We start from the raw sequence: 53849 nt of genomic DNA, 5'->3' as shown, positions 1-53849 counted from the left end.
GAGGATCTCGCCGAGCCCGCCGAAGGCCAGCGCGAGCCCGAAGAAGAGGATCGTGAACAGCTCGTCGTCCTTCGTGCGGAACAGCCGCGACACGAACTTGCCGCCCCAGCGCGCGATCGAGAACATCACCACGAGGAAGAGGAACGAGACCCCGAGCTTGCCGATCACCGGCCAGATCTCGGTCTCGCCCGAGAGCACCACCGAGACGATCGCGAGGTACACCGCGATGAAGACGTCCTCCACCACGGTCACGCCCAGGATCATGGGCGTCTCCTTGTTGGCGAGACGGTTGAGCTCGATCAGGAGCTTGGTCACGATGGCGCTCGACGAGGTCGCCGTGATGCCGGCGATGATGAGGGCCTCGCGCGTGCCCCAGCCCACGAGGAACCCGAAGGCGAAGCCCACGAGCATGTTGATGAGGATGTACGAGCCGCCCGAGATGAGCAGCTTGCCCGCATTGGAGTAGAACTCGTCCTGGTCGAACTCGAGACCGAGGTTGAACAGCAGCAGGATGAGTCCCACCACCGCGATCAGCTCGATGTACTCACCGTGCTCGAACGAGATCGGGAACCAGCCGAAGTAGGGGCTCGCGAGCAGCCCGACCACCATGTAGATCGGGATGGCGGGGAGGCCGATGCTCTTGCCGAGGCGTCCCAGCACGTAGGCGATGACGAACAGCACGCCCAGGACGAGGAGGTCGGGGCCGAGGTGCATCCGGCGGGCCTAGCCGATTCCGGGCGGGGAGTCCGAGATCTTCTTGAGCTCGCCCGTGCGGAAGAAGTTGAACGCCTTCGCGACCTTCTCCGGCGACCCCGCCACCACGAGGATGTCACCGGGGAAGACCTTGAAGTCGGGGGCGGGGGCGGGGTTGGCCGACTCTCCGCGCACCACGGCCACCACGGTGAGGCCTGCGATGCCGCGCTCGGCGGTGTTGCCGAGCGGCTGGCCGGCGATGTGGTCCTCGTAGTCGACCGTGAACCAGTCGATGCTGAGTCCGGGCACCTGGTCGAGAGCCGAGAGCGACTCGGTGATCTGGGTGCCGCCCAGCAGCTCGGCGAGGGTGTGCGCCTCGTCTTCGGAGAGCCGGAGCGAGACCTTGGTGGAGTCGGGGCCGTCTTCGTCGTCGGCGAACGTGATGAGGTCGCTGTGGCCCGAGCGGTGCGCGATCACACCCACCTTGCCGCCGTCGGAGGTGATGAAGGTGTGAAGCACCCCCACCCCGGGAAGCTTGACTCGCCGAACATCGACCATGGCTGTCTCCTCGCACGAAACGCCGCCAGGACATCACGGTGAGATCGGCGGTGACTCCAGTTTAGCCAAGCCCCGGGAGGGCCCGGGTCGCGTTCGCAGTGAGCGCACCCGGGCCGACCGCCGTCAGTCGGCGGGGACGATGTCCGGTGCCTCGAGGCGGATGCGCTCGGCCGACTCGTCGTCGGGCTGCTCCTGGCTCGCGCGCTCGGCCGCCACGCGCTCGAGGTAGAAGGCCACCTCGCGCTCGATCTGCTCGTCGTCCCACCCGAGCACGCCACCCATGAGCTTCGCCGCCACGGGAGCCGCCGAGACCCCGCGGTCCCACGCCTCGATCGAGATGCGGGTGCGGCGGGCGAGCACGTCATCGAGGTGCAGCGCACTCTCGTGCGAAGCGGCGTAGACCACCTCGGCGCCGATGTAGTCGTCGGCACCTGGCAGCGGATCGGCGAGCGACGGATCGTCGAGGATCAGGTCGAGCAGCTCGTCGGTGAGCGTTCCGTAGCGGTTGAGCAGGTGCTCGATGCGCACCGAGTGCACGCCGAACTTGCGGGCGATCTTGTGGCGCTTGTTCCAGGCGGCCTGGTAGCCCTCCGCGCCGAGCAGGGCGATGTCCTGCGTCACCGAGGGCGAGACGCGGCCGTCGAGGGCCGAGACCGCGGCGTCGATGGCGTCCTTCGCCATGATCCGGTAGGTCGTCCACTTGCCGCCCGCGATCACCACGAGACCGGGCACGGAGTGCGCCACGAGGTGCTCGCGCGAGAGCTTGGAGGTCTGGTCGGACTCACCCGCGAGCAGCGGACGGAGGCCCGCGTAGACACCCTCGACGTCTTCTCGCGTGAGCGGCACGGCGAGCACCTTGTTGACGTGCTCGAGCACGTAGTCGATGTCGGCGGCCGTGGCGGCCGGGTGCGCCTTGTCGAGGTTCCAGTCGGTGTCGGTGGTGCCGATGAGCCAGTGCCGGCCCCACGGGATCACGAAGAGCACGCTCTTCTCGGTGCGCAGCAGCAGCCCCGACTTGCCCTGGAAGCGGTCGCGGGGCACCACGAGGTGGATTCCCTTCGACGCCCGCACCTTGAACTGGCCGCGCTCGCCCACCATGGCCTGGGTCTCGTCGGTCCAGACACCCGTGGCGTTCACCACCTGCTTCGCGCGGATCTCGAACTTCTCGCCCGACTCCAGGTCGTGCGCGTGCACTCCCACCACGCGCTCGCCCACCTTGATGAACCCCTCGACCTTCACGCGGCTCGCCACGTGGGCGCCGTACGACGCGGCGGTGCGCGCGAGGCTCGAGACGTAGCGCGCGTCGTCGACCTGCGCGTCGTAGTAGGTGATGCCGCCGATGAGCGCATCCTTCGCGAGGCTCGGCATGAGGGCCTGCACCTGGCGCTTGGAGAGGTGGCGGTGGTGCGGCACACCGGGAGGGCGACCGCCCGAGTAGCTGAAGATGTCGTAGAGCAGCATGCCGGCGCCGATGTAGGCCCGCTCGATCACGCGCTTGTTGAGCGGGTAGAGGAAGCGCACGGGCTTCACGAGGTGCGGGGCGATGCGCTGCAGCAGCAGCCCCCGCTCGGTGAGCGCCTCGCGCACGAGGCGGAAGTCGAGCTGCTCGAGGTAGCGGATGCCGCCGTGCACGAGCTTGGAGGAGCGGCTCGACGTGCCGGAGGCCCAGTCGCGGGCCTCGACCATGCCGGTGCGGAGCCCGCGGGTCACCGCATCGAGCGCAGCGCCCGTCCCCACGATGCCACCGCCCACCACGAGGATGTCGAGCTCTTTGTCCTTCAGGGTCTCGATGGCGGCTGAGCGCTCCTCGGGACCGATCTTGGTGGAGTGCGAGACGGAAGACTTCTCGGGCATGGTGCTCTCCTTCGCTGCAGAGCGGCGGGCTGGCCGCATCCGCTTCCCACGCTAGTCAACCCGGTAGGGAGCGACAACCACTTCGATCCTCTGGAACTCCTTCAGATCCGAGTAGCCCGTGGTCGCCATCGACCGACGCAGGGCGCCGATGAGGTTGGCGGTGCCGTCGGCCACGGGCGAGGGGCCGTAGAGCACCTGCTCGAGCGGGGCCACGGAACCCACGTGCACGCGGTTGCCGCGGGGCAGCTGGTTGTGGTGGGCCTCGGGGCCCCAGTGCCAGCCGCCGCCCGGCGCGTCGCTCGCACGGGCGAGGGCGGTGCCGAGCATCACGGCGTCGGCGCCGACCGAGATGGCCTTCACGATGTCGCCCGAGGTGCCGAGGCCGCCATCCGCGATCACGTGCACGTAGCGGCCGCCCGACTCGTCCATGTAGTCGCGGCGGGCGCCGGCCACATCGGCCACCGCGGTGGCCATGGGGGCGTGGATGCCGAGGGTCGCGCGGGTCGTCGACGCCGCTCCCCCACCGAAGCCCACGAGCACGCCCGCTGCACCGGTGCGCATGAGGTGCAGCGCCGCGGTGTAGGTGGCAGCGCCTCCCACGATCACGGGCACGTCGAGCTCGTAGATGAACTTCTTGAGGTTGAGCGGCTCGACGGTCTTCGAGACGTGCTCGGCCGACACCGTGGTGCCGCGGATGACGAACAAGTCGACACCCGCCGCCACGACGGTCTCGTAGAGCTCCTGGGTGCGCTGCGGCGAGAGCGCTGCGGCCACGGTGACGCCGGCGGCACGGATCTCGGCCAGGCGCTCGGTGATGAGCTCGGGCTTGATCGGCTCCGAGTAGATCTGCTGCATGCGCTCGGTCGAGCGGCCCTCCGGCAGGTTGCGGATCTCCTCGAGCAGCGGCTCTGGGTCGTCGTACCTGGTCCAGACGCCCTCGAGGTCGAGCACACCCACGCCGCCCAGCTGACCGATCATGATGGCCGTCCGCGGCGAGACCACGGAGTCCATCGGCGCGGCGAGCACCGGGATGTCGAACTGGTAGGCATCGATCGCCCAGCTCACCGAGACGTCTTGGGGGTCGCGGGTGCGCCGTGACGGCACGACCGCGATGTCGTCGAACGCGTACACACGGCGGGCGCGCTTGGCGCGGCCGATCTCGAACTCCATACTCACCCCCCAACCCTACCCAAGGGTGCCGCCGAAGCGGCGCAGGGTCAGCGGCGGTAGTTGGGCGCTTCCACGACCATCTGCACGTCGTGCGGGTGCGACTCCTTGAGACCGGCCGCCGTGATGCGCACGAAACGGCCCTTCTGCTTGAGCTCGGGGATGGTGCGGGCACCCACGTAGAACATGGACTGACGCAGGCCGCCGGCCAGCTGGTACGCCACGTTGCCGAGCGGGCCGCGGTAGGGCACCTGGCCCTCGATGCCCTCGGCGATGAGCTTGTCGTCGGAGGGCACGTCGGACTGGAAGTAGCGGTCCTTGGAGTAGGAGGTCTTCTCGCCGCGCGTCTGCAGGGCGCCGAGCGATCCCATGCCCCGGTAGTTCTTGAACTGCTTGCCGTTGATGAAGACCAGGTCGCCCGGGCTCTCGTCGCAGCCCGCGAGCAGCGAGCCGAGCATCACGGTGTCGGCACCGGCCACGAGCGCCTTGGCGATGTCGCCCGAGTACTGCAGACCGCCGTCGGCGATCACGGGCACACCGGATTCGCGCGCCGCGAGCGACGCCTCGTACACGGCGGTCACCTGGGGCACGCCCACACCCGCCACCACGCGCGTGGTGCAGATGGAGCCGGGACCGACACCCACCTTGATGGCGTCGGCACCCGCATCCACGAGGGCCTGCGCGCCGGAGCGGGTGGCCACGTTGCCGCCGATCACGTCGACCTCGGCGAAGGCCGGGTCGCCCTTCAGCCGGCGGATGATCTCGAGCACGCCCGCGCTGTCGCCGTTCGCGGTGTCGACCACGATCACGTCGACGCCTGCGTCGAGCAGATTGGTGGCGCGCTGCCACGCGTCGCCGAAGAAGCCGATGGCGGCACCGACGCGCAGCCGGCCGGCCGCATCCTTCGTGGCGTTCGGGTACTTCTCGCTCTTGTCGAAGTCCTTGACGGTGATGAGGCCGTTGAGACGGCCCTGCGCATCCACGATCGGGAGCTTCTCGATCTTGTGCTGCGCGAAGATGGCGACGGCGTCGTCGGGATCGACCCCGACCTGCGCGGTGATGAGCGGCATCTTCGTCATGACGTCGCGCACGAGCGTCGTCGACTTCTCGAACTGGGAGACGAACCGCATGTCGCGGTTGGTGATGATGCCCACGAGCACACCGCTGCCGTCGACCACGGGCAGCCCGCTCACGCGGTACACGCCGCACAGCGCGTCGACCTCGGCCACCGTGGCGTCGGGCGTGGTGGTCACGGGGTCGGTCACCATGCCGGACTCGCTGCGCTTGACCCGGTCGACCTGCTCGGCCTGGTCCGAGATGGAGAGGTTGCGGTGCAGCACGCCGAGGCCGCCCTGGCGGGCCATGGCCACCGCCATGCGGGACTCGGTGACCGTGTCCATCGCCGCAGAGAGAAGAGGAGTGGCCACCTCGATGCGCTTGGTCAGGCGAGACGTGGTGTCGGCCTCACTCGGGATGACGTCGGTGTGCCCCGGCAGGAGCATCACGTCGTCGTACGTCAATCCCACAAAGCCGAACGGATCCGCCTGGTCCATCGTTCTCCTCTACGCCCATTTACTCGTCAATGGTAACGGTTAGGCACTGGCGACTATTCCGTGTAGAAATGACCGACATCGAATTAGGTGGCCACATGAAACACCGTGGACACAATTCGTATGTATGGTCTACCACTGTCGCTACGACCGAAGACATGGAGAGGCGCCACCACCCCCGGTGCCCTCCCCACAGGAGGTGCTGTCTTGATCGCAGGTATCCGCATCGGACCAGGAGTCCGTCTCATCACGATGGTCCTGGCCGCGCTCGCGCTGTGCTTGGGTGTTGTGCTCGGTTCCGGAGCGCTGACCGCTTCGGCGTCGGCCCCCGCACCCACGCCCACTCCCACGAGCGACTTCACGAACACACTCACCATCGGCGGCGTGCTGCGCGATGGTGACACCGTGGTGGAGGGTGCCGAGATCACCGTCGAGGGAGCCTCCGGCTTCTCCGAGGTGGCCACGAGCGACGACACCGGCCGCTGGTCGGTCATCGTGCCCGAGAAGGGCGACTACACGGTCTCGATCGACCCAGAGACCCTGCCCGACGGCGTGGAGCTGCGCGATCCCGACCGCGACACCGCCACCGTCTCCTCCACCGAGTGGCAGACCAACTCGATCACCAGGTCGTTCCCGCTCGGCGCTGACACGCGTCAGACCACGGGCTTCTTCGAGCAGTTCCTGCAGCGCCTCGTGGCCGGCCTCAACTTCGGTCTGCTCATCGCCCTCGCGGCCATCGGCATCACCCTCATCTTCGGCACCACGGGCCTCAACAACTTCGCCCACGGCGAGATGGTGACCTTCGGCGCCATCATCGCGTGGATCGTGGCGGTGCTGCTCGGCGTCAACATCTTCGTGGCCATGCTCGCCGCCCTCCTGCTCGGCGGTGTCTTCGGCTACGTGCAGGACTGGTTGCTCTGGAAGCCCTTGAGAAGAAAGGGGGTGAAGCTCGTCCAGGCGATGATCGTGTCGATCGGCCTCGCGATCGCGCTCCGCTACCTCTACCTCTTCTTCATCGACGGCACCACGAAGACCATGAACGTCGGCCTCTCCGACGCCATCGTGATCGGCCCCGTGCGCATCACCACCGGATCGATCGTGAGCATGGTCATCTCGGTGGTCACACTCCTCCTCGTCGGCCTCTTCCTCACCCGCACCCGCGTGGGCAAGGCCACCAGGGCGGTCTCGGACAACCCGTCGCTCGCAGCGGCCTCCGGCATCGACGTCGACCGCATCATCCGCATCGTCTGGGTCGTGGCCGGCGCCCTCGCCGCACTCGCGGGCGTCATGCTCGGCCTCTACCGCCAGGTGTCGTGGGACATGGGCTTCCAGGTGCTGCTGCTCATGTTCGCGGCCGTCACCCTCGGTGGTCTCGGCTCCGCGTACGGCGCTCTCGTGGGCTCCCTCGTGGTCGGCCTCTTCGTGGAGCTCTCCACGCTCATCATCCCGGCCGACCTGAAGTACGCCGCCGCGCTCGTCGTGCTCATCGTGGTGCTGCTCGTCAGACCACAGGGCATCCTCGGCCGTAAAGAACGAATCGGTTAAGGGAGGAGACACTCATGGACTGGGGAAACATCTTCGGCAACGCCATCGGCGAGATCATCAGCCCGACCACGGCTGCCTACGCTCTCGCGGCCATCGGCCTCGGCGTGCACTTCGGCTACTCCGGCCTCCTGAACTTCGGTCAGGCCGCCTTCCTCCTCATCGGCGCCTACGCCTTCGCCATCCCGACCCTCGCGGGCGCCCCGCTCATCGTGGCCGTGCTCTCGGCGATCATCTGCTCGGTCATCTTCGCGTTCATCCTCGGCATCCCCACGCTGAGGCTCAGGGCCGACTACCTGGCCATCGTCACGATCGCGGCGGCCGAGGTGGTGCGCTACATCGTCACCACCACGGGCCTCACCGACGTCACGGGTGCCGCCAACGGCCTCTCCGGGTTCAAGGGCACCTTCGCCGCCATCAACCCGATCCCCGAGGGCCGCTACGGCTTCGGTCCGTTCGTCTACAACGAGTACGACTGGTGGATCCGCATCGTCGGCTGGACCCTCGTGGTGCTCGCGAGCATCCTCGTGTTCCTGCTCATGCGGAGCCCCTGGGGTCGCGTGGTCAAGGGCATCCGCGAAGACGAGGATGCGGTGCGCAGCCTCGGCAAGAACGTGTTCAGCTACAAGATGCAGGCGCTCGTGATCGGTGGCGTGATGGGCTCCATCGCGGGCATCATCTTCATCCTGCCCCGCGCGGTGCAGCCGGCGAACTACACCACCGGCCTCACCTTCTTCATCTGGACGATCATGCTGCTGGGCGGTGCCGCCACCATCTTCGGCCCCATCGTGGGCGCCATGATCTTCTGGGTCGTGCTCTCGCTCACCCAGGGCATCCTCTACGGTGCGATCGAGTCGGGTGTGCTCGGCTTCATCGACACCACCCAGGCAGGGCAGATCCGCTTCATCCTGGTGGGTGTGGCGCTCATGCTCCTCGTCATCTTCAGGCCGCAAGGCATCTTCGGAAACAAGAAGGAGCTGTCCTTCAGTGTCTAATCTCGACAAGAGCCCCGTCTCCTCCCCCGTCGCCACGGCGACCCATCCGCTGGTCAAGGGCGAGGTCAAGCCCGGGTGCGCGAAGGTCGACCCCATCGTCATCGCCGACCACGTCACCCGCCAGTTCGGCGGCCTCAAGGCGGTCGACGTCGACCACCTCGAGATCCCGCGCGGCCAGATCACGGCCCTCATCGGCCCGAACGGCGCCGGCAAGACCACGATGTTCAACCTGCTGACGGGCTTCGACAAGCCCAACACGGGCACGTGGGAGTTCGACGGCAAGTCCCTCGCCGGGGTGCCCGCCTTCAAGGTGGCCCGCGCCGGCATGGTGCGCACCTTCCAGCTCACCAAGTCGCTCGGCCGGCTCTCCGTGCTGCAGAACATGCTGCTCGGTGCCACCGGCCAGCGCGGCGAGGGCCTCTTCAGCGCTCTGATCAAGCCGCTGTGGCGCGCACAGGAGGAGCACAACACGGCTCGCGCCGACGAGCTCCTCGCGCGCTTCAAGCTCGACGCCAAGCGCGAGGACTACGCCGCCTCCCTCTCGGGAGGCCAGCGCAAGCTGCTCGAGATGGCTCGGGCCCTCATGTCGAACCCCGAGCTCATCATGCTCGACGAGCCGATGGCGGGCGTGAACCCCGCGCTCACCCAGTCGCTGCTCGGGCACATCAAGAACCTCAAGTCCGACGGCACGTCGGTGCTCTTCGTCGAGCACGACATGCACATGGTCATGCACATCTCCGACTGGGTGATCGTGATGGCCGAGGGGCGCGTGGTGGCCGAGGGGCCGCCCGAGTCCGTCATGAAGGATCCCGCCGTGATCGACGCCTATCTCGGCGCCCACCACGACACCGACCTGGGCGACCTCATGGAGGACGGCCCCAACCCCGTCACCGAGGCCCTCGCGGCCGAGCGCAAGGCTCACGAAGCCCACAGCGAGGAGAAGTAGTCAGCATGAGCGACATCGATCCCAACGAGGTCAACGCCGAGACGAACGAGCTGGCGGCCGAACGCGCCGCCGCTCGCACGGCGGCGCCCACCGACCGCGGCGAGGTGGTGCTGAAGACCGACAACCTGGTCGGCGGCTACCTGCCCGGCGTCAACATCCTCAACGGCTGCACCATCGAGGCCTACCCGGGTGAGCTCATCGGCATCATCGGCCCGAACGGCGCCGGCAAGTCCACGGTGCTCAAGGCCATCTTCGGGCAGATCAAGATCCGGAGCGGTCGGGTCATCCTGAAGGGCGAGGACATCACGGGCCTCAAGGCCAACAAGCTCGTGACCAAGGGCGTCGGCATGGTGCCGCAGAACAACAACGTCTTCCCGAGCCTCACCATCGAGGAGAACCTCGAGATGGGCCTGTTCCAGAAGCCGTCGATCTTCTCCGAGCGCTTCGACTTCGTCACCACGCTCTTCCCCGAGCTCGGCAAGCGTCGCAAGCAGCGCGCCGGTTCGCTCTCGGGCGGTGAGCGCCAGATGGTGGCCATGGGCCGGGCGCTCATGATGGAGCCCTCGGTGCTGCTGCTCGACGAGCCCTCCGCCGGCCTCTCCCCCGTGCGGCAGGACGAGACGTTCATGCGTGTGCACCAGATCAACCGCGCGGGCGTCTCGGTCATCATGGTCGAGCAGAACGCCCGCCGCTGCCTGCAGATCTGCGACCGCGCCTACGTGCTCGACCAGGGCCGCGACGCCTACACGGGCACCGGCCGCGAGCTCATGAAGGACCCGAAGGTCATCGAGCTCTACCTCGGCACCCTGGCTGCCGACCAGGGCCACTAGAGCACCGGATGAAGGCCCGGCCCCGAGAGGGCCGGGCCTTTTCTCATGCCCGCGCCCGGCTGCGGCGAACGGCACAAGGCCGCGCAGCACACGCGGACAGCAGAAGGCCCGGCACCCTCCGAGGAGGGGCCGGGCCTGCGGTGTGCGGGGTGGGGAACTAGCCCGCGAGCGAACCGAACTCGACGTTCAGCGGCGCGTAGGTGTTGTCCTGACCGTACTGGTAGATACCGATGTAGGCCTCGGTCGGGTCACCGTTCTCATCGAACGTGATCGGGCCGGAGATGCCTTCGTAGTCGATGTCGGTGCCGGGGGTGGCCAGCAGGTCGGCGCATTCCGCGAACGAGGTGCACTTGGTGCCACCCTCGGAGACGGCCTGCATGTTGGCCTGGATGGTCGGACCATCGGCGGCGCCACCGGCGACGGCGGCGAGCGCCATCAGGTTGACAGCGTCGTACGACTCGGCAGCGTAGCTGTAGTCGTTCAGGTCGGGGTTGATGCCGAGCAGCTTGGCCTTGAACGCGTCATCGGCCAGCACGCCGGGCAGGGTGCCCTTGGCGCAGTTCAGGGTGCCGGCGTCGAAGTCCTCGTCGTAATTGGACAGGTTGCCGTCCACGAAGTAGACCTTGCTGCCGTCGAAGCCCTTGGTGCCCACGAGCTCGGGGATGATGACCTTGGTCTGGTCGAACGCGATGAGAGCGATCGAGTCAGGGTCTTCGGCGAGCACGGCGTCGATCTGAGCGCTGAACTGGCTGTCGCCCTCGTTGAACGCCTCGGAGGCGACGACGGTGCCGCCGGCGTTCTCGATGGCGGTCGTGACGTTGGACTCGAGGCCCGAGCCGTAGGCGTCGTTGAGGTAGATGATGCCCACGTTCTCGGCACCGTCGTTGACCATCAGGTTGCCGAGCACGCGGCCCTGCAGCACGTCGGAGGGAGCGGTACGGAAGTAGTACCCGCCGTCGGCGTAGGTCGTGAAGTCGGGCGAGGTGTTGGCGGGCGAGATCTGCACGACCTGCGCACCCGTCACCTGGTCGATGAAGGTGAACGACACACCGGACGACGCAGCGCCGACGATGCCGGAGACGCCCTGGCTGAGCAGGTCGGTCGCCGACTGGGTCGCGATGTCGGTCGTGGTGTCACCGGAGTCGCGGTGGATGACCTCGGCGTTGCCGCCGAGGACGCCTGCGGACGACGCGTTGATCTCGGCGATGGCGAGGTCGACACCGGCGATCTCGGGCGGGCCGAGGAAGGCCAGGGTTCCGGTGGTCGGCAGGATCGAGCCGATCTTGAACTTCGTGTCGCGCGTCTGTGCGGTCTCCGGAGCCGCGGGGGTGATCTCGGCTGCTGCGGTGGCGGCGTCAGGGCCACAGACGGCCGCAGCGGCGGTGGTCTCTCCCCCGTCGGTGCTGGGCGTCGACGAGCAGGAGGCCAGCAGCAGAGCGCCGGCACTGAACGCGGCGATACCCGCAACGATGGAGAGGGGCTTCGAGCGCGAGGTGGTGACCTTCGCAAATACGCTCATGGTGCTCCTTATTAGAATGAGTGCAGTTTCTCGGCAGGTTCGAAGAACCGGCCACGGGGTTCACGCTAAAGGGCAATCGACCCCGGAACAATACATTGGTGTTACAGCCATGTAACACGGCCAAATCGTTACCTGGCGGTGACCTACGCGACAGCCGTCGACAACGTGCCGGTCACTCCCGTGTAGCGGATGTCGGACCGCGTGGTGAGCACGTCGAGGCAGGCGCTGTAGCTCCGGCACTCCACGGCTCCGCTCGTGACGGCGGGCAGGAACTGCGCCACCGAGGTGCGCCCGTCGTCTCCCGCGAGCGCGGCGGCGAGGGCGATCATGACCACGGCGTCGTAGCTCTCCACCCCGTACCGCGCGTCGGTCAGGGTGGGATCGGAGGTCTTGAGCCTCTCGGTGAAGGCGTCCTCGGCCGAGACGGGGTCGCCGGTGGCGCCCACGAGCGCCACCCCGGTGCCGGCGGCGGCCTCGGCGAGCGCCGGCAGCACGGCCTGGGCGTTCGAGCCCACGAACGCGTCGACTCCCCTGGCATCGAGCTCGGAGACGGAGGCGGCCGCCGTCGCGGCCCCTGCGTCACCCGAGTCGGCGTGCACGAGGCGCACGGGACCGCCGTTCACCCCGCCCGCCTGCTGGATGTCGCGCGCGGCGAGCTCGGCCCCCGCCAGCGAGGGGGCGCCGATGGCGGAATCCGCCCCCGACAGCGGCACCACGACCCCGATGAGCAGGGTGCCGTCTCCCGAGGGGATGGGCTGGGCCATGGAGGGGATGGGGGTCAGCAGGGACGTCGGCGCCGCGGCCTCCTCCGCCGTGCAGCCGGTCGCGGCGAGAGCCACGGCGGCGACGACCGCCACGGTGGCGGCGACCCGGAGGAAGGTGCGGGAGCTCATGATCGGATCACCCTATCGGTTCCTCCACGGGGGCCGCGTTCGCACCACGCGACCGCCCGGCGGCCCGCACCATGTCGACCACGAGGATGACGAGGGCGATCCAGACGATCACGAAACCGGCCCAGCGCTCGATCGGCATCGGCTCGCCCAGCACGGCCACACCGATCACGAACTGCAGCACGGGGGCGATGAACTGCACGAGGCCCACCCAGATGAGCGGCAGGCGTCGGGCTGCTGCCGCGAAGAGGAGGAGGGGTGTCGCGGTGGCGACTCCCGTGAGCACCATGAGCACGGTCGGGCCCCAGCCCTGGGTGCCGAGCACGAGGCCCTCGGGGAAGGTGAGGCCCACCACGAGGAGGATGACCACGGCCACGGGAGCGAGCCAGGCCGTCTCGAGAGTGAGGCCGCTCACCGCGTCGACGCGGGGCCCGACCTTCTTCTTCACGAGCCCGTACGAGCCGAACGACCCGGCCAGGATGAGCGCGATCCACGGCACCGTTCCGTGCCCGATCGCCAGCACGAGCACGGCGACCGCGGAGATCGCGATGGCCACCCACTGCAGGCGGCGCAGGCGCTCGTGCAGCACGAGCACTCCGAGCAGCACGGTCACGATGGGGTTGATGAAGTAGCCGAGCGAGGTCTCGACCACCTGATCGTCGAGCGTGGCGAGGATGTAGGTCTGCCAGTTGACGTAGATGAGCACCGCGGCCACGGCCATCAGTCCGAGCAGTCTCCCCTGGCGAGCGATGGCGAAGAACGGGGCCCAGGACCGCGTGACGGTGAGCAGGAGCGCGCAGAAGACGAGCGAGAAGACGATGCGCCAGCCCACGATCTCGAACCCCGAGGCGGGCCGCAGCAGCAGGAAGTAGAGGGGGAGCACGCCCCACATCGCGTAGGCGCCCACGGCGTTGAGGAGGCCGGACCGGAACTTCTCCGACTCGGTGCCTGCGATGGCGAGCGGGGAGGGTGGCACCGCGTCACTCTATCCCGGAACGAGCCCTGTCCCGGAATGCGAAGAACCCGGGCGGCCGAAGCCACCCGGGTTCTCGTCACGTCTGGAGCGGTCAGCGCACCACGACGGCGAGCACGTCGCGAGCCGAGAGCACGAGCAGGTCCTCTCCGCCGTACTTCACCTCGGTTCCGCCGTACTTGGAGTAGATGACCTTGTCGCCGACGGCGACGTCGAGCGGCACGCGGTTGCCGTTGTCGTCGATGCGGCCGGGGCCGACGGCGACGACTTCACCCTCCTGGGGCTTCTCTTTCGCGGTGTCGGGGATGACGAGACCGGAAGCAGTGGTCTGCTCAGCTTCGACCTGCTTGATGACGATGCGATCCTCGAGCGGCTTGATGGAGACCGACACGGTTGACCTCTTCTTTCTCAGTTACAAAACGTCTGGGTTAGCACCCTCACACCGAGAGTGCTAATCCCGAGTTTAGAGGCACCCTTGGCACTCGCGCAACGTGAGTGCCAGGAGAGCCTTGGTAGCGTGAGCGAATGGATTCCGCCGAACTCGCTCATCTGTTCACCGCGGAAGGGCTCCGGCTGGTCGACGATCTGCCTCCGTACTCCACGATCGACGCGGTCGCCCAGGTCTCCGCTCTGCGCAAGGCCGGCCACGCCCCCGGCCTCGTCACCGCCGTGCTCACACAGGCTCGACTGCGCGAGAAGGCGGCCGCCAAGTTCGGCGCGTTCGCCCCTCGGCTGCTCTACACGCAAGCGGGGCTCGAGCAGGCGACCAGGCTCTCGGTGGCCGCCCTGCACGCGGGCCGGTTCCGCGAGGCCGGCGTGCAGAAGGTCGCCGATCTCGGGTGCGGTCTCGGCACCGACGCCCTCGCCATAGCCGCTCTCGACATCCCCGTCGTCGCGGTCGAGCTCGACGAGGTGACCGCCGCCGTCGCCGCCTACAACCTCGCGGCGTTCCCGCACGCCGAGGTGGTCAACGCCGATGCCGAGACCTACGACCTGGATGCGGCGGGTGTCGACGCCGTCTACCTCGACCCGGCCAGGCGCACCGCGGGATCGGGGTCGACGAGCAGGCTGACCCGCCCGGAGGACTATTCCCCCTCGGTCGACTTCGCCTTCGGCCTCGCATCCTCCCGGCCGGTGGGGGTCAAGCTCGGTCCGGGCTTCGACCGCGAGCTCATCCCCGCCGAGGCGGAGGCGCAGTGGATCTCGGTCGATGGGCAGCTGGTCGAGATGGGGCTGTGGTTCGGAGCTCTCGCTCGACCGGGGGTGCGGAGGTCGGCCCTCGTGCTCGCCGGCGGCTCCTCGTCGGAGCTCACGGCGGAGGCCGACAGCGCCGACGCCGAGGTGCGGCCGCTCGGCGACTACCTCTACGAACCCGACGGCTCCATCATCCGCGCACGACTCATCGGCGCCCTCGCCGAGCGCCTCGGGGCGGGCATGGTCTCCTCCTCGATCGCCTACCTCACGGCCGACGAGCTCAAGCCCACGCCGTTCGCACGCGCCTTCCGGGTGCTCGAGCGCCTGCCCGCGGGCGAGGCCGCCCTCAAGAAGGCCCTTCGGGAGCGACGGATCGGCACGCTCGAGATCAAGAAGCGCGGCATCGACGTCGATCCGGCCACGCTGCGCACGCGACTCGCGCTGAAGGGCCCCGGTTCCGCCACTCTCGTGCTCACCCGCATCGACGGAGCGCATGCTGCGCTGCTCGTCGAGCGGGTGGACGTGTGAGCGGCGGGCCGGGGCCCTCCCTCTGTGACCGGCAGAGCCGGCCCGCGGATCAATACGTCGAGTAGGTGTACGCCGAGCTGCCCGCGGCGGCGACGATCACGACGATGAAGATGATGTACGCGATGACGAGGAGCACGGCGAGGCCGGTGAACACGTACGAGAGGATGAGCCCGGCCTTGGCCAGGCCGCGGCCCGACTCACCCGTGCGGTCGATCTGCTTGAGCGCGATGTGCCCGGTCACGATGCCCGCGACGGAGAACAGGAACGCGAGGATGATCGTGATGATCGCGAGCGTGTTCATGGGCGGGGCCGCGGGAGCCTGGTAGCCGTAGTACGGCTGCTGGGCCGGCGGCTGGTACCCGGGAGGGGCCTGCTGGTAGCCGGGGTTCGCGGGCGGTGCCTGGTAGCCACCGGTCGGCGGCTGCTGGTAGCCGCCAGGAGCCTGGGGCTGCTGGTAGGCCGGGGCCGCGGGAGCCTTGTCCAGGTTCGGCGCCGAGGGGGCGGCCGGGTAGCTCGGGGGCGGGGTCTGGCCGGGTGCCGCCGGGGCACCGGACTGGCCGGGAGGGGTGACGGGGGGAACGGGAGGTTCTCCCGAAGACGGGGTGGAGTTGTTGGTGTCGCTCACGGGGAACGCCCTTTCGCACGGTGGCCGAGTGGCCGTGGACTGCCGGTCGGTTAACAGAGTAGGCGCAGGCGGCGCTGTGGCCACCTGCGCCCGCAGATCTCAGTAGGTGTCGATGGTGGTGCTCGCGGCGCCGAGGGCGATGGTCGCGATGATGACGATGATGATCAGCACGATCGAGATCGCACCGATGACGATGCCGGCGATGGCGAGGCCACGGCCGCTCTCGCCGGTCTTCTTGATCTGGTTGAGGCCGATGGCACCCAGGATGATCGCGATGACGTTGAAGCCGAGGATCGAGGCGACGAGCGAGACGATCGCCAGCACATTCGTCTTCTGCGCGGCGGGAACCGCTGCGTAGCCGGGGGTGGGTTCAGTCAAGGGAGGGCTCCAATTCGCCTAGATGACAATGACGGCCCTATCGTGACAGGCTCCCTGAGAAAGTGTCAATGACGTCGGCAACACTTGTTCATGACGTTCCGGTGCCGGCCACCTGGATCTCGGTGACCGGGAGCGTGGAATCGGCCCCGAACCCGAGCGTCGAGGGAGCATGCCCCGCCATCACGAGCTGAGCGCCGAGAGCGGCGATCATGGCCCCGTTGTCGGTGCAGAGAGCGAGCGGGGGGATCCGCAGGGCGACGCCCGCCAGCTCCGCGCGTCTGGCCGCTTCCTCGCGCACGCGGGCGTTGGCGACGACCCCGCCGCCGAGCAGCAGTCGGGGTATGCCGAACTCCTCCGTGGCCCTGAAGGCCTTCGTGAGCAGCACGTCCACCACGGCCTCGCGGAAGCTCGCGGCCACGTCCGCCACCGGCACCTGCTCGCCCGCGTCCTCCGCCCGCTCCACCCAGCGCGCCACCGCCGTCTTGAGGCCCGAGAACGAGAAGTCGTAGCGGTGCGCGGCGTCGTCCTTCGGCAGCAGCAGCCCGCGCGGGAAGCGGATGGCGGTGGGGTCGCCACCCATGGCGGCCCTGTCGATCTCGGGGCCGCCGGGGTAGGGCAGGCCCAGGATGCGCGCGACCTTGTCGAAGGCCTCGCCCGCGGCGTCGTCGATGGTCTCGCCGAGCAGCTCCACGTCGCCCACGAGGTCGCGCACCACGAGCAGGGAGGTGTGCCCGCCCGAGACGAGCAGGGCGATCGTCGGGTACTCGAGCGGCTCGTCGGCGAGCACGTCCGCCCCCACGTGGCCCACGAGGTGGTTGACGGCGTAGAGCGGCCGCCCGGTGGCCACGGCGAGCGCCTTCGCGGCCCCCACCCCCACCATGAGCGCTCCCGCGAGCCCTGGACCGCTCGTCACCGCGATCGCGTCGACGTCGCCGAGCGCGATCCCGGCCTCGACGAGGGCGGCTTCGATCGTGGGGTTCATGGCCTCGAGGTGCGCCCTGGCGGCCACCTCGGGCACGACCCCGCCGTAGCGGGCGTGCTCGTCCATCGACGAGGCGATCACGTTGGCGAGCAGGGTGCGGCCGCGCACGATCCCCACCCCCGTCTCGTCGCACGAGGTCTCGATGCCGAGCACGATCGGTTCGCGCGTCATGACGGGTCTCCTTGGGCGGTGGCGAGAGCAGGGGTGCGACCGGCCAGGTCGAGCTGCATCACGATCGCATCGACGCTGTCGGGTTGGTAGTACTTCGGGCGTCGGGCGATGTCGATGAAGCCGAGCGAGACGTAGAGGGCGTGCGCCACGGGGTTGTCGGCGCGCACCTCGAGCAGCACGCTCCTGGCACCGCGATCCGTCGCCTCGGCGATGAGCCGCATCATGAGCTGACGACCGAGACCGCGGCCCCTGGCCGACTCGGCGACGGCGATGGTCTGGATGTCGGCGATGTCCGTGCCGGGCGGGCAGAGCAGGCCGGCGTAGCCCTGCAGCGCGCCGGGGTCGGCGGCGAAATCGGGGTCGGGCGCCTCGGCGTCGAGCCCCACGAGGTAGTAGCCGTACGGATGCGCGATCTCGCTCGCCATCGACTCCCGCGACCACGCATCGTGGGCGAAGGAGGCGTTCTCGAGCGCCATCACGGCGTCGAGGTCGGTCACGGTGGCCCGCCGGAGACGCCAGCTCATCGGGTCACGCGCTTCCTGGCTCCCGGCATCGTGACGTCGGGCGAACGCAGGTAGAGCGGCTCGGCGAGGTCGGGCTGCTGCCCGGCCAGGGATCGCGTCACCCGACCGAGCGCCCCCGCGCTGATCTGCGTCGCGTCGACGCGCTCGAACTCGGGGTACGGCAGCTCGTCCGGTCGGCAGAGCGCCGGGCCGTCGCTCCGCACCATGCCGGCATCGTCGAGGTCGTAGCTCGACCAGTACACCTCGCGGCGGCGCGCATCCGTGACCACGAGCACAGGGCCGCGCACCCCCGCAGACCATTCGTCGAACGCCACGGCGTCGTGACTCACGGCGGGCACGAGGGGGCGGCCGATGCCGAGGGCGAAGGCCCGGGCCGCGGCGATGCCGACCCTGAGGCCCGTGAAGGGGCCGGGGCCCATGCCCGCCACCACGAGGTCGATCCCGCGGGGTTCGACCCCGGCCTCGGCGAGCACGTCGCGGATCATCTCGCCGATGACCTCGGCGTGCCGCATCGTGTCCTCGGTGGAGCGCTCGGCGAGCACCAGGTCGCCGTCCACGACGGCCACGGAGGTTCCGGCGGAGGTGTCGATCGCGAGTAGCACCCCACGAGCCTAACGCCGCCGCGCGGGGCCGGGGCCGGGTCAGCAACGATGCAGAGCCGGGTCAGCGCCGGCGCGCTCCCGCGGGTGTGATCCGCACGATCCGGGGCTCCACGGGTGCGTCGCCCTCGTCGAGGCCCTCGTCACCGCCGCCGTGCGGGCGCTCGATGTCGATCGCCAGGAACGACTGGGTCAGCGCCTCGATCAACCCTCTGCCCCATTCGACGACCACCACGGAGCGCTCGAAGTCGATGTCGAGGTCGTCGAGCTCGAGCGCGCTGCCGAGCCGGTAGGCGTCGACGTGCACGAGAGCGGGGCCGCCCACGAGCGACGGATGCGTGCGGGCGAGCACGAAGGTGGGGCTCGTCACGGGGCCGCGCACTCCGAGGCCCTCGCCGAGGCCCCTCGTGAAGGTCGTCTTGCCCGCGCCGAGATCGCCCGAGAGCACCACCACGTCGCCCGCGCGGAGGCCCTCCCCCACGCTCCTGCCGAACTCGTGCATCTCCTCGGGGGTCGCGATCGTGCGCTCCTCCACGGCCTCGTGCAGGTGGATCCGCTCCACTCGGGCGCCCACTCGCGCCACGATCTCGTCGCCGATCGTCGAGGCCCAACCGGCCCACTCCTCGGCGGTCGGCTCGCCGAGGTCGCCCTCGCCGAACACCACCACCTCGTCGCCGACCTCCACCGGGGTGTCGCCCAGATCGACCACGAACTGATCCATCGCCACCCGTCCGGCGATCGGATGGCGGCGACCGCCGATCCACACCTCCGCGGCGCCCGATGCGATGCGCGGGATGCCGTCGGCGTAGCCGAGCGGCACGAGCGCGAGGGTCGACTCCGCCGCCGTGCGGTAGGTCAGGCCGTAGGAGACACCGTGGCCGGCGGGCACCCGCTTGGTCGAGACCACGCGGCTGCGCAGCGTCATCACGGGCCGGAGCCCCAGGTCGCGCGCGGTCTGGTCGTCGAAGGGAGAGACCCCGTAGGCGGCGATGCCGAAACGCACCATGCCGAGCCGCGCCTCCGGCATCCGGATGCCCGCCGAGGAGGCCGCGAGGTGCACGAGCTCGAAGCGGGCACCGAGCTCCTCGGCCACCGCCACCGCGCGGTGCAGCCGATCGAGAGCCGCCCTGTCCGCCTCCGTCGAGGCGTCGGCCAGGTGCGACCACGCGGCGTACAGTCGCACAGCACCCGCAGCGTCGTAGGCGAGGGCCGACCGCACGAGCTCGGGCCAGTCGGCCTCCGTGGCGCCGTTCCGGCTCAGCCCCGTGTCGATCTTGAGGTGCACCCGCGGAGCCCGTGAGGCCCCCGCAGCCGCGATCGCGTCGAGCTGCCAGACGGCGGAGATGCCCAGATCGACATCGGCCTCGGCGGCCTCACCGAAGAGCGCGTCGGGATCGTGCATCCACGCGAAGATCGGTGCGGTGATGCCGGCAGCACGCAGCTCGAGGGCGGCCGGGATGTCGAGCACCGCGAGCGAGGTCGCCCCCGACTCGAGGGCCGCTCTCGCCACTTTCACCATTCCGTGCCCGTAGGCGTCGGCCTTCACGGCGAGCATCGTCGTGGCCGGTGCGGCGAGCCCAGAGAGCACCCGCACATTGTGCCGGAACGCGTCGAGATCGATCACGGCCTCGCGGTCGGGGGACGCGCCGCTCATCGCTCCACCCGCTTAACCCGGCGGCCGAGCCGCGTCACGATCTCGTAGTTGATGGTCGAGGCGGCACGACCCCAGTCGTCGGCGGTCGGCTCGCCCCGGGCGGCATCGCCGAAGAGCACCACGCGGTCGCCCACCTCGGCGTGGTGCTCGCCGAGATCCACCACGAACTGGTCCATGGCCACCCGGCCCACGATCGGGTGGAGCCCTCCGCCCACTTGCACGTGCCCGGTGTTCGAGACGTGGCGGGGAATGCCGTCGGCGTAGCCGAGCGGCACGAGACCGAGCCACGTGTCGCGCTCCGTGCGATAGGTGTAGCCGTACGAGACGCCCGTGCCCGCCGCCACCCGCTTCACCGAGAAGAGCCTGCTCTCGAGGCGCATCGCGGGCCGGAGTCCGAGCTCCGCCGAGGTGCGGTCGTCGAAGGGCGAGAGTCCGTAGGCGCCAATGCCGAGCCGCACGAGGTCGAGCCTCGTCTCGGGCAGTCGAAGGGCCCCGGCCGTCGAGGCGAGGTGCCGCAGACCGGGGTCGACGCCGAGGCTCCGCAGCAGCTGCTCCGCCTCGAGGAAGGCGGCGAGCTGGGCCCGGTCCTCGTCGTCGTCGGTGTTCGAGAGGTGACTGAAGAGACCCTCGAGACGGATGCGACCCTGCTCTACGGCGTCTCGCGCGGCCTCGAAGACGGCGCGCCACTCGGATCGCTGCACCCCGTTACGGCCGAGACCTGTGTCGACCTTGAGGTGCACGAGCGCAGGCCGATCCGCCGTGCCCGCCTGCATGGCGCGCTCGAGCTGCAGCGCCGTGCTCACGCCCACCGAGACGTCGGCGGCCACGGCAGCCTCGAACGACGGGTCGTGACCGTGCAGCCACGCCAGCACGGGAACCTCGATGCCGGCGGCCCGCAGTGCGAGGGCCTCGTCGACATCGGCCACGCCGAGCCACGTCGCTCCGCCCGCGAGGGCCGCCCGCGCAGCCGTGAGCGCTCCGTGACCGTAGCCATCGGCCTTCACGACCACCATGACCTCGGCGGGCGCCACGAGGGAGACGACGTGAGCCACGTTCGCGGCGATGGCCTCGGAGTCGATGACGGCCCGGCGGAGCGCCTCGCTCATGAGCCGGACTCCGCCACCACGAAGGCCATCGCGTGCCCTCCGTCGTGCGTGAGGCTCAGGTGCACCCGGCTCGCCCCGATGCCGGCGACCGCAGCGGCGACACCGCCGGAGAGCGCGAACCCGGGGTTGCGGTGCTCGTCGGAGACCACTTCCATGTCGTGCCAGCGGAACTCCGCCGAATGCCCCACGGCCTTGATGAGCGCTTCCTTGGCCGCGAAGCGGGCCGCGAGCGATCGCAACGGCAGCCCGCGTTCGCCAGGAGCGAACAGCCGATCGCGCAGTCGGGGGGTCCGCTCGAGAGAACGCTCGAACCGCGCGACGTCGACCATGTCGACTCCGACTCCGACGATCACGGCGCCTACTCGACCGTGACGGACTTCGCGAGGTTGCGCGGCTGGTCCACGTCGAGGCCCTTGGCGGTCGCGAGCTCCATGGCGAAGAGCTGCAGCGGGATGACGGTCAGCAGCGGCTCGAAGAGCGGAGCCGCGAGCGGGATGCGGATGACCTCGTCGGCGAACGGCAGCACGGCCACGTCGCCCTCCTCGGCGATCGCGAGGATGCGGGCACCGCGGGCGCGGATCTCCTGGATGTTCGAGACCACCTTCGCGTGCAGCGAGTTCGGGTCGCGCGGGCTCGGCACCACCACGAACACGGGCTGCCCCGGCTCGATGAGGGCGATCGGACCGTGCTTCAGCTCACCGGCGGCGAAGCCCTCGGCGTGGATGTAGGCGAGCTCCTTGAGCTTGAGCGCGCCCTCGAGCGCCACGGGGTAGCCCACGTGGCGGCCGAGGAAGAGCACGGCCCGACTGTCGGACATCCACTTCGCCAGTTGCGTGATCTCAGCGCCGTTCGTGAGCACCTTCGCGATCTTGGCGGGGATGTTCTGGAGTTCGGCGAGCTGCTCGGCGGCGACGTCGGCATCGAGTGTGCCGCGCACGCGCGCGAGGTGAAGACCGAACAGGTAGAGCGCGGTGATCTGCGCCACGAAGGCCTTCGTGGAGGCCACAGCCACCTCAGGGCCGGCGTGGGTGTAGACCACGGCGTCGGACTCGCGGGCGATCGTGGCGCCCTGCGTGTTGCAGATCGAGAGCGTGCGGGCGCCGTTGGCGATGGCGTACTTCACGGCCATGAGCGTGTCCATCGTCTCACCGGACTGGCTGATCGAGATCACGAGCGTGCGCGGGGTGAGCACGGGCTCGCGGTAGCGGAACTCGTGCGAGAGCTCGACCTCCACGGGAACGCGGGCCCACTTCTCGATGGCGTACTTTCCGAGCATGCCGGAGTAGGCCGCCGTGCCGCAGCCGATCACCACGATGCGATCGATGTCGGTCAGCACGTCGTCGATGTCGGCGAGCTCGCGCAGCACGACCTTGCCCTCGTCGACCCGGCCGAGGATCGTGTTCGCCACGGCCTCGGGCTCCTCGCTGATCTCCTTCGCCATGAAGCTCGACCAGCCGCCCTTCTCGGCGGCGGAGGCATCCCACGACACCTCGAACTCGTCGACCTCCACGGGGTTGCCGTCGAAGTCGGTCACCGTGACCTCGTCGGGCGTGATCACGACGATCTGGTCCTGCCCGATGGCGAGCGCGCGGTGCGTGTGCTCCACGAACGCTGCCACGTCGGAGCCCAGGAAGTTCTCGCCCTCGCCGAGCCCGATCACGAGCGGCGAGTTGCGGCGGGCGCCGACCACCCTGCCCGGCTCGTCCTGGTGCAGGGCGAGCAGCGTGAAGGCGCCCTCGAGACGCGAGACCACGCGGGCGAGTGCATTGGGGAGCCCGTCGCCCACCTCGTACTCGCGGCCGAGCATCTTGGCGGCCACCTCGGTGTCGGTCTCGCTGTCGAACACGAAGCCGTCTTCGAGCAGCTCCTGCTTGAGCACGGCGAAGTTCTCGATGATCCCGTTGTGGATGAGCGCGATGCGACCGTCGGCCGAGAGGTGCGGATGCGCGTTGCCGTCGGTCGGCCCGCCGTGCGTCGCCCAGCGGGTGTGACCGATGCCGGTCTGACCGTCCGCCATCGGGCGCGCCTCGAGGTCATCGGCCAGCACGGCGAGCTTGCCCGCGCGCTTCCTGGTCGAGAGCGATCCGTCCTCACCGATCACGGCGACACCCGCGGAGTCGTAGCCCCGGTACTCCAGTCGACGCAGTCCACCGAGGAGCACCTCGAGACTGCTGTTGCTGCCGACATAGCCCACGATTCCACACATGCCCACGAGTTTAGTCGAGCCCACCTGGGGGTCCGTCAGCGCCGGATGCGCCGCGCCGTGCGTGCGGTGGCCGGCGATCGGGCAGAATGGGAGGTCTATGCCCGATTCCGCCGCCACTCCCGGACTCGCGCAGTTCAGCCCCTTCGTCGAATTCGACCGGGCGCACTGGGCGGCTCTCGCGCCGACCACGCCGCTCCCGCTCAAGGAGACCGAGATCGTGCAGCTGCGCGGCCTCGGCAACCCGCTCGACCTGCGCGAGGTCACCGAGGTCTACCTCCCGCTGGCCCGGCTCATCAACCTCTACGCCTCGAGTGCGCAGCAGCTGCACCGGGCGTCGACCGACTTCCTGGGCGAGAAGTCCAAGTCCACCCCGTTCGTGATCGGGGTCGCCGGCTCGGTGGCGGTGGGCAAGTCCACCACGGCGAGGCTCCTGCGCGAGCTGCTCGCACGCTGGTCGGATACGCCACGCGTGGAACTCGTCACCACCGACGGGTTCCTGCTGCCGAACGCCGAGCTCGAGCGGCGCGGTCTCATGCAGCGCAAGGGCTTCCCCGAGAGCTACGACCGCCGTGCCCTGCTGCGCTTCGTGAGCGCGGTGAAGAGCGGCAATCCCGAGGTGCGGGCGCCCTTCTACTCCCACCTCAGCTACGACATCGTGCCCGAGGCCCAGATCGTCGTGCGCCAGCCCGACATCCTCATCGTCGAGGGCCTCAACGTGCTGCAGCCGCCGTCGCACAGCAACCGGTTGGCCGTGAGCGACCTCTTCGACTTCTCGGTCTACGTGGATGCGCGCACACGCGACATCGCGAGCTGGTACGAGACGCGCTTCCTGGCGCTCCAGCAGGGGGCCTTCGCCAACCCCAAGTCGTACTTCCACCGCTACTCGAGCCTCTCCGAGGTCGAGGCGCGCGAGACGGCCCGCTCCATCTGGGAGTCGATCAACCTGCCGAACCTTCTCGACAACATCCGGCCCACCCGCTCGAGGGCCACCCTCGTCCTCCAGAAGGATGCAGACCACGCAGTCAACAAGGTGCTCCTGCGCAAGCTCTAGCTCAGTAGGACTGCTCTACTCCCGTGCTGAGGCGCTGGCGGACCACTTCTGCCAGCTGCTCGGCTATGCGGTCTGCCGTGGCCTGGTCGCCTGCTTCCACCATCACGCGCACGAGGGGCTCGGTGCCCGAGGGGCGGAGCAGCACTCGGCCGGTCTCGCCGAGGTCGGCCTCGGCTTCTGCCACCGCAGCGGCCAGGACTCGGTCGGTGGCCACGCCCTCCCGGTCGACGCCGCGCACGTTCACGAGCGTCTGCGGATAGACCTTCATCACCGAGGCGAGCTCGGCCAGGCTCTTGCCCGTCGCGGCCATGCGGCTGAGCAGCTGCAGACCGGTGAGGATGCCGTCGCCCGTCGTGGCGTAGTCGGCGAAGATGATGTGGCCTGACTGCTCGCCACCGAGGCTCAACTGCTTCTCGTTGATGGCCTCGAGCACGTAGCGGTCGCCCACCCGGGTCTCGAGCATCGTGATGCCGTGCTGCGCCATGGCGAGCTTGAGCCCGAGGTTCGACATCACGGTCGCCACGAGCGTGCTCTCGCGGAGCACTCCCCTGTCGAGTGCGCCGAGCGCCAGGATGGCCATGATCTGGTCACCGTCGATCGTGTTGCCGTGTGCATCGACCGCGAGGCACCTGTCGGCGTCGCCGTCGTGCGCGATCCCCACGTCGGCACCCGCGGCCACGACGGCCTCGGCCAGCTGACCGAGGTGGGTCGATCCGACCCCGTCGTTGATGTTCATGCCGTCGGGGTCGTTGCCGATCACCGTGATGGTCGCGCCCGCCTGGCTGAACGCCTCGGGCGAGACCCCGGCGGCCGCGCCGTGGGCGCAGTCGAGCACCACGTGGATGCCCTCGAGCCGATGGGGCAGCGTCGTGAGCAGGTGCACGACGTAGCGGTCCTCAGCATCGGCGAACCGACGGATGCGACCGATGTCGCCACCCAGCGGAGTGAGCTGCGGGTGCTCGAGAGCGGCTTCGATGCCGATCTCGATGTCGTCGGCCAGCTTCTTGCCGCCCGCGGCGAAGAACTTGATGCCGTTGTCGGGGGCCGGGTTGTGCGAGGCCGAGATCACGACGCCGAAGTCGGCGCCGATGTCGGCGATCAGGAACGCGGCCGCCGGGGTCGGCAGCACACCGGCGTCGAGAACGTCGACGCCGGAACTCGCGAAGCCCGCCGAAACGGCGGCTGCGATGAAATCACCGGATTGGCGGGGGTCGCGGGCGACCACGGCGACCGGTCGTCGACCGGCCGCCCGGGCCGCTTCACCCAGAACGCGTGCACCGGCCTGTGCGATCCGCAGAGCGAGATCGGCCGTGACGTCCTGGTTCGCGAGCCCCCGCACACCATCGGTGCCGAAAAGGCGAGCCATACGCTAAGCGTAGAGCCGAAGCGCGATCAGCGCTTCGAGAACTGCGACGCCTTACGGGCCTTCTTGAGACCGGCCTTCTTGCGCTCGATGACACGCGAGTCGCGAGAGAGGAAGCCGGCCTTCTTGAGCTGAGCGCGGTTGTTCTCGCGGTCGATCTCGTTGAGGGCACGAGCGATGGCGAGGCGGAGTGCGCCGGCCTGACCCGAGGGGCCACCACCGGTGATCTTCGCGACCACGTCGTACGAGCCCAGCAGGTCGAGCACCTTGAAGGGGTCGTTGATGAGCTGCTGGTGCAGCTTGTTGGGGAAGTAGTGCTCGAACTCACGGCCGTTCACCGTGAGGGTGCCGGCACCGGGGACGAGGCGCACGCGGGCGATGGCCTGCTTGCGACGGCCCACGGCTGCGCCGGAGACGTTGAGCACGGCACGGGGGGCGCTGGGCGCCTCGTCGGCCGGGGTTTCGGTGGAGTAGCTCTCGGGAGCCACGTCAATCTGGTCTGCGATCTTCGCCACGGTAGTTATGTGTCCTTTGTCTGAGTCTGCTGAAGCGAGGGACGCTACTGGGCGACCTGGTCGATGGTGTACGGGGTGGGCTGCTGGGCAGCGTGCGGGTGCTCTCCACCCGAGTAGACCTTCAGCTTGCGGAACTGGTCACGACCGAGCGAGGTCTTGGGCAGCATTCCGCGGATGGCCTTCTCGACGGCGCGCTCGGGGTTCTTCTCGAGCAGCTCGGAGTACGAGACGGCGGTGAGTCCACCCGGGTAGCCCGAGTGGCGGTAGGCCTTCTTCTGAGCCAGCTTCGAACCGGTGAGCGCGACCTTGTCGGCGTTCACGATGATCACGAAGTCGCCCATGTCCATGTGGGGCGTGAAGGTGGCCTTGTTCTTGCCACGGAGAATGGCGGCCGCGTGGCTGGCCAGACGGCCGAGAACGACGTCGGTCGCGTCGATGATGACCCAGCCCCGCTGGATCTCACTGGCTTTCGGGGTGTACGTGCGCGTCACAGGAGTGCTGCTTTCTTGGTCGAGGTGAGGAGTTCGTGAATCCCACTCCGGTGGGTCTTCCTCATCAGAACGATGGGGAAGGCAGCCGATGGAGGGCTCAACTTCGGGCGGCGCACCTGGGCGCGCACACCAAGGGTCTACGTTACGCGATACCACCCCTGGGCGTCAAATGAGCTCGCGACGCGCCCTCGTCTGCTCGGCACGCAGGGCGAGTGCGTCATCCGGTGGGTAGCCCACCTCTGTGAGCACGAGCCCCTTGGCCGGCATCACGAGGAACTCCCCCGTCCGTGCGCGCTCGTCCCTGAGCCTCAGGATGTCCTCCGCCGAGAGCGCCCCGTCGCCCACCGCCACCGTGGCCCCCACGAGCGACCGCACCATGCTGTGGCAGAACGCATCCGCTTCGAGCGACGCGATGAGCACGCCGTCGCCTCGACGCCGCCACGCGAACGAGCGCAGCGTGCGGATGGTGGTGGAGTGCGGCCGCGGCTTGCAGAAGGTGGCGTAGTCGTGCAGGCCGAGCAGCGCCCTCGCCGCGGTGTCCATGGCGTCGACGTCGAGCTCGGTGGGGTGCCGCACGGTGCGCCGACGCTCGAGCGGATCGTGCACGGCGGCGGCATCCGCCACTCGATAGCGGTAGCGGCGCCAACTGGCCGAGAAGCGGGCGTCGAAGCCGGCAGGGGCGAGCACGGATCGTGTGACCACCACGTCGGAGTCGGCGCCGAGCACGCCGTTGATGCGCTGCCCGAGCAGCAGTGCGAGCTCGCCCTCGCCGATCGAGGCGGGCGCCCCCCTGCGGCGGAGGCTCGCGAGCTGGCCGGGGGTGAGGTCGACGTGCGCCACCTGGCCCGTGGCGTGCACACCCGCATCGGTGCGCCCGGCCACGTGCAGCACGGGCTGCGGCGGATAGCGGCGGAGGATGACCCCCATGGTCTCCTCGAGCACCCCCTGCACGGTGCGGAAGCCCGGTTGCTTCGCCCACCCCGAGAAGTCGGTGCCGTCGTAGGCGATGTCGAGGCGCAGTCGCCTCGTCCCCGTCTCCTCGTGCATCACGTCCTCCATGTTAACGAGGAGGGCCCCGTCATCCTCTCGGATGCGGGGCCCTCTCGTGCAGGTGCTGCTACTTGGTCTCCTCCGCGGGAGCCTCGTCGGTGGTCTCCGCCTCGGCCGCGGCGGGAGCCTCGGTCTCGGTGGACTCCTCGACGACGGTCTCGTCGGTGCTCGCCTCGTCGGCGGTGGTCTCCTCGGCGGGAGCCTCCTCGACGAGAGCGGCAGCGGCGGCCGGTGCGGCCTTCGCGGTCGACTTCTTCTTCGGGGTCACGGGCTCGAGCACGAGCTCGATCTGCACCATGGGGGCGTTGTCGCCCTTGCGGAAGCCGAGCTTCGTGATGCGGGTGTAGCCGCCCTCGCGCTCCGCCATGAGCGGAGCGATCTCGGTGAAGAGCTCGTGCACGACCGACTTGTCGCCGATCACGCCGAGAACCCGACGACGAGCGTGCAGGTCACCGCGCTTGGCGAACGTGATCAGACGCTCGGTCAGCGGACGCATCCGCTTGGCCTTGGTCTCGGTCGTCTTGATGCTCTTGTGCGTGAACAAGGCAGCAGCCAGGTTGGCGAGGAGCAGGCGCTCGTGCGCCGGTCCGCCGCCGAGACGGGGTCCCTTGGTTGGCTTGGGCATTTCTTATCTCCAGATGTGGGTCAGTGTGTCGGGTGGGTCAAGCGGACGAGGAGACGTCTCAGACGTTCTCTTCGTCGTAGCCGCCGTAGAAGTGGGCGCCGTCGAAACCGGGAACGGTGTCCTTCAGCGAGAGGCCGAGCTCCACGAGCTTGTCCTTCACCTCATCGACCGACTTCTGACCGAAGTTGCGGATGTTCATGAGCTGCGTCTCCGAGAGGGCGACGAGCTCGGAGACCGTGTTGATGCCCTCGCGCTTGAGGCAGTTGTACGAGCGCACGGACAGATCGAGGTCCTCGATCGGAACCGACAGCTCGGACGACAGCACGGCGTCGACCGGCGCGGGGCCGATCTCGATGCCCTCTGCGGCCGAGTTGAGCTCGCGGGCGAGCCCGAACAGCTCGGTCAGCGTGCGACCGGCGGAGGCGATGGCGTCGCGCGGCGTGATGGCCGGCTTCGTCTCGACGTCGACCACGAGGCGGTCGAAGTCGGTGCGCTCACCGGCACGGGTGGCCTCGACGCGGTAGGTGACCTTGAGCACGGGCGAGTAGATCGAGTCGATCGGAACCTGACCGGCCTCGGAGAACTCGCTGCGGTTCTGGGTCGCCGAGACGTAGCCGCGACCGCGCTCGATGATGAGCTCGAGCTCGAACTTCGCCTTGTCGTTGAGGGTCGCGATCACGAGCTCCGGGTTGTGGATCTCCACACCGGCCGGAGCCGAGATGTCGGCCGCGGTGACCTCGCCGGAGGCGTGCTTGCGCAGGTAGGCGGTGATCGGCTCGTCGTGCTCGCTCGAGACGACGAGACCCTTGACGTTGAGGATGATCTCGGTGACGTCTTCCTTCACACCGGGGATCGTGCTGAACTCGTGCAGCACGCCGTCGATGCGGATGCTCGTGACGGCAGCTCCCGGGATCGACGAGAGCAGCGTGCGGCGGAGCGAGTTGCCGAGGGTGTAGCCGAAGCCGGGCTCGAGCGGCTCGATGACGAACCGCGAACGGAACTCCGAGATGTTCTCCTCGGTGAGGGTGGGGCGCTGTGCAATGAGCACTGTTATTCCTTTCGGCTGAGTGTCCGCTATATGACACTCACGTGACGAGGTATTGAGTTGTGAACGACTTCACCGGCGGGGCCCCGAAGAGCCCCGCCGGTTCAGCGCGGAAAGGTCAAACGCGGCGGCGCTTGGGGGGACGGCAGCCGTTGTGCGCCTGCGGGGTCACGTCGTTGATCGAACCGACCTCGAGGCCTGCGGCCTGGAGCGAGCGGATCGCGGTCTCGCGACCGGAGCCCGGTCCCTTGACGAAGACGTCGACCTTCTTCATGCCGTGCTCCTGAGCCTGGCGGGCAGCCGACTCGGCAGCGAGCTGCGCGGCGAACGGGGTCGACTTGCGCGATCCCTTGAAGCCGACGCCACCGGAGGAGGCCCAGCTGATGACGGCACCGGTCGTGTCGGTGATCGACACGATGGTGTTGTTGAAGGTCGACTTGATGTGGGCCTGGCCCACGGCGACGTTCTTCTTCTCTTTCTTGCGCGGCTTGCGGACGGCCGACTTGGGGGTTGCCATGTATATCTCCTGGAATCCTGGTCAGTCGGCGCGCTTAGCGGCCGGCCTTCTTCTTGCCGGCGACGGTGCGCTTCGGGCCCTTGCGGGTGCGAGCGTTGGTCTTGGTGCGCTGTCCGCGCACGGGGAGGCCCTTGCGGTGGCGGACGCCCTCGTAGGAGCCGATCTCGACCTTGCGGCGGATGTCGGCGGCGACCTCGCGGCGGAGGTCACCCTCCACCTTGTAGTTGCCCTCGATGTAGTCGCGGAGAGCGACTAGCTGGTCGTCACTCAGATCCTTGACCCGGATGTCTCCGGAGATCTCGGTGTCGGCGAGGGTCTTGAGCGCACGCGTGCGCCCGACCCCGTAGATGTACGTGAGGGCAACTTCCACGCGCTTGTCGCGGGGAATGTCAACTCCTGCTAGACGTGCCATTGTGGCTATCTCCTGTTGATGAGTGGAGGTCTGTGACAGTGAATGTGCTCCGGCCTCCGACCGAAGGTGTCCACCGCCCGGTTCTCACCGGGCGGCTTCTGACACTGCCATTAGTTGTGGTGCGGGTGTTCAGCCCTGGCGCTGCTTGTGGCGCGGGTTGCTCTTGCAGATGTTCATCACGCGGCCGTTGCGGCGAATGATGCGGCAGTGCTCACAGATGGGCTTGACGCTGGGGTTGACCTTCATTGACTTTTCTCTCTTCGCTGTCCTCGTACCCCTCGGAACGCCGTGGGGCCGTTACTTTCCAGCTGCCATGATCTGGCGCTATTTGTAGCGGTAGACGATCCGGCCACGGGTGAGGTCGTAGGGGCTCAACTCCACGATCACGCGGTCCTCCGGGAGGATGCGGATGTAGTGCTGGCGCATCTTGCCCGAGATATGGGCAAGCACCTTGTGGCCATTCGTCAGCTCCACCCGGAACATTGCGTTCGGGAGAGCCTCGACGACTGCGCCTTCGATCTCGATAACACCGTCTTTTTTGGCCATACACTCACTGTCGCTATAAATAGATTTCTGCTGGTCTTGCGGAGAATCGGGCTTCCGCCGTCGGCTGACAACAGGCCCAAAACACCAAAGATCGAGCCTACGCTAAGAACGGCCCTTGCGCAATCAGCGATAGGAGTCTATGGACCGCACCACGGCTACGAGACCATCGTGCAGGGGGTGGCCGGCCTCGATGCCGCACACCTCCGCGGTGAACTGCTCCGGCGAGAGGCGCGCGAGCAGCTCGGCGAGCTCCGCGCTCTGCGGGTCGCTCGGTGCGTCGAACCGCAGCGCGGCACGCACGGCGCGGAGCAGCGCCTCGTGCGGCAGTCCGCGTTCGGCGAGCTCGGCGGCGGGGCCGATGAAGCGCTCGTTCCTGCTGATCTTGCGGAGCGGCTGGCGGCCGACGCGCTCGGGGGTGTCGGTGAGGTACGGGTTGGCGAAGCGCACGAGGTTCTTCTCGAGGTACGCCTCCTGCGTGGCCGGATCGAACTCGTGCTTGGCCACCAGGAGCGCCTTGGTCTCGGCGAGCACGGCCTTGACCTCGGCGAACACCTCCGGGATCGAGAGCGCGTCGGCCAGGGTCGGGGCCCCCTCGACCCAGCCGTGGTACGCCGTCGTGGCGTGGCCGGTGTTGACGGTGAAGAGCTTGCGCTCGATGTACGGAGCGAGGTCCGAGACGAAGTGGGCGGCCGGGATGCTCGGAACGGCGCCCTCGAAGGGGCCCTCCTCGATGGCCCACTCGAAGAAGTCCTCCACCGTCACATCGAGACCCGCATCCGCATCCTGGTTCGGCACGATGCGGTCCACGGCGGTGTTGGCGAACACGGCGCGACCGAGGGCGGCGGAGGCCTCTCCCCCGTCGAGCCTGCCGACGATCTCGGCCTTGAGCGCATCCGTGGCGTTGATGGCGTTCTCGCAGGCCATCACGTGCAGAGGGGGCAGCGAGTCGTCGCGCGCCTCGAGGGCACGGGCGATGACCGGGGCCACGAACTTCAGGATGTTCGGGCCCACGGCCGTCGTCACGAGCGAGGCCGTGGCGATCTCGGCGACCACCGCGTCCTCGTCGCTGCCGCTGTTGAGGGCGCGGTAGCCCGTCACGGTGCGGGTGGAGGACTTCTCGCCCACCGCGTGCACGTCGTAGCTCGTGGAGGCCGCGAGGGCGTCGATGAGCTGCGCGTTGACGTCGGCGAAGACGAGCTCGTAGCCCGCGTCGTGGAGGATGAGCCCCACGAAGCCCCTGCCGATGTTCCCGGCTCCGAAGTGGACGGCTTTCATGGGTACTCCTTTAATCGGTGTTACTCGTTGACGTCGCCGAGGATCTCGAGGATCTCCTCCGGCGTGCCGGCCGCGAGCAGTTTCGCGACCTCGTCGTCATCGCTGAAGACGATGGCGATCTTGGTGAGGATGTCCATGTGCCCGCCGTCCTTGCCGGCGATGCCCACGACGAAGCGAACATCCTCGCCACCCCAGTCGAGGGCCTCGTCGTACCGCACGAACGAGAGCGCCGACGCGAGGATCGTGTCCTTGCCCTCGTTCGTGCCGTGCGGAATGGCGAGGAAGTTGCCCATGTACGTCGAGACGGTCTCTTCACGCTGGAGCATGAAGTCGTGGTAGTCCGCGGTGACGGCCCCTGCTCCCACCAGGATGGCGGAGGCCTCGGCGATCGCGTCCTCCTTGGTGCGGGCGGTGCCGCTCAGTCGGATCTGCGACGGTTCCAGGACGGCCATGGGCTTCTCCCTCTCGATCGGTGCGCGTCGCCTACTCGGCGCCGTGCTGGTGCTTGAGCTTCGCCACGAGCTCTTCGTAGCGAGGGCTGTTCATGAAGTTGTCGACCGAGACGTGCTCGGCGCTCGGGGTGCGCTCCTGCGCCCTCTGCGTGAGCTCGCGCTGGGTGATCACGAGGTCGACGTCGTCTTCGAGGCTGGCGATCGACTTGTTCACCACGGTGACGCCGTCGATGCCGGCCTTCTTGATCTTATTGCGAAGCACGGAGGCGCCCATGGCGCTCGAGCCCATTCCGGCGTCGCAGGCGAACACGATGTTCCTGATCGGTCGGGCGTCGGTGAGCAGCGCGGTGCCGTCGGTGCCGGCCGAGGCCGCGACCTCGGCGTCGCCCGCGGGCACGCCTTCGGCGCGGAGGTTGCCGAGCACGCTCGACTCCTTGCCCTTGTTGGCCTCGGTGCGGGCCACGGCAGCCGCCAGGTCGCCGTCGTCGCCCCGCTCCAGGTCGCGCTTGCGGCTGGCACGGAGGATGACCGAGGTGATGAGGAACGACACAGCTGCCGAGACGAGCACGGAGAGCGCGATGCCGACGTAGCTGTCGGGGGCCGCGTTGATCATGATCGCGATGATCGATCCCGGCGAGGCGGGAGCGCGGAGACCGGTGTTGAACAGCACGTTGACGGCCACACCCGCGGCGCCACCGGCCATGGCGGCCACGATGACGAGGGGCTTCGAGAGCACGTAGGGGAAGTAGATCTCGTGGATCCCGCCGAAGAACTGGATGATGACGGCTCCCGGCGCGCTCGCCTTGGCGAGACCGATGCCGAAGATCGAGAACGCGATGAGGATGCCGACACCGGGGCCGGGGTTCGCCTCGATGAGGAAGAGGATCGACTTGCCGGTCTCCGCCACCTGGGTGGCACCGAGTCCCGTGAACACACCGTGGTTGATGGCGTTGTTGAGGAACAGCACCTTGGCGGGCTCCACGAGCAGGCTCACGAGCGGCAGCAGTCCGAGGTCGACGAGCCACTGGATCGCTCCCTGCAGCAGCGCGGTGAGACCCGAGATGAGCGGGGCGATCCCGAAGAAGCCGGCGATGGCGAGGATGGCTGCCACGATGCCGGCCGAGAAGTTGTCGACCAGCATCTCGAAGCCGGCCTTGATCTTGCCCGCCCAGATCTTGTCGATCTGCTTGATCAGCAGAGCGCCGAGCGGGCCCATGATCATGGCGCCGATGAACATCGGCACGGAGGCGCCGACGATGACACCCATCGTCGCGACCACGCCGACCACTCCACCGCGGGGGCCGTAGACCATGCGGCCACCGGTGTTGGCGATGAGGAGCGGCAGCATGTAGGTGATCATCGGGCCCACGAGGCCCAGGTACACGTTGAAGTTCTCGCCGTCCTCACCGACCGCGATCTGGGTGGCAGCGCCCTGCCAGCCGATCGCATCGGCGTTGCCGAAGCCGCCGAGGATGCCGTTCGGGAGCCATCCGGTGGCGATGAAGAGGCTCGTGATGAGACCCCACGCGATGAACGCGGGGATGTTGGGCATGACCATGCCGCTGAGGAAGGTGCCGAAGCGCTGCACGCGCACACGGGCTCCACCTCCCTGCTTCGTTTCTGACGTCGTTGTCATGACGACTGCTCCATTTCTGTGGTGTTCGGGGTAAGGGGTGGGGAGTGCATTGCTAGGTGCTGGTGATGCAGGTGGTGCGGGTGATGCGGTCAGGGGGTGGCCGCCGAGGTCACCGCGGCGCGGGCCTCCACGGCGCTGTTGGCCGAGAGCGCGAGCTCGGCGAACCGGCGGGCGTCCTCGAGGGTGAAGCGGGCGAGCTCGGCGCGCACGTCGGCGAGCGCGGAGGGCGACATCGAGAGCGTGGTGGCGCCGAGACCCACGAGCACCACGGCGAGCAGCGGATCGGCTGCCGCCTCGCCGCAGATGCCCACGGGCTTGCCCGTCGTGCGGCCGGCCTTGCCGACCTCGCCCACGAGACGCAGCACGGCGGGGTGCCACGGATCCTGGAACGAGGCCACGGAGCCGAGCAGGCGGTCGGCCGCGAGCGTGTACTGGGTGAGGTCGTTGGTGCCCACCGAGGCGAAGTCGGCATCGGCGAGGATGCGGTCGGCGAGCAGGGCCGACGACGGCACCTCCACCATCACGCCGGCGGTCTTCAACCCGAGCTGGCGGGCGAGGGCGGTGAAGTAGCGGGTCTCCTCGACGGTCGACACCATCGGGGCCATCACCCACACCTCGGCGTCGGTCTCGGCGTCGGCCTCGGCGAGCGCGCGCAGCTGGTCGCGCAGGATCGGCTCGTTGGCCCGCAGGGCGCGCAGGCCTCGGAGTCCGAGCGCCGGGTTCTCCTCAGCCGCGTCGTTCAGGAAGCTGAGGGGCTTGTCGGCACCGGCGTCGAGCGCGCGCACCACGACCTTCTTGCCGGGGAAGGCCTCGAGCAGTCGCTTGTACTGCGCCTTCTGCTCCTCCACGGTCGGTGCGGTCGCGGCGTCGAGGAAGAGGAACTCGGTGCGGAAGAGGCCGACGCCCTCTGCGCCCTTCTCCACGGCATCCGCTGCGCCGTCGGCCGATCCAAGGTTCGCGAGCAGAGGCACGGGGGTGCCGTCGGCGAGCGCGCCGGGGCCGGTGGCCGCGCTCCTGGCGGCCTTGAGCTCCGCGGCGCGGGCCTCGGCGGCGGCGCGCGTCTCGGCGTCGGGCGCCACGGTGACGTCACCGGTCGAGGCGTCGACCACGATCTCCACGCCGTCCTCGAGCTCGAGGGCGCCTGCCACTCCCACCACGGCCACGATCGACTTCTCGCGGGCGAGGATGGCGGTGTGCGAGGTCGGCCCTCCGTCGCTCGTCACGAGGGCGAGCACCTTCGAGAGGTCGAGCAGCGCCGTGTCGGCGGGGGCGAGGTCGCGGGCGATGAGCACGAACGGGTGCTCGGGGTCGGGCACTCCGGGAGCGGCGACGCCGCGGAGGTGGGCCACGACCCGCTGCGACACGTCGTCGAGGTCGGTGGCGCGCTCGCCCATGTAGCCGCCCATGCTCACGAGCAGGTCGCGGAAGGCCGCGAAGGCCTCGTAGACCGCGCGCTCGGCGGTCTTGCCGCCGTCGATCCGCACGCCGACGTCGTCGATGAGCGTGGGGTCCTCGGCCATGAAGGCCTGGGCCTCGAGCACCTCCTTCGCCGAACCGCCGGCGCGCTCACCGCGGTGGCGGATGATGGCGGCGGTGGCGGCGAGCGATGCGCGCGCCCGCTCCTTCTCGGCATCCGGAGTGAGGGTGCTCGCCTCGTCGGTGGGCTCGGGCAGCGGATCGGGCATGCGGAGCACGGTGCCCACGGCGATGCCGCGGCCGATCCCGGTGCCGTGCAGCGTTCCGGCGGCCATCAGGCGGCGTCCAGATCGGTCGAGAGCAGCGCGGCGAGCCGGTCGAGCAGCGCGTCGGCGTCGTCGGCGTCGGAGACGAGGGTCACGGTGTCGCCGTGCTCGATGCCGAGCGAGATCACGCCGAGGATGCTGGCGGCGTTGGCGGTCTTGTCGCCCTTCGAGATCTGCACGGGCAGGCCGGCCTCGGCCACGGCCTTCGTGAAGAGGCTCGCGGGTCGGGCGTGCAGCCCGTGCTCGGATGCCATCTGGACGGTTCGTTCAGCCATCAGTCGTTCTCCTTAGCTCTGCTCATCCCTGAGCGAGGTTCTGCGAGTCCCGCGACGCATCGAGGAGCTCTGTGACCAGGTCGGCGGCGATCTCCGCACCCTCGGGTCCGAACACGGTGTCCGGCAGCAGGGCCGCTCGCACGCCCGCCGCTCGCGCACGGGTGTTCAGTTCGTCGAACACCGAGGCGAGAGGGGGGCCGACCAGCAGCACGCTCGTGGCGGCGAGCCTCTCGTCGACGTCCGACAGCGTGCCGGCCTCCACGATCAGGTCCAGTCCGCGCTCTCGCGCGATCCGGCGCAACCGGAGTGCCAGGAACGTGCTCGATGCTCCCGCACCGCACACGATGAGCACCTTGTCCACGCACGCCTCCTCGCGTCCTGCTTCGATCTCCCTAGATCCTCCGCCTTCCTCTCCCCCACCTCCACCACCTTTCCTTCCGCACCCCCGGAAGCCAGGGCCCGGGTTCCGCGGAAGCGCCTAGGGTGAAGGGTGATGAGAGCGAAGTACGAGCGATTGCTGGATCACCTCGCCGCGGCCGACGACTGGGTCACGGCGGGCGAGCTCGCCGACCGACTCGGCGTGACCACGCGGAGTGTGCGCAGCTACGTCACGAGCGTCAAGACGGCGGCCAAACCGCTCGAGGTGATCGCGTCGTCGACGAGCGGGTACCGGCTCAACCGCGATGCCTATGCCTCGTTCGTCGCCTCCCGCCGCTCGCGCGACGCCGATCCCGGGAGCCCCAGGGAGCGCGTGCACGTCATCATCCGAGCGCTCGGTGATGCGCCGGCGGGCATCGACGTCTACGACATCGCCGCCAACCTCTTCGTGAGCGAGTCCACGGTGGAGGCCGATCTGCGCAAGGCGAAGCTGCTCGTCGACGACGCCGGCCTCTCCTTGCGGCGCCGAGGGAGCACGGTCTCGCTCGTCGGCAGCGAGCTCAACCGGCGCCGACTGCTCAGTCGCGTGTTCCGCGACGAGAGCGCCCAGGGGTTCCTCGACCTCGAGACCATCCAGCGCGAGTTCTCCTCGGAGGACCTCTCGGGCTTCAAGTCGCTCCTCATCGAGATGCTCGACGGCAGCGGCTACTTCGTCAACGAGTACTCCATCGACAACGTTCTCCTGCACATCGCGATCGCGGTCGACCGCGTCGGCAAGAACCAGTCGATCGAGCCCGCGGAGGGCCCGCAGGCCTCCGAGACCATCCGCGAGGTCGCCGAGAACCTCGATGCGCTCATCCGCTCCCACTTCGGTGCCGCCCTCGGCGTGCGTGAGCTGAGCTACCTCTCGGTGCTCCTCACCACGCGAGTGCTCACCCCTGGGCACGACTCCCCCACCGAGCACGTGGCCGAGACCTACCTCGGCGCCGAGGATCTCGCCGAGATGCGTCGCATCGTGCGACTGGCGAGCGAGGAGTACCTCGTCGATCTCGACGACGAGGACTTCACGGTGCGACTCGGCCTGCACATCCGCAACCTCGTGGCCCGCGCCCAGGAGAACTCGTTCTCCCGCAACCCGATGACCCGTTCCATCAAGGGCTCGTTCCCCATGATCTACGAGCTGGCCGTCTTCATCGCGAGCCAGGTCCAGCGGGCCTACGACATCGTGGTCACCGAAGACGAGATCGCCTACATCGCCCTGCACGTCGGCTCCCACCTCGAGAGGCAGAACCTCCGCCAGGAGCGGGTCAGCTGCGCCATCGTGAGCCCCAACTACTACGACATGCACCTGGCGCTGCGCGAGCGGCTCGAGACCGAGCTCGGCTCGGAGCTCGAGGTCGACGTGGTCATCACGCGCGCCGACGTCGACTGGAACGCCCTCTCCTCCGACATCGTGGTCACGACCATCCCCGTGCCCGCCGCGCGCGACAACGTGGTGGTCGTGCCGCCCTTCCTCACCGACGCGGATGTCGATGCGGTGCGCAGGTCGATCGCGGTCGTGAGACGCCACCGCCGGCGCATGCGGCTCAAGGACGAGCTGCTGCAGTACTTCGACGAGCGGCTCTACTGGAGCAACCTCGACGCCGCGTCGGAGCCGGAGATGATCCGCACGCTCGGTCGCGCGATGGTGGGGCTGCGCCTCATCGACGAGAGCTACGTCGAGGGCGCCATCGAGCGCGAGCGGATGTCATCGACCGCCTTCTCCGACACCATCGCCGTGCCCCACGCCATGACCATGAGCGCCACCCGCACGGCCATCGCCATCGTGGTCAACGAGACGCCCATGCAGTGGGGCGAGAACCGGGTCAACGTCATCGCGCTCATCGCCTTCAGCGAGAGCGGGAGACGCGCGTTCCAGACCGTCTTCGACCAGCTCGTCGAGGTGTTCTCCGATCGCGACGACGTGCAGCGGATCGTGCGCAACTCGAGCGACTTCGCGTCGTTCATCGACGAGCTCGTGCACGTCATGGAGGACTGAGCGGCAAACAGGTGGAGCAGGCTACGGGATGGGTACCGGAGTCACACCGAGAGGCGCGAGCTGAGCCGCCCCGCCGTCGTCGGCCGTCAGCACCCAGATGCCGTCTTCGTGCACGGCCACGGAGTGCTCCCAGTGGCTCGACATGCTGCCGTCGGCCGAGGCCACGGTCCACTCGTCGTCGCGCACGAACGTCTCGGTCGTGCCGGCCGTGATCATGGGCTCGATGGCCACCACGAGTCCGGGCTTCACCTCGGGGCCGCGCTGACGCACACGGTAGTTGAACACCGGCGGCGCCTCGTGCATGCTTCGGCCGATCCCGTGCCCGATGTAATCGGTGAGGATGCCGTACGCGGCTCCCGCGGCGACCGACGGGTGGTCCTCGACGTACTCCTCGATCGCCTCGCCCACCTCGTTGAGGTGACGCGCGGTCGCCAGCCGGGCGATGCCGCGCCAGAGCGACTGCTCGGTCACCTCGGAGAGCAGCCGCCTGGCGGCCACCTCGGCCGGCCGGGACGGGTCGTCGAGCACCACGGTCATGGCGGAGTCGCCGTTCCAGCCGCCGATCTCGGCGCCGCTGTCGATCGAGACGATGTCACCCGGCTGCAGCAGCCTGTCGTTCGGGATGCCGTGCACGATGTCGTCGTTGACCGACGCGCAGATCGTGTGGGCGTACCCGGGCACGAGCTGGAAGTTCGACACCCCTCCGCGCTCCCGGATGACCCGGTCGGCGAGGGCGTCGAGTTCGAGCGTCGAGACCCCCGGCGCGATGGCCGCTCGCACGGCGGCGAGCGATGCCGCCGTCGCGAGGCCCGGTGCGACCATCAGCCGCAGCTCGGCGGGCGTCTTGTAGATGCCCTTGTTCTTGCCGAACATCCGATCAGCGGCCGGAGAGCGCGCTGACGATGCGCTCGGTGACGGCTTCGATCTCGCCGAGGCCGTCGACCTCGAGCACGAGCCCTCGGCCGGCGTAGACCTCCACGAGGGGAGCGGTCTGCTCCGCGTAGACGTCGAGGCGCTTGCGGATGACCTCTTCCGTGTCATCGCTGCGACCCTGCTCGGCGGAGCGCTTCAGCAGGCGGGAGACGACCTCGTCGGTGTCGGCGGTCAGCACGACCACCGCGTCGAGCGAGTAGCCCGCCACCCCGAGGATGTCGTCGAGCTCCTCGACCTGCTGCAGCGTGCGGGGGTAGCCGTCGAGCAGGAAGCCGTCTTCGGTGTCGGACTGGCCGAGGCGGTCGCGCACCAGGTCGTTGGTGAGCGAATCCGGAACGTACTGGCCTGCGTCCATGTAGGTCTTGGCCTGCACACCCAGCTCGGTGCCGTTCTTCACGTTCTCGCGGAAGATGTCTCCCGTCGAGATCGCGGGGATCCCGAACGCCTCGGAGAGTCGGGCCGCCTGCGTGCCCTTGCCCGCACCGGGCGGACCGATGAGGAGCAACCGCTCCCCGCCGCTCTCCCCCGCTGCTGTCATCGCAGCAGTCCCTCGTAGTGCCGCTGCTGCAGCTGCGAGTCGATCTGCTTCACGGTCTCGAGGCCGACACCCACGATGATGAGGATCGAGGCGCCACCGAACGGGAAGTTCTGGTTGGCCCCGACCGCGACCAGCGCGATCAATGGCAGCAAGGCGATGAGACCCAGGTAGATCGATCCCGGCAGCGTGATGCGGGTGAGCACGTAGTCGAGGTACTCGGCCGTGGGGCGACCGGCACGGATGCCGGGGATGAATCCACCGAACTTCTTCATGTTGTCGGCGACCTCTTCGGGGTTGAAGGTGATCGCGACGTAGAAGTAGGTGAAGCCCACGATGAGCAGGAAGTACAGGAGCATGTAGAGCGGGTGATCGCCGCGCACGAGGTAGTTGTTGATCCACGTCACCCAGCCGGCGGGCGTCTCGCCTGCGGCGGGCTGGTTGAACTGCGCGATGAGCGCGGGCAGGTACAGCAGCGACGACGCGAAGATCACGGGCACCACACCGGCCATGTTGACCTTGATGGGGATGTAGGTGTTGTTGCCCCCGTACGTGCGTCTGCCCACCACGCGCTTGGCGTACTGCACAGGGATCCGCCGTTGGGACAGCTCCACGAACACGACTGCCGCCATGACCGCGATCCCCACCGCCAGCACGAGCAGGAAGGTCTCGAAGCTGCGGGTCTCGGCGATGAGCCAGAGCGAACCGGGGAAGGTCGAGGCGATCGACGTGAAGATGAGCAGCGACATGCCGTTGCCGATGCCGCGCTCGGTGATCATCTCACCGAACCACATGATGACGCCGGTGCCCGCGGTCATGGTGATGACCATGAGCAGGATGGCGTACCAGGCGTCGTTGGTGATGAGCTGGCCGCACTCGGCGACGGTCGAGGTGCCGAACAGGGCGCCCGAGCGGGCGACCGTGATGAGCGTCGTCGACTGCAGCACACCGAGGGCGATGGTCAGGTAGCGCGTGTACTGCGTGAGCTTCGACTGACCGGCCTGGCCCTCCTTGTGGAGGGTCTCGAAGTGCGGGATGACCACGCGCAGCAGCTGCACGATGATCGACGCCGTGATGTAGGGCATGATGCCCAGCGCGAAGATCGACAGCTGGAGCAGCGCGCCACCCGAGAAGAGGTTGACGAGCTCGTAGAGGCCCGACGTGCCCTGGTTGGCGGTCAGACAGGTCTGCACGTTCCCGAAGTCCACGAAGGGAGCGGGGATGAATGATCCCAGACGGAACAGCGCGACGATGCCGAGCGTGAAGCCAATCTTCCTGCGGAGGTCCGGCGTACGGAAGATCCTCGCGACGGCTTTGAACAAAAAGGGCCTCCTGCGTTCGTGTGGCTCAATGCCAAGAAAGCCGGTGACCCGATTCGTGGCCTCGACAGGCTACCTCATTCTCATGACGCATCTGTGCTCGACCGACGGATCGGGTCACCGGACCAGTGATACCTACTTGACGGAACCACCTGCGGCGACGATCTTCTGCTCAGCGGAGCCGGAGACCTTGTCGACCGCGACGGTCAGCTTCACAGCGATGTCGCCATCGCCGAGAACCTTGACCTTCTCGTTCTTGCGAACCGCGCCCTTGGCCACGAGGTCGGTGATGGTGACATCGCCGCCCGAGGGGTAGAGCTCCGCGAGCTTGTCCAGGTTCACGACCTGGTACTCCACGCGGAACGGGTTCTTGAAGCCGCGGAGCTTCGGGGTGCGCATGTGCAGCGGCATCTGCCCACCCTCGAAGCCGACGCGCACCTGGTAGCGGGCCTTGGTGCCCTTGGTGCCACGACCGGCGGTCTTACCCTTCGAGCCCTCACCACGGCCGACACGCGTGCGTGCCTTCTTGGCGCCGGGGGCGGGACGGAGGTGGTGGACCTTGAGGACCTGCTCGCGCGGGGCGGCGGGCTCGTCGGCCTTGGCAGCGGCCTTGGGCGCCTTGGTGGCGGCCGGAGCCTTCACCTCGGCGTCGCCGGACGTCGCAGCCTTCGAGGCAGCGGCCTTGGGGGCAGCAGCCTTCTTGGGGGCGGCGGCCTTCTCGGTCGTCGCCTTCTCAGCCGGTGCCTTCTTGGGGGCAGCAGCCTTCTTCGGAGCCGCCTTGGCGGTCTCCTTGGCTTCTTCTTCAGCCATCAGTCAATCTCCTCGACCTTCACCAGGTGTGCGACGGTGCGCACGTAGCCCCGGTTCTGGGCGTTGTCTTCTCGAACGACACTCTGGCCGATCTTCTTCAGTCCGAGGCTGCGCAGCGTGTCCCGCTGGTTCTGCTTCTCGCTGATCTTGGACTTGATCTGGGTCACCTTGAGGTTCGCCATCATGCACCTGCCTTCGCAGCTAGAGCGTCGGCCTCTGCACGCACGAGGCGGGCAGGGGCGACGTCTTCGAAGTCGAGGCCACGGCGGGCGGCGACGGCGCGCGGCTCTTCGAGCTGCTGCAGTGCCTCCACGGTCGCGTGCACGATGTTGATCGTGTTCGACGAGCCGAGCGACTTCGAGAGGATGTCGTGGATCCCGGCGCACTCGAGCACGGCACGCACCGGACCACCGGCGATGACGCCGGTACCGGCGGCGGCGGGGCGCAAAAGCACCACACCGGCGGCCGCCTCACCCTGGACCGGGTGGGGGATGGTGTTGCCGACGCGGGGAACGCGGAAGAAGTTCTTCTTCGCCTCCTCGACGCCCTTGGAGATGGCGGTCGGCACCTCGCGGGCCTTGCCGTAGCCGACGCCCACCAGACCGTTGCCGTCGCCGACGACCACGAGAGCGGTGAAGCTGAAGCGACGACCACCCTTCACGACCTTCGACACGCGGTTGATGGTGACGACGCGCTCCAGGAACTGGCTCTTGTCGGCATCCCGGCTGCCGCGGTCACCGCGGTTGGGGTTGCGCTCACGACCGCCACGGCGGGCCTCGCGGGGCTCGCTCTGGCTGTTCTGACCACTCGATGCAGCCGTCTCGACGGGCGCCTCGGTGATTGCTGCCACGTCGGGCTCCTTGATGTTCTCGCTCACAGGTTCAGACCGCCCTCTCGTGCTCCATCGGCGATCGCTGCGACACGACCGGCGTAACGGTTACCACCGCGGTCGAAGACCACGGCCTCGATGCCGGCCAGCTTGGCGCGCTCGGCGACGAGCTCGCCGACCTTCTTGGCCTTGGCGGTCTTGTCACCGTCGAAGCTGCGGAGATCGGTCTCGAGGGTCGATGCCGACGCGAGGGTGTGGCCCTTGCTGTCGTCGACGACCTGCACGAAGACGTGACGAGCCGATCGGGTGACGACGAGACGCGGACGAGCCGGGGTCCCCTCGACCTTCTTGCGGAGTCGCGTGTGCCGGCGTTCGCGGGCTGCGGACTTGGACTTTCCTCTGGTAACAGTAGCCATGGCTTACTTACCACTCTTTCCGGCCTTGCGGCGAACGACCTCGCCGGCGTACCGCACACCCTTGCCCTTGTAGGGCTCGGGCTTGCGCAGCTTGCGAATGTTGGCGGCAACCTCACCGACGGCCTGCTTGTCGATGCCGTTGACCGTGAGCTTGTTGTTGCCCTCCACGGTGAACGTGATGCCCGCAGGCGGTTCGACCGAGATGGGGTGGGAGTACCCGAGAGCGAACTCCACACCGGAGCCCTTGGCGGCGACGCGGTAACCCGTGCCGACGACCTCGAGGCTCTTGGAGTAGCCCGTGGTGACGCCGATGATCTGGTTGGCGATCAGCGTGCGGGTCAGGCCGTGCAGCGAGCGCGAGGTGCGCTCGTCGTCTGGGCGGGTGACGAGAACCTGGTTCTCCTCGACCGTGGCCGCGATGGGCTCTGCGATGGTGAGCGCGAGCTCACCCTTCGGTCCCTTGACCTGGACACCCTGGCCGGCCACCGTGACGGTGACTCCGGCGGGGATGTCGATGGGAAGACGTCCGATACGTGACATTGTCGGTTACCACACGTAGGCGAGGACTTCCCCACCCACGCCCTTCTTGCTCGCCTGACGGTCCGTCAAGAGACCCGAGGAGGTGGACAGGATCGCGACGCCGAGGCCACCGAGGACGGTGGGGATCTCGGTCGACTTCGCGTAGACACGGAGACCGGGCTTGGAGACCCGCTTGATCCCGGCGATCGAACGCTCGCGGTTGGGGCCGAACTTGAGGTTCAGCGTCAGCGTCTGGCCGACCTTGGCGTCGGCGACTTCCCAGCCGGAGATGTAGCCCTCCGCCTTGAGGATGTCGGCGATGTGCGACTTGAGCTTGGAATGCGGCATCGACACGGTGTCGTGGTGTGCCGAGTTCGCGTTGCGCAGTCTGGTCAGCATGTCTGCGACCGGATCTGTCATTGTCATTGTGGTGCCTTTCGCGCCTGGTTTCGGTCACGCTTTACGAGCGAGCCGACCTGTGGTCGTCGTGGGTGGGGTGGTGCTTAGGAGTTTTCGGCCGTCTTGAAGGGGAAGCCGAGCGCCTTGAGCAGCGCGCGTCCCTCGTCGTCGGTCTTCGCGGTGGTCACGACGGTGATGTCGAAGCCACGCACGCGGTCGATCTTGTCCTGGTCGATCTCGTGGAACATCGACTGCTCGTTGAGACCGAAGGTGTAGTTGCCACGGCCGTCGAACTGCTTGTCCGAGAGACCGCGGAAGTCGCGGATACGGGGAAGCGCGAGCGACAGCAGGCGGTCGAGGAACTCCCAGGCGCGGTCGCCACGGAGCGTGACGTGGGCGCCGATGGGCTGTCCCTCACGCAGCTTGAACTGCGCGATCGACTTGCGGGCCTTCGTGACCTGCGGCTTCTGGCCGGTGATCGCGGTGAGGTCCTTGACCGCACCGTCGATGACCTTGCCATCGCGGGCGGCCTCGCCGACACCGGTGTTGACCACGATCTTCACGAGTCCGGGCACCTGGTGCACGTTCGTGAAGTCGAAGTCCTTCGTCAGCTGAGCGACGATCTCGTTCTTGTACTTCTGCTTCAGGCGCGGCTGGATTGGGCCAGCGGGCGCGGCAGTCTCGGTGCTCATCAGAGGTCTTTTCCTGACTTCTTCGCGTAACGAACGCGGACCGTCTTGGTGACGCCGTCCTTCGTGACTTCTTCGTTGCGGTGGCCGACGCGGGTCGGCTTCTTGGTCTCGGGGTCGACCAGGGCGACGTTCGACACGTGGATCGGCGCCTCCATGGTCTCGATGCCGCCGGTCTTGGTGCCGCGCTGGCTCTGCCCGACGCGAACGTGCTTCGTGACGAAGTTCACGCCCTCGACGATCACGCGGTCCTTCTCGACCTGCACCTCGATGACGCGACCCTGCTTGCCGCGGTCGCCGCCGCGGTCCTGGCTCGCGCCGGAGATGACCTGCACGAGGTCACCCTTCTTGATGTTCGCCATGACTAGATAACCTCCGGTGCCAGCGAGATGATCTTCATGAACTTCTTGTCACGGAGCTCACGGCCGACCGGTCCGAAGATACGGGTGCCACGGGGGTCACCATCGTTCTTCAGGATCACGGCGGCGTTCTCGTCGAACTTGATGTACGAGCCGTCGGAGCGACGGGTCGACTTGACGGTGCGGACGATGACGGCCTTGACCACATCGCCCTTCTTGACGTTTCCGCCGGGGATGGCGTCCTTCACGGTCGCGACGATGACATCGCCGAGACCCGCGTAGCGACGACCGGATCCACCGAGCACGCGAATCGTCAGGAGTTCCTTGGCGCCGGTGTTGTCGGCCACCTTGACTCGTGATTCTTGCTGCAGCATGTTACTTCGCCTTCTCCAGGATCTCGACCAGGCGCCAGCGCTTGGTGGCGCTCAGCGGGCGGGTCTCGTTGATGAGAACCAGGTCGCCGATGCCGGCGCTGTTGGTCTCGTCGTGCACCTTCACCTTGGAGGTGCGGCGGATGACCTTGCCGTACAGGGGGTGCTTCACGCGGTCCTCGACCTCGACCACGATGGTCTTGTCCATCCGGTCGCTGGTCACGAGACCACGGCGGGACTTGCGGTACCCGCGTGCTGCCACGTCCTTGACGTCATGGGCGGCGGACTCGTGTCCGGCGTCGGTGACCTTCTCTTCAGTCTTAGCCATTACTTGCTGGCCTCCTCAGTCTGGGCGGCCTCATCGGCCTCAGCTGCGGGGGCCTTGGCCTCTGCTGCCTTCTTGGATGACTTCTTGGTCGCCTTGGCCGGAGCCTCGACGGGGGCGGGCGTGGCACGGATGCCCAGCTCGCGCTCACGGATGACCGTGTAGATACGAGCGATGTCGCGCTTCACGGAGCGAAGACGCCCGTGGCTTTCGAGCTGCCCGGTTGCCGACTGGAAGCGCAGGTTGAACAGCTCTTCCTTGGCCTTGCGAAGTTCCTCGAGAAGTCGGGAATCTTCGAACGTGTCGAGCTCCGCCGAGGCGAGCTCCTTAGAACCGATCGCCATTACGCGTCGCCCTCCTCGCGCTTGATGATGCGTGCCTTGAGAGGCAGCTTGTGGATTGCTCGGGTGAGCGCCTCGCGAGCGATGGTCTCGTCGACCCCGCTCAGCTCGAACAGCACTCGGCCCGGCTTGACGTTCGCGACCCACCACTCGGGGGAACCCTTACCGGAACCCATGCGGGTCTCGGCGGGCTTCTTGGTGAGCGGACGGTCGGGGTAGATGTTGATCCACACCTTTCCACCACGCTTGATGTGACGGGTCATCGCGATACGAGCGGACTCGATCTGACGGTTGGTCACGTACGCGGGGGTGAGGGCCTGGATGCCGTACTCACCGAAGTTCACCGTGGTGCCGCCGGTGGCCTGGCCACTGCGACCCGGGTGGTGCTGCTTGCGGTGCTTGACTCTACGGGGGATAAGCATGGTTACGCCTCAACTCCTGCTGCGACCGGGGCCTTCGCCTTGGGGGCGGAGTCACGGCGCGGACGGTCACGGTCGCCGCGCTCGGGGCGCGACGACTTCTGGTTGGCCTGCTCGCGGGCGAGCTCCTTGTTGGTGATGTCGCCCTTGTAGATCCAGACCTTCACACCGATGCGGCCGAACGTCGTCTTCGCCTCGTAGAAGCCGTAGTCGATGTTGGCGCGGAGGGTGTGCAGCGGAACGCGGCCCTCGCGGTAGAACTCGGAACGGCTCATCTCGGCGCCGCCGAGACGGCCCGACACCTGGATGCGGACACCCTTGGCGCCGGCGCGCTGAGCGCCCTGCAGGCCCTTGCGCATCGCGCGGCGGAATGCCACACGAGCGGTGAGCTGCTCGGCGATGCCCTGCGCCACGAGCTGTGCCTCGGCCTCGGGGTTCTTGACCTCGAGGATGTTCAGCTGGATCTGCTTGCTCGTGAGCTTCTCGAGGTCGGAGCGGATGCGCTCGGCCTCGGCGCCACGACGACCGATCACGATGCCCGGACGGGCGGTGTGGATGTCGACGCGGACGCGGTCACGGGTGCGCTCGATCTCGATCTTCGCCACTCCGGCGCGGTCGAGCGAGGTCTTCAGCAGGTTGCGGATCTTCACGTCTTCAGCCACGTAGTCGCTGTAACGCTGACCCTTCTTCGTGCTGTCGGAGAACCAGCGCGACACGTGGTCGGTGGTGATTCCGAGACGGAAGCCGTACGGATTGACTTTCTGGCCCATTACTTGCTCACCTTCTTGCTCGCAGCGCCGGCTTCGACATCGTCAGGCGTGGCCAGGACGATGGTGATGTGGCTGGTGCGCTTGAGAATCTGGAACGCTCGTCCCTGGGCACGCGGCTGGAAACGCTTGAGCGTGGCCCCCTGGTCGACGAACGCCTTCGTGATGAAGAGATCCTGCTCGTCGAGATAGCTGTTCGTGGCGTCCGCCTTGACCCGTGCGTTCGCGATCGCCGAGGCGACCAGCTTGTACACGGGCTCCGAAGCGCCCTGAGGGGCGAACTTCAGGATGGCCAACGCCTCGACGGCCTGACGGCCGCGGATCAGGTTGACGACACGACGGGCCTTCATGGGGGTGACGCGGATGTGACGCACGCGTGCGATCGACTCCACCATTACTCTTCCTCCTTCACGTCGCCGCGGTTAGCGGCGACGGCCCTTCTTGTCGTCCTTCACGTGTCCACGGAAGGTGCGGGTCGGGGCGAACTCGCCCAGCTTGTGACCCACCATGGTCTCGGTGATGAACACCGGGATGTGCTTGCGGCCGTCGTGCACGGCGATCGTGTGCCCGAGGAAGTCGGGGATGATCATCGAGCGACGCGACCAGGTCTTGATGACGTTCTTCGAACCGGCTTCGTTAGCGGTGACGACCTTGCGGTACAGGTGGTCGTCGACGAAGGGGCCCTTTTTGAGACTGCGTGGCATTTTCTAAGACTCCTACTTACGCTTCTTGCCGACGGTCCGGCGACGCACGATGAGCTTGTCGCTTTCCTTGTTGGGGTGACGGGTACGGCCTTCGGCCTGACCCCACGGGCTGACGGGGTGACGTCCACCGGACGTCTTGCCCTCACCACCACCGTGCGGGTGGTCGACCGGGTTCATGGCGACACCACGCACGGTCGGGCGGATGCCCTTCCAGCGGTTGCGGCCGGCCTTGCCCCAGTTGATGTTCGACTGCTCGGCGTTGCCGACCTCGCCGATCGTGGCGCGGCAGCGCGCATCCACGTTGCGGATCTCGCCCGACGGCAGACGGAGCTGCGCGTAGGGGCCGTCCTTCGCCACGAGTCGCACGGAGGCACCGGCGGAACGGGCCATCTTGGCGCCACCGCCCGGCTTCAGCTCGATCGCGTGGATGACGGTACCGGTGGGGATGTTGCGCAGCGGCAGGTTGTTGCCGGGCTTGATGTCCGCGCCTGCACCCGACTCGATGATGTCGCCCTGCGACAGCTTGTTCGGGGCCAGGATGTAGCGCTTGGTGCCGTCCACGAAGTGGAGCAGCGCGATGCGCGCGGTGCGGTTGGGGTCGTACTCGATGTGAGCGACCTTGGCGTTGACGCCGTCCTTGTCGTTGCGACGGAAGTCGATCACGCGGTACTGGCGCTTGTGGCCACCACCGATGTGACGGGTCGTGATGCGACCCTGGTTGTTGCGTCCACCGGTCTTGGAGAGCGGGCGGAGCAGCGACTTCTCAGGAGTCGAGCGCGTGATCTCGGCGAAGTCCGAGACGGAGGAGCCGCGACGACCAGGGGTCGTGGGCTTGTACTTGCGAATAGCCATGTGTCTTTTCCTCTAGCTTCCGGGCCTAGCCGACGGCCGTGAAGATGTCGATGGATCCGGACTTGAGCGTCACGATCGCGCGCTTGGTGTCCTTGCGCTTGCCCGGCCCGAACTTGGTGCGACGGGTCTTGCCCGTGCGGTTCAGCGTGTTGATCGACGCGACCTCGACCGAGAAGATCTTCTCGATCGCGAGCTTGATCTCGGTCTTGTTCGAGCGGGGGTCCACCACGAAGGTGTACTTGCCCTGGTCGATCAGGCCGTAGCTCTTCTCGGAGACGACGGGAGACAGGATGATGTCGCGCGGGTCCTTGTTGAACGCTGCGTTGCTCATGCGGAAACCTCTTCCTGCTTGGTCTTCGAGGCGACGAAGGCGTCGAAGGAGCCCTTGGTGAAGACGATGTCGTCGGAGACGAGCACGTCGTAGGCGTTCAGCTGGTCTGCGGGCAGAACGTGAACCGTGGGGAGGTTGCGCACGCTGCGGAGGCTCAGCTGGTCGTCGCGCTCGAGCACGATCAGCACGTGCTTGGAGCTGGCGACGGTGGTGAGGAACGCGTTGACGGCCTTGGTCGACGGGTTCTCGCCCTGGGCGAGAGCCTCGACGACGTGCACGCGGCCACCGCGGGCGCGGTCCGAGATGGCGCCGAGCAGAGCTGCGGCGATCATCTTCTTGGGGGTGCGCTGCGAGTAGTTGCGGGGCACGGGTCCGTGGACGATGCCACCACCGGTCATCTGAGGAGCACGGATCGAGCCCTGACGAGCGCGACCGGTTCCCTTCTGCTTGAACGGCTTGCGGCCGGCACCGGAGACCTCACCACGACGCTTGGTCTTGTGGGTTCCCTGGCGAGCGGCGGCGAGCTGAGCGACGACGACCTGGTGGATGAGCGGGATGTTGGCCTGCACGTCGAAGATCTCGGCGGGCAGCTCGACGGTTCCGGACTTGTTGCCGGCGACGTCGAGGACATCGAGCGTGTGAGTTGCGTCAGTCATGGACTACGCCCCCTTCACTGCGTTGCGAACGAAAACGAGACGGCCCTTGGCGCCGGGAACCGCACCCTTGACGAGCACCAGTCCCTTCTCGGCGTCGACCGAGTGGACGACCAGGTTGAGCACGGTCACGCGCTCTCCACCCATGCGGCCAGCCATGCGCATGCCCTTGAAGACTCGGCTGGGCGTCGAGGACGCACCGATCGAGCCGGGCTTGCGGTGGTTGCGGTGCGAACCGTGCGAAGCGGAGACACCCTTGAAGTTGTGGCGCTTCATGACACCGGCGAAGCCCTTGCCCTTGGAGGTGCCCATGACGTCGACCTTCTGGCCGGCCTCGAACACGCTCTCCGCGGTGAGCTCCTGGCCGACGGTGTAGTCGGCGGCGTCCGCGGTGCGGATCTCGGTGAGGTGGCGGCGCGGGGTGACCCCGGCGGCCTCGAAGTGACCGGCGCTGGGCTTGTTGACCTTGCGCGGGTCGATCTGGCCGGCGGCGATCTGGACGGCTGCGTAGCCGTCCTTCTCGGGCGTGCGGATCTGGGTGACGACGTTCGTCGAGATCTCGACGACGGTCACGGGGATGAGACGGTTGTTCTCGTCCCACACCTGGGTCATGCCGAGCTTCTTGCCGAGCAGACCCTTGGAAGTCTTAGCTGCGAGAGCCATAGTGATTACCTAGTCCCTTCGCGCTCAGAGCTTGATCTCGATGTTGACGTCGGCGGGCAGGTCGAGACGCATGAGCGAGTCGACGGCCTTCGGCGTCGGGTCGATGATGTCGATGAGGCGCTTGTGCGTGCGCATCTCGAAGTGCTCGCGGCTGTCCTTGTACTTGTGGGGCGAACGGATCACGGCGATCACGTTCTTCTCGGTCGGAAGCGGCACGGGGCCGACGACCGTTGCTCCTGCACGCGTGACCGTGTCCACGATCTTGCGCGCCGAGGAGTCGATGACCTCGTGGTCATACGACTTAAGTCGGATGCGGATCTTCTGTCCCGCCATGTGTGACTCTCTCTCTGTCTCGCGTCATACAGCCTCGACTGCATTGGACGCCCACTGTTCTGCTATCAAGCACTCCGCACACCGCACTGCGACTGGCACAGTCTTCTCCCAAGAGAGAAGAGGTGGCGATTAAGCTGTGTTCTGCTGCCTGCGGCCTAGCTTCTGGAGCTATGCACTGCCAAGACAGTGATCAAGACACACACACGGCGGCCTCGAAATGTTGAACTAGACGAGTTTGCCACATTCCCGGGCTACATGCAACCCGGGCGTGTCGCGCGTGATCACGCGGCTCCGGCACCCAGCTGCAGCACGGCGCCCGCGGCCCTCTCGAGCTCACGTCCGTAGCTCGGGCCGTGCCCCACCGCGTGCACCGCGAGGGGGAACAGCTGGTGCAGTGGAACGCGAGCGTGCCACCCGGGGGCGAGCGGATGCGCCTTGTCGTAGCCGCCGAGGATGTCGTCGAGGAAGGGTGCTCCGAACAGCACGAGCATCGCCAGATCGGTCTCGCGGTGCCCTCCATGTGCTGCGGGATCGATGAGCACGACCCCTGTCGGGGTCCACATCACGTTGCCCGACCAGAGGTCACCGTGGAGTCGCGCAGGCGGTTGGTCGTCGTCGAAGATGCCGGAGCGGATGAGGTCGCAAGCGCGCTGCACGGTCTGGAAGCCGTCCGCCGACAGGTTGCCCCTCGCCACGGCCTGCTCGGCGTACGGGCGCACGCGCAGCTCCGGGTAGAACTCGCTCCACTCGCTGAACTCCCCCACGGCCATGGGCCGGCGCCCGATGAAGCACTCCCCCTGCCAGGTGGGCGGCGGAGAGCCGAACGCGGGCGCGCCGGCAGCGTGGGTGCGCGCGAGCAGCTCGCCGAATCGGCGTGCGGCTTCTCGACTCGGCCTGGTGCTCCGGAGCTCCTCGAGCTCGATGGACTCCGATGTCACGGCCTCGACGCGCACGACGGGCACCCCACCGGCATCGCGGAGCCAGCTGAGACCAGCGGCCTCGGCCTGGTAGAAGCCCTCCGGCACCGAAGGATCGAACTTGCGGAACACGCTTCCACGCTAGGCCTGCCGCGTTTCGACCGCATGTCGGGGAGGGAACGTTCTTACGGGAGAACCCGGAGCCCAGTCGTCAAATCCGCTGGTCGCTCACGGCCTAGCTCTGTTCGCAGCGTCTGGCGGCGGGCCTCCCGTAAGAACGAGTGCCCCTATTCTGCTCTTCGCGATGAAGAACACAAGACTTGACTTCTACCGGAAGAGCAGGGCACGGAGCTCGGATTCCGGGCGTGCGGGGTCGATGACGGCCCCGGCGGCGTAGTGGTCGAGGAGTCGCGGATCCACGTAGCTCGACTTGGCGATGGTGGGGGTGTTGCTGAGCACGGCGGCGGCATCGCGCATGGCCTGCGCCACCGCCTTCGCTCGAGCGGTCTTGCTGGCCTGCGGCCCGCTGCGGGCGAGGCTCACGGCGGCGGCCGCCGTACCGTGCAGCGTGCGGAAGTCCTTCGCCGTGAAGTCGCCTCCCGTGCGCTCGCGCACATAAGCATTGATGTCGGTGGCGTCGACGGGGTTCCACCGGCGCCCGTTCTTCCACGCGAGCAGACGCGCGTTCGGCCCGCGCCGCTTGAGGCTCCTGACCAGTACGGCGAGATCGGCATCCTTGATGTCCGAATCCCACTCCTGCCCGCTCTTTGCCGGGAAGCGGAGATGGACGATGTCTCCGTTCGTGGACGCGTGTGCGCACAGCAGCGTCGTGAGGCCGTGACTGCCGTGCTTCTGGGCATACCGCTCGCTGCCGACCCGCAGCGAGCCGGTGTCGAGCATCCGGAAGCCCCCGGCGAGCACGCGCTCCCTCGTGAAGCCGTCGCTCCGGAGGTCGATCGTGACCTGGCGCCTGGCGGTCGGCAGCGACTCCGCGAGAGCCATCGCACGGTCGTATTTGATGCGGTCCTTCTGCTGCCGCCACGTCGGGTGGTAGATGTACTGACGTCGGCCGGCACCGTCGATGCCGGTGGCCTGCACGTGCCCGTTCGGATACGGCGCGATCCAGACCTCCGTCCAGGCCGGCGGGATAGCGAGGTGCTCGATGCGAGCCCTCAGCTCCTTGTCGGTCACGATCTCACCCGCGTCGTCGCGGTACGTGAACCCTGTGCCGGATTTGAGGCGGCGGATGCCGAGACCGGAGGAATCAGAGCGACGCAAGCGGGGCATGCGTCAATCCAACTCCTTAAATGACGAGAGGCCAGCCCGAAGGCTGGCCTCTGTCAAAGTAAGTCCGGCGGTGTCCTACTCTCCCACAAGGTCCCCCTTGCAGTACCATCGGCGCAGAGAGTCTTAGCTTCCGGGTTCGGAATGTGACCGGGCGTTTCCCTCTCGCTATGGCCGCCGAAACAC

66 protein-coding genes and 1 rRNA gene (1 of these 67 running past the window's edge) are annotated in these 53849 nt (G+C 68.0%); 7 read left to right on the top strand and 60 right to left on the bottom strand.

All coding sequences use genetic code 11. The annotated features are described in order from the left end of the window. From ACEXQC_RS11895 to guaB, 5 genes are all read right to left on the bottom strand, one after another. Nucleotides 1–714, bottom strand: the 5' portion of a protein-coding gene (locus ACEXQC_RS11895; RefSeq protein ID WP_374822238.1) for a cation:proton antiporter. The gene continues 690 nt to the left of window position 1, outside the view; the window shows 714 of its 1404 coding nt (coding positions 1–714); its start codon is at nt 712–714; its stop codon lies beyond the left edge, outside the window. Nucleotides 715–723: 9 nt separating this feature from the next. Further along, nucleotides 724–1251, bottom strand: coding sequence for a cation:proton antiporter regulatory subunit (locus ACEXQC_RS11890; RefSeq protein WP_374822235.1), 528 nt, complete (start codon nt 1249–1251; stop codon nt 724–726). A gap of 123 nt (nt 1252–1374) precedes the next feature. Then, a complete protein-coding gene (locus ACEXQC_RS11885; protein ID WP_374822232.1) occupies nt 1375–3105 on the bottom strand; it encodes a glycerol-3-phosphate dehydrogenase/oxidase in 1731 nt (576 codons plus the stop codon). Between the two features lie 51 nt (nt 3106–3156). Next, nucleotides 3157–4275 carry a GuaB3 family IMP dehydrogenase-related protein gene (locus ACEXQC_RS11880; RefSeq protein ID WP_374822540.1) on the bottom strand — a complete coding sequence of 373 codons (1119 nt, stop codon included), beginning with the start codon at nt 4273–4275 and terminating at the stop codon, nt 3157–3159. Nucleotides 4276–4322: 47 nt separating this feature from the next. Next, nucleotides 4323–5825 carry an IMP dehydrogenase gene (guaB, locus tag ACEXQC_RS11875; protein WP_374822229.1) on the bottom strand — a complete coding sequence of 501 codons (1503 nt, stop codon included), beginning with the start codon at nt 5823–5825 and terminating at the stop codon, nt 4323–4325. A 204-nt stretch (nt 5826–6029) separates the two neighbouring features. On the opposite strand from guaB, the gene ACEXQC_RS11870 reads away from it, so the two are divergent. Genes ACEXQC_RS11870 through ACEXQC_RS11855 form a run of 4 tightly spaced genes read left to right on the top strand, consistent with a single transcriptional unit; the run spans nt 6030 to nt 10135 of the window. Further along, nucleotides 6030–7367 (top strand): branched-chain amino acid ABC transporter permease, encoded by a 1338-nt coding sequence (locus ACEXQC_RS11870; RefSeq protein WP_374822226.1) that lies wholly within the window; start codon nt 6030–6032, stop codon nt 7365–7367. Nucleotides 7368–7381: 14 nt separating this feature from the next. Next, on the top strand, nt 7382–8359 hold the full coding sequence (locus tag ACEXQC_RS11865) for a branched-chain amino acid ABC transporter permease (protein ID WP_374822223.1): 978 nt from the start codon (nt 7382–7384) through the stop codon (nt 8357–8359). Beyond that, nucleotides 8352–9305 (top strand): ABC transporter ATP-binding protein, encoded by a 954-nt coding sequence (locus ACEXQC_RS11860; protein ID WP_374822220.1) that lies wholly within the window; start codon nt 8352–8354, stop codon nt 9303–9305. The genes ACEXQC_RS11865 and ACEXQC_RS11860 overlap by 8 nt, the downstream gene beginning before the upstream one ends. 5 nt (nt 9306–9310) lie before the next feature. Then, nucleotides 9311–10135 (top strand): ABC transporter ATP-binding protein, encoded by an 825-nt coding sequence (locus ACEXQC_RS11855; RefSeq protein WP_374822217.1) that lies wholly within the window; start codon nt 9311–9313, stop codon nt 10133–10135. Between the two features lie 157 nt (nt 10136–10292). On the opposite strand, the gene ACEXQC_RS11850 is transcribed toward ACEXQC_RS11855, so the two are convergent. The 4 genes from ACEXQC_RS11850 to groES all read right to left on the bottom strand — a co-directional run bounded on the left by ACEXQC_RS11850 (nt 10293) and on the right by groES (nt 13908). Continuing rightward, complete coding sequence (locus ACEXQC_RS11850; protein ID WP_374822215.1) at nt 10293–11654, bottom strand: ABC transporter substrate-binding protein; 1362 nt, start codon at nt 11652–11654, stop codon at nt 10293–10295. 143 nt (nt 11655–11797) lie between these two features. Next, on the bottom strand, nt 11798–12547 hold the full coding sequence (locus ACEXQC_RS11845) for an ABC transporter substrate-binding protein (RefSeq protein ID WP_374822212.1): 750 nt from the start codon (nt 12545–12547) through the stop codon (nt 11798–11800). 7 nt (nt 12548–12554) lie between these two features. After that, a complete protein-coding gene (gene rarD / locus ACEXQC_RS11840) occupies nt 12555–13520 on the bottom strand; it encodes an EamA family transporter RarD (protein ID WP_374822209.1) in 966 nt (321 codons plus the stop codon). A 91-nt stretch (nt 13521–13611) separates the two neighbouring features. Continuing rightward, nucleotides 13612–13908, bottom strand: a complete 297-nt coding sequence (gene groES / locus ACEXQC_RS11835) for a co-chaperone GroES (RefSeq protein WP_259525260.1) — start codon at nt 13906–13908, stop codon at nt 13612–13614. A 134-nt stretch (nt 13909–14042) separates the two neighbouring features. On the opposite strand from groES, the gene ACEXQC_RS11830 reads away from it, so the two are divergent. After that, complete coding sequence (locus ACEXQC_RS11830) at nt 14043–15239, top strand: THUMP-like domain-containing protein (RefSeq protein WP_374822205.1); 1197 nt, start codon at nt 14043–14045, stop codon at nt 15237–15239. Nucleotides 15240–15288: 49 nt separating this feature from the next. On the opposite strand, the gene ACEXQC_RS11825 is transcribed toward ACEXQC_RS11830, so the two are convergent. From ACEXQC_RS11825 to glmS, 9 genes are all read right to left on the bottom strand, one after another. Beyond that, nucleotides 15289–15864, bottom strand: coding sequence for a DUF4190 domain-containing protein (locus ACEXQC_RS11825; RefSeq protein ID WP_374822202.1), 576 nt, complete (start codon nt 15862–15864; stop codon nt 15289–15291). A gap of 99 nt (nt 15865–15963) precedes the next feature. Continuing rightward, nucleotides 15964–16242 carry a DUF4190 domain-containing protein gene (locus tag ACEXQC_RS11820; RefSeq protein ID WP_374822199.1) on the bottom strand — a complete coding sequence of 93 codons (279 nt, stop codon included), beginning with the start codon at nt 16240–16242 and terminating at the stop codon, nt 15964–15966. 88 nt (nt 16243–16330) lie between these two features. Next, nucleotides 16331–17395: a tRNA (adenosine(37)-N6)-threonylcarbamoyltransferase complex transferase subunit TsaD gene (tsaD, locus tag ACEXQC_RS11815; protein WP_374822196.1), complete on the bottom strand. Its 1065-nt coding sequence runs from the start codon at nt 17393–17395 to the stop codon at nt 16331–16333. After that, nucleotides 17392–17919, bottom strand: a complete 528-nt coding sequence (rimI, locus tag ACEXQC_RS11810) for a ribosomal protein S18-alanine N-acetyltransferase (protein ID WP_374822194.1) — start codon at nt 17917–17919, stop codon at nt 17392–17394. The genes tsaD and rimI overlap by 4 nt, the downstream gene beginning before the upstream one ends. After that, nucleotides 17916–18521 (bottom strand): tRNA (adenosine(37)-N6)-threonylcarbamoyltransferase complex dimerization subunit type 1 TsaB, encoded by a 606-nt coding sequence (tsaB, locus tag ACEXQC_RS11805; RefSeq protein WP_374822191.1) that lies wholly within the window; start codon nt 18519–18521, stop codon nt 17916–17918. The genes rimI and tsaB overlap by 4 nt, the downstream gene beginning before the upstream one ends. Before the next feature lie 61 nt (nt 18522–18582). Further along, nucleotides 18583–20172 carry an alanine racemase gene (gene alr, locus ACEXQC_RS11800; RefSeq protein WP_374822188.1) on the bottom strand — a complete coding sequence of 530 codons (1590 nt, stop codon included), beginning with the start codon at nt 20170–20172 and terminating at the stop codon, nt 18583–18585. After that, a complete protein-coding gene (gene alr / locus ACEXQC_RS11795) occupies nt 20169–21278 on the bottom strand; it encodes an alanine racemase (RefSeq protein WP_374822185.1) in 1110 nt (369 codons plus the stop codon). Before alr (ACEXQC_RS11795) ends, alr (ACEXQC_RS11800) begins: the two co-directional genes overlap by 4 nt. Continuing rightward, a complete protein-coding gene (locus tag ACEXQC_RS11790; protein ID WP_374822182.1) occupies nt 21275–21631 on the bottom strand; it encodes a holo-ACP synthase in 357 nt (118 codons plus the stop codon). The genes alr (ACEXQC_RS11795) and ACEXQC_RS11790 overlap by 4 nt, the downstream gene beginning before the upstream one ends. A 5-nt stretch (nt 21632–21636) precedes the next feature. Next, complete coding sequence (gene glmS / locus ACEXQC_RS11785; protein WP_374822179.1) at nt 21637–23484, bottom strand: glutamine--fructose-6-phosphate transaminase (isomerizing); 1848 nt, start codon at nt 23482–23484, stop codon at nt 21637–21639. Between the two features lie 97 nt (nt 23485–23581). Here glmS and coaA point away from each other — a divergent pair, with 97 nt between their 5' ends. Then, on the top strand, nt 23582–24535 hold the full coding sequence (gene coaA, locus ACEXQC_RS11780; RefSeq protein WP_374822177.1) for a type I pantothenate kinase: 954 nt from the start codon (nt 23582–23584) through the stop codon (nt 24533–24535). A gap of 1 nt (nt 24536) precedes the next feature. Here the strand turns inward: coaA and glmM are convergent, their stop codons facing one another. The 16 genes from glmM to ACEXQC_RS11700 all read right to left on the bottom strand — a co-directional run bounded on the left by glmM (nt 24537) and on the right by ACEXQC_RS11700 (nt 36840). Then, the gene (glmM, locus tag ACEXQC_RS11775) at nt 24537–25901 is read right to left on the bottom strand and encodes a phosphoglucosamine mutase (RefSeq protein ID WP_374822174.1); all 1365 of its coding nucleotides are present in this window, start codon (nt 25899–25901) and stop codon (nt 24537–24539) included. Nucleotides 25902–25927: 26 nt separating this feature from the next. Next, nucleotides 25928–26413, bottom strand: a complete 486-nt coding sequence (gene rpsI, locus ACEXQC_RS11770) for a 30S ribosomal protein S9 (RefSeq protein ID WP_374822171.1) — start codon at nt 26411–26413, stop codon at nt 25928–25930. Nucleotides 26414–26457: 44 nt separating this feature from the next. Then, nucleotides 26458–26904 carry a 50S ribosomal protein L13 gene (rplM, locus tag ACEXQC_RS11765; protein WP_259525279.1) on the bottom strand — a complete coding sequence of 149 codons (447 nt, stop codon included), beginning with the start codon at nt 26902–26904 and terminating at the stop codon, nt 26458–26460. A gap of 165 nt (nt 26905–27069) precedes the next feature. Next, nucleotides 27070–27951, bottom strand: a complete 882-nt coding sequence (locus tag ACEXQC_RS11760; protein ID WP_374822538.1) for a tRNA pseudouridine synthase A — start codon at nt 27949–27951, stop codon at nt 27070–27072. 70 nt (nt 27952–28021) lie between these two features. Continuing rightward, nucleotides 28022–28579 carry a 50S ribosomal protein L17 gene (rplQ, locus tag ACEXQC_RS11755; protein WP_374822168.1) on the bottom strand — a complete coding sequence of 186 codons (558 nt, stop codon included), beginning with the start codon at nt 28577–28579 and terminating at the stop codon, nt 28022–28024. A gap of 58 nt (nt 28580–28637) precedes the next feature. Continuing rightward, a complete protein-coding gene (locus ACEXQC_RS11750) occupies nt 28638–29627 on the bottom strand; it encodes a DNA-directed RNA polymerase subunit alpha (protein ID WP_374822165.1) in 990 nt (329 codons plus the stop codon). 115 nt (nt 29628–29742) lie between these two features. After that, nucleotides 29743–30141 (bottom strand): 30S ribosomal protein S11, encoded by a 399-nt coding sequence (rpsK, locus tag ACEXQC_RS11745; protein ID WP_022896808.1) that lies wholly within the window; start codon nt 30139–30141, stop codon nt 29743–29745. Between the two features lie 34 nt (nt 30142–30175). Continuing rightward, nucleotides 30176–30553 carry a 30S ribosomal protein S13 gene (rpsM, locus tag ACEXQC_RS11740; protein WP_066041126.1) on the bottom strand — a complete coding sequence of 126 codons (378 nt, stop codon included), beginning with the start codon at nt 30551–30553 and terminating at the stop codon, nt 30176–30178. 129 nt (nt 30554–30682) lie between these two features. Then, on the bottom strand, nt 30683–30799 hold the full coding sequence (rpmJ, locus tag ACEXQC_RS11735; protein ID WP_066041129.1) for a 50S ribosomal protein L36: 117 nt from the start codon (nt 30797–30799) through the stop codon (nt 30683–30685). Nucleotides 30800–30877: 78 nt separating this feature from the next. Beyond that, nucleotides 30878–31099: a translation initiation factor IF-1 gene (infA, locus tag ACEXQC_RS11730; protein ID WP_022883252.1), complete on the bottom strand. Its 222-nt coding sequence runs from the start codon at nt 31097–31099 to the stop codon at nt 30878–30880. 123 nt (nt 31100–31222) lie between these two features. Further along, nucleotides 31223–32374, bottom strand: a complete 1152-nt coding sequence (locus ACEXQC_RS11725; RefSeq protein ID WP_374822154.1) for a mannitol-1-phosphate 5-dehydrogenase — start codon at nt 32372–32374, stop codon at nt 31223–31225. A gap of 20 nt (nt 32375–32394) precedes the next feature. Further along, a complete protein-coding gene (locus tag ACEXQC_RS11720) occupies nt 32395–32826 on the bottom strand; it encodes a PTS mannitol transporter subunit IIA (protein WP_374822151.1) in 432 nt (143 codons plus the stop codon). Between the two features lie 31 nt (nt 32827–32857). Further along, on the bottom strand, nt 32858–34462 hold the full coding sequence (locus ACEXQC_RS11715; protein WP_374822149.1) for a PTS mannitol transporter subunit IIBC: 1605 nt from the start codon (nt 34460–34462) through the stop codon (nt 32858–32860). 89 nt (nt 34463–34551) lie between these two features. After that, nucleotides 34552–36213: a phosphoenolpyruvate--protein phosphotransferase gene (ptsP, locus tag ACEXQC_RS11710; protein WP_374822146.1), complete on the bottom strand. Its 1662-nt coding sequence runs from the start codon at nt 36211–36213 to the stop codon at nt 34552–34554. Next, the gene (locus tag ACEXQC_RS11705) at nt 36213–36479 is read right to left on the bottom strand and encodes an HPr family phosphocarrier protein (RefSeq protein ID WP_374822143.1); all 267 of its coding nucleotides are present in this window, start codon (nt 36477–36479) and stop codon (nt 36213–36215) included. The genes ptsP and ACEXQC_RS11705 overlap by 1 nt, the downstream gene beginning before the upstream one ends. Before the next feature lie 22 nt (nt 36480–36501). Continuing rightward, a complete protein-coding gene (locus ACEXQC_RS11700; protein ID WP_374822139.1) occupies nt 36502–36840 on the bottom strand; it encodes a PTS sugar transporter subunit IIB in 339 nt (112 codons plus the stop codon). 132 nt (nt 36841–36972) lie between these two features. On the opposite strand from ACEXQC_RS11700, the gene ACEXQC_RS11695 reads away from it, so the two are divergent. Further along, nucleotides 36973–38895, top strand: a complete 1923-nt coding sequence (locus ACEXQC_RS11695) for a BglG family transcription antiterminator (protein ID WP_374822137.1) — start codon at nt 36973–36975, stop codon at nt 38893–38895. 21 nt (nt 38896–38916) lie between these two features. Here the strand turns inward: ACEXQC_RS11695 and map are convergent, their stop codons facing one another. The 26 genes from map to rrf all read right to left on the bottom strand — a co-directional run bounded on the left by map (nt 38917) and on the right by rrf (nt 53845). Further along, entirely contained in the window at nt 38917–39768 is an 852-nt protein-coding gene (gene map / locus ACEXQC_RS11690) for a type I methionyl aminopeptidase (protein ID WP_374822134.1), read from the bottom strand. A gap of 4 nt (nt 39769–39772) precedes the next feature. After that, complete coding sequence (locus ACEXQC_RS11685) at nt 39773–40366, bottom strand: adenylate kinase (RefSeq protein ID WP_374822131.1); 594 nt, start codon at nt 40364–40366, stop codon at nt 39773–39775. Beyond that, nucleotides 40363–41685 (bottom strand): preprotein translocase subunit SecY, encoded by a 1323-nt coding sequence (gene secY / locus ACEXQC_RS11680; RefSeq protein WP_374822128.1) that lies wholly within the window; start codon nt 41683–41685, stop codon nt 40363–40365. Before secY ends, ACEXQC_RS11685 begins: the two co-directional genes overlap by 4 nt. A gap of 132 nt (nt 41686–41817) precedes the next feature. Next, nucleotides 41818–42492 carry a 50S ribosomal protein L15 gene (rplO, locus tag ACEXQC_RS11675; protein WP_374822126.1) on the bottom strand — a complete coding sequence of 225 codons (675 nt, stop codon included), beginning with the start codon at nt 42490–42492 and terminating at the stop codon, nt 41818–41820. Next, entirely contained in the window at nt 42492–42674 is a 183-nt protein-coding gene (gene rpmD / locus ACEXQC_RS11670; protein ID WP_291045855.1) for a 50S ribosomal protein L30, read from the bottom strand. Before rpmD ends, rplO begins: the two co-directional genes overlap by 1 nt. Further along, a complete protein-coding gene (rpsE, locus tag ACEXQC_RS11665) occupies nt 42674–43333 on the bottom strand; it encodes a 30S ribosomal protein S5 (protein ID WP_374822534.1) in 660 nt (219 codons plus the stop codon). The genes rpmD and rpsE overlap by 1 nt, the downstream gene beginning before the upstream one ends. A 32-nt stretch (nt 43334–43365) precedes the next feature. Continuing rightward, on the bottom strand, nt 43366–43737 hold the full coding sequence (rplR, locus tag ACEXQC_RS11660) for a 50S ribosomal protein L18 (RefSeq protein ID WP_374822123.1): 372 nt from the start codon (nt 43735–43737) through the stop codon (nt 43366–43368). 3 nt (nt 43738–43740) lie between these two features. Continuing rightward, nucleotides 43741–44277, bottom strand: a complete 537-nt coding sequence (gene rplF, locus ACEXQC_RS11655) for a 50S ribosomal protein L6 (protein WP_374822120.1) — start codon at nt 44275–44277, stop codon at nt 43741–43743. Nucleotides 44278–44283: 6 nt separating this feature from the next. After that, entirely contained in the window at nt 44284–44682 is a 399-nt protein-coding gene (rpsH, locus tag ACEXQC_RS11650) for a 30S ribosomal protein S8 (protein WP_374822117.1), read from the bottom strand. A 77-nt stretch (nt 44683–44759) separates the two neighbouring features. Beyond that, nucleotides 44760–45347, bottom strand: a complete 588-nt coding sequence (rplE, locus tag ACEXQC_RS11645; RefSeq protein ID WP_374822114.1) for a 50S ribosomal protein L5 — start codon at nt 45345–45347, stop codon at nt 44760–44762. After that, nucleotides 45347–45706 (bottom strand): 50S ribosomal protein L24, encoded by a 360-nt coding sequence (gene rplX, locus ACEXQC_RS11640; RefSeq protein WP_374822111.1) that lies wholly within the window; start codon nt 45704–45706, stop codon nt 45347–45349. Before rplX ends, rplE begins: the two co-directional genes overlap by 1 nt. 2 nt (nt 45707–45708) lie before the next feature. After that, a complete protein-coding gene (rplN, locus tag ACEXQC_RS11635) occupies nt 45709–46077 on the bottom strand; it encodes a 50S ribosomal protein L14 (RefSeq protein WP_066041167.1) in 369 nt (122 codons plus the stop codon). 1 nt (nt 46078) lies between these two features. Then, nucleotides 46079–46402: a 30S ribosomal protein S17 gene (gene rpsQ / locus ACEXQC_RS11630; protein WP_374822107.1), complete on the bottom strand. Its 324-nt coding sequence runs from the start codon at nt 46400–46402 to the stop codon at nt 46079–46081. Then, a complete protein-coding gene (gene rpmC, locus ACEXQC_RS11625) occupies nt 46402–46743 on the bottom strand; it encodes a 50S ribosomal protein L29 (RefSeq protein WP_374822104.1) in 342 nt (113 codons plus the stop codon). Before rpmC ends, rpsQ begins: the two co-directional genes overlap by 1 nt. After that, on the bottom strand, nt 46743–47162 hold the full coding sequence (rplP, locus tag ACEXQC_RS11620) for a 50S ribosomal protein L16 (protein WP_374822101.1): 420 nt from the start codon (nt 47160–47162) through the stop codon (nt 46743–46745). The genes rpmC and rplP overlap by 1 nt, the downstream gene beginning before the upstream one ends. A 2-nt stretch (nt 47163–47164) precedes the next feature. Then, nucleotides 47165–47929 (bottom strand): 30S ribosomal protein S3, encoded by a 765-nt coding sequence (gene rpsC / locus ACEXQC_RS11615; RefSeq protein WP_374822098.1) that lies wholly within the window; start codon nt 47927–47929, stop codon nt 47165–47167. Continuing rightward, complete coding sequence (gene rplV, locus ACEXQC_RS11610; protein ID WP_374822095.1) at nt 47929–48321, bottom strand: 50S ribosomal protein L22; 393 nt, start codon at nt 48319–48321, stop codon at nt 47929–47931. Before rplV ends, rpsC begins: the two co-directional genes overlap by 1 nt. 27 nt (nt 48322–48348) lie before the next feature. Beyond that, nucleotides 48349–48630 (bottom strand): 30S ribosomal protein S19, encoded by a 282-nt coding sequence (gene rpsS / locus ACEXQC_RS11605; protein WP_259537200.1) that lies wholly within the window; start codon nt 48628–48630, stop codon nt 48349–48351. 12 nt (nt 48631–48642) lie between these two features. After that, complete coding sequence (gene rplB / locus ACEXQC_RS11600; protein ID WP_374822091.1) at nt 48643–49482, bottom strand: 50S ribosomal protein L2; 840 nt, start codon at nt 49480–49482, stop codon at nt 48643–48645. 25 nt (nt 49483–49507) lie between these two features. Further along, nucleotides 49508–49813 carry a 50S ribosomal protein L23 gene (rplW, locus tag ACEXQC_RS11595; protein WP_374822088.1) on the bottom strand — a complete coding sequence of 102 codons (306 nt, stop codon included), beginning with the start codon at nt 49811–49813 and terminating at the stop codon, nt 49508–49510. Then, complete coding sequence (gene rplD / locus ACEXQC_RS11590; protein ID WP_374822085.1) at nt 49810–50469, bottom strand: 50S ribosomal protein L4; 660 nt, start codon at nt 50467–50469, stop codon at nt 49810–49812. Before rplD ends, rplW begins: the two co-directional genes overlap by 4 nt. Before the next feature lie 3 nt (nt 50470–50472). After that, nucleotides 50473–51129, bottom strand: a complete 657-nt coding sequence (rplC, locus tag ACEXQC_RS11585) for a 50S ribosomal protein L3 (protein WP_259525309.1) — start codon at nt 51127–51129, stop codon at nt 50473–50475. Between the two features lie 24 nt (nt 51130–51153). Continuing rightward, nucleotides 51154–51462: a 30S ribosomal protein S10 gene (gene rpsJ, locus ACEXQC_RS11580; protein ID WP_018171443.1), complete on the bottom strand. Its 309-nt coding sequence runs from the start codon at nt 51460–51462 to the stop codon at nt 51154–51156. A 281-nt stretch (nt 51463–51743) separates the two neighbouring features. Next, nucleotides 51744–52511, bottom strand: a complete 768-nt coding sequence (locus tag ACEXQC_RS11575) for a fructosamine kinase family protein (RefSeq protein ID WP_374822080.1) — start codon at nt 52509–52511, stop codon at nt 51744–51746. 195 nt (nt 52512–52706) lie between these two features. Then, a complete protein-coding gene (locus ACEXQC_RS11570; protein WP_374822077.1) occupies nt 52707–53666 on the bottom strand; it encodes a DNA topoisomerase IB in 960 nt (319 codons plus the stop codon). 62 nt (nt 53667–53728) lie between these two features. After that, nucleotides 53729–53845, bottom strand: a 5S ribosomal RNA gene (rrf, locus tag ACEXQC_RS11565). Nucleotides 53846–53849: the final 4 nt, after the last annotated feature.

Origin of the sequence: Herbiconiux liukaitaii (assembly GCF_041927495.1) — a bacterium.
GTDB lineage: Bacteria > Actinomycetota > Actinomycetes > Actinomycetales > Microbacteriaceae > Herbiconiux > Herbiconiux liukaitaii.
This window is presented reverse-complemented; position numbering and strand designations above follow the sequence as displayed.

Excerpts from the sequence above, each read along its gene's own strand:
- ACEXQC_RS11570 (WP_374822077.1), bottom strand. The coding sequence starts at position 53,666 with ATGCCCCGCTTGCGTCGCTCTGATTCCTCCGGTCTCGGCATCCGCCGC.
- ACEXQC_RS11865 (WP_374822223.1), top strand. The coding sequence starts at position 7,382 with ATGGACTGGGGAAACATCTTCGGCAACGCCATCGGCGAGATCATCAGC.
- guaB (WP_374822229.1), bottom strand. The coding sequence starts at position 5,825 with ATGGACCAGGCGGATCCGTTCGGCTTTGTGGGATTGACGTACGACGAC.
- ACEXQC_RS11830 (WP_374822205.1), top strand. The coding sequence starts at position 14,043 with ATGGATTCCGCCGAACTCGCTCATCTGTTCACCGCGGAAGGGCTCCGG.
- tsaD (WP_374822196.1), bottom strand. The coding sequence starts at position 17,395 with ATGACGCGCGAACCGATCGTGCTCGGCATCGAGACCTCGTGCGACGAG.
- ACEXQC_RS11760 (WP_374822538.1), bottom strand. The coding sequence starts at position 27,951 with ATGCACGAGGAGACGGGGACGAGGCGACTGCGCCTCGACATCGCCTAC.
- coaA (WP_374822177.1), top strand. The coding sequence starts at position 23,582 with ATGCCCGATTCCGCCGCCACTCCCGGACTCGCGCAGTTCAGCCCCTTC.
- ACEXQC_RS11720 (WP_374822151.1), bottom strand. The coding sequence starts at position 32,826 with ATGGCCGTCCTGGAACCGTCGCAGATCCGACTGAGCGGCACCGCCCGC.
- rpmC (WP_374822104.1), bottom strand. The coding sequence starts at position 46,743 with ATGGCGATCGGTTCTAAGGAGCTCGCCTCGGCGGAGCTCGACACGTTC.
- map (WP_374822134.1), bottom strand. The coding sequence starts at position 39,768 with ATGTTCGGCAAGAACAAGGGCATCTACAAGACGCCCGCCGAGCTGCGG.
- ACEXQC_RS11695 (WP_374822137.1), top strand. The coding sequence starts at position 36,973 with ATGAGAGCGAAGTACGAGCGATTGCTGGATCACCTCGCCGCGGCCGAC.
- rpsH (WP_374822117.1), bottom strand. The coding sequence starts at position 44,682 with ATGACAATGACAGATCCGGTCGCAGACATGCTGACCAGACTGCGCAAC.
- rplC (WP_259525309.1), bottom strand. The coding sequence starts at position 51,129 with ATGGCTCTCGCAGCTAAGACTTCCAAGGGTCTGCTCGGCAAGAAGCTC.
- glmS (WP_374822179.1), bottom strand. The coding sequence starts at position 23,484 with ATGTGTGGAATCGTGGGCTATGTCGGCAGCAACAGCAGTCTCGAGGTG.
- rpsQ (WP_374822107.1), bottom strand. The coding sequence starts at position 46,402 with ATGGCTAAGACTGAAGAGAAGGTCACCGACGCCGGACACGAGTCCGCC.
- rplW (WP_374822088.1), bottom strand. The coding sequence starts at position 49,813 with ATGAGCAACGCAGCGTTCAACAAGGACCCGCGCGACATCATCCTGTCT.
- rplN (WP_066041167.1), bottom strand. The coding sequence starts at position 46,077 with ATGCTGCAGCAAGAATCACGAGTCAAGGTGGCCGACAACACCGGCGCC.
- rpmJ (WP_066041129.1), bottom strand. The coding sequence starts at position 30,799 with ATGAAGGTCAACCCCAGCGTCAAGCCCATCTGTGAGCACTGCCGCATC.
- rplB (WP_374822091.1), bottom strand. The coding sequence starts at position 49,482 with ATGGCTATTCGCAAGTACAAGCCCACGACCCCTGGTCGTCGCGGCTCC.
- rplO (WP_374822126.1), bottom strand. The coding sequence starts at position 42,492 with ATGGCTGAAGAAGAAGCCAAGGAGACCGCCAAGGCGGCTCCGAAGAAG.
- rpsC (WP_374822098.1), bottom strand. The coding sequence starts at position 47,929 with ATGGGCCAGAAAGTCAATCCGTACGGCTTCCGTCTCGGAATCACCACC.
- alr (WP_374822185.1), bottom strand. The coding sequence starts at position 21,278 with ATGAGCGAGGCGCTCCGCCGGGCCGTCATCGACTCCGAGGCCATCGCC.
- rplF (WP_374822120.1), bottom strand. The coding sequence starts at position 44,277 with ATGTCACGTATCGGACGTCTTCCCATCGACATCCCCGCCGGAGTCACC.
- ACEXQC_RS11715 (WP_374822149.1), bottom strand. The coding sequence starts at position 34,462 with ATGACAACGACGTCAGAAACGAAGCAGGGAGGTGGAGCCCGTGTGCGC.
- rplX (WP_374822111.1), bottom strand. The coding sequence starts at position 45,706 with ATGGCGAACATCAAGAAGGGTGACCTCGTGCAGGTCATCTCCGGCGCG.
- alr (WP_374822188.1), bottom strand. The coding sequence starts at position 20,172 with ATGAGCGGCGCGTCCCCCGACCGCGAGGCCGTGATCGATCTCGACGCG.
- ACEXQC_RS11685 (WP_374822131.1), bottom strand. The coding sequence starts at position 40,366 with ATGACAGCAGCGGGGGAGAGCGGCGGGGAGCGGTTGCTCCTCATCGGT.
- ACEXQC_RS11885 (WP_374822232.1), bottom strand. The coding sequence starts at position 3,105 with ATGCCCGAGAAGTCTTCCGTCTCGCACTCCACCAAGATCGGTCCCGAG.
- rplQ (WP_374822168.1), bottom strand. The coding sequence starts at position 28,579 with ATGCCCAAGCCAACCAAGGGACCCCGTCTCGGCGGCGGACCGGCGCAC.
- rplR (WP_374822123.1), bottom strand. The coding sequence starts at position 43,737 with ATGGCTACTGTTACCAGAGGAAAGTCCAAGTCCGCAGCCCGCGAACGC.
- ACEXQC_RS11890 (WP_374822235.1), bottom strand. The coding sequence starts at position 1,251 with ATGGTCGATGTTCGGCGAGTCAAGCTTCCCGGGGTGGGGGTGCTTCAC.
- rpsJ (WP_018171443.1), bottom strand. The coding sequence starts at position 51,462 with ATGGCGGGACAGAAGATCCGCATCCGACTTAAGTCGTATGACCACGAG.
- rplP (WP_374822101.1), bottom strand. The coding sequence starts at position 47,162 with ATGCTTATCCCCCGTAGAGTCAAGCACCGCAAGCAGCACCACCCGGGT.
- ACEXQC_RS11880 (WP_374822540.1), bottom strand. The coding sequence starts at position 4,275 with ATGGAGTTCGAGATCGGCCGCGCCAAGCGCGCCCGCCGTGTGTACGCG.
- ACEXQC_RS11725 (WP_374822154.1), bottom strand. The coding sequence starts at position 32,374 with ATGAAAGCCGTCCACTTCGGAGCCGGGAACATCGGCAGGGGCTTCGTG.
- rpsM (WP_066041126.1), bottom strand. The coding sequence starts at position 30,553 with ATGGCACGTCTAGCAGGAGTTGACATTCCCCGCGACAAGCGCGTGGAA.
- rpsK (WP_022896808.1), bottom strand. The coding sequence starts at position 30,141 with ATGGCAACCCCCAAGTCGGCCGTCCGCAAGCCGCGCAAGAAAGAGAAG.
- ACEXQC_RS11845 (WP_374822212.1), bottom strand. The coding sequence starts at position 12,547 with ATGAGCTCCCGCACCTTCCTCCGGGTCGCCGCCACCGTGGCGGTCGTC.
- ACEXQC_RS11705 (WP_374822143.1), bottom strand. The coding sequence starts at position 36,479 with ATGGCTGAACGAACCGTCCAGATGGCATCCGAGCACGGGCTGCACGCC.
- ACEXQC_RS11850 (WP_374822215.1), bottom strand. The coding sequence starts at position 11,654 with ATGAGCGTATTTGCGAAGGTCACCACCTCGCGCTCGAAGCCCCTCTCC.
- rpmD (WP_291045855.1), bottom strand. The coding sequence starts at position 42,674 with ATGGCGAACCTCAAGGTGACCCAGATCAAGTCCAAGATCAGCGAGAAG.
- rplV (WP_374822095.1), bottom strand. The coding sequence starts at position 48,321 with ATGGTGGAGTCGATCGCACGCGTGCGTCACATCCGCGTCACCCCCATG.
- glmM (WP_374822174.1), bottom strand. The coding sequence starts at position 25,901 with ATGGCTCGCCTTTTCGGCACCGATGGTGTGCGGGGGCTCGCGAACCAG.
- ACEXQC_RS11855 (WP_374822217.1), top strand. The coding sequence starts at position 9,311 with ATGAGCGACATCGATCCCAACGAGGTCAACGCCGAGACGAACGAGCTG.
- rimI (WP_374822194.1), bottom strand. The coding sequence starts at position 17,919 with ATGAGCTGGCGTCTCCGGCGGGCCACCGTGACCGACCTCGACGCCGTG.
- rplD (WP_374822085.1), bottom strand. The coding sequence starts at position 50,469 with ATGACTGACGCAACTCACACGCTCGATGTCCTCGACGTCGCCGGCAAC.
- infA (WP_022883252.1), bottom strand. The coding sequence starts at position 31,099 with ATGGCCAAAAAAGACGGTGTTATCGAGATCGAAGGCGCAGTCGTCGAG.
- rpsS (WP_259537200.1), bottom strand. The coding sequence starts at position 48,630 with ATGCCACGCAGTCTCAAAAAGGGCCCCTTCGTCGACGACCACCTGTAC.
- rplE (WP_374822114.1), bottom strand. The coding sequence starts at position 45,347 with ATGAGCACCGAGACTGCCGCGCCCGCTGGCCCAATCCAGCCGCGCCTG.
- ptsP (WP_374822146.1), bottom strand. The coding sequence starts at position 36,213 with ATGGCCGCCGGAACGCTGCACGGCACCGGGATCGGCCGCGGCATCGCC.